This is a genomic window from Pseudomonas sp. MB-090624, from assembly GCF_003205245.1.
GTDB lineage: Bacteria > Pseudomonadota > Gammaproteobacteria > Pseudomonadales > Pseudomonadaceae > Aquipseudomonas > Aquipseudomonas juntendi.
Map to the genome: position 1 here is coordinate 1 of NZ_QJRK01000001.1, position 57,380 is coordinate 57,380.

At 63.1% G+C, this 57,380-nt stretch carries 49 protein-coding genes and 1 pseudogene (1 of these 50 running past the window's edge); 26 read left to right on the top strand and 24 right to left on the bottom strand.

What is annotated here, in order from left to right; translation table 11 throughout:
* Positions 1–257: 257 nt before the first annotated feature.
* Entirely contained in the window at positions 258–1,133 is an 876-nt protein-coding gene (locus tag DMX12_RS00005) for a helix-turn-helix domain-containing protein (RefSeq protein ID WP_110675583.1), read from the bottom strand.
* Positions 1,134–1,407: 274 nt separating this feature from the next.
* On the opposite strand from DMX12_RS00005, the gene DMX12_RS00010 reads away from it, so the two are divergent.
* Positions 1,408–2,310, top strand: coding sequence for a DMT family transporter (locus DMX12_RS00010; RefSeq protein ID WP_054914010.1), 903 nt, complete (start codon positions 1,408–1,410; stop codon positions 2,308–2,310).
* Positions 2,311–2,398: 88 nt separating this feature from the next.
* Here the strand turns inward: DMX12_RS00010 and DMX12_RS00015 are convergent, their stop codons facing one another.
* Together DMX12_RS00015 and DMX12_RS00020 are read right to left on the bottom strand one after the other, a co-directional pair.
* A complete protein-coding gene (locus DMX12_RS00015; protein ID WP_110675585.1) occupies positions 2,399–3,373 on the bottom strand; it encodes a D-glycerate dehydrogenase in 975 nt (324 codons plus the stop codon).
* Between the two features lie 143 nt (positions 3,374–3,516).
* Entirely contained in the window at positions 3,517–4,464 is a 948-nt protein-coding gene (locus DMX12_RS00020) for a LysR family transcriptional regulator (RefSeq protein WP_009685037.1), read from the bottom strand.
* A 191-nt stretch (positions 4,465–4,655) separates the two neighbouring features.
* Here DMX12_RS00020 and DMX12_RS00025 point away from each other — a divergent pair, with 191 nt between their 5' ends.
* Genes DMX12_RS00025 through DMX12_RS00040 form a run of 4 tightly spaced genes read left to right on the top strand, consistent with a single transcriptional unit; the run spans position 4,656 to position 9,435 of the window.
* Positions 4,656–6,185 carry an efflux transporter outer membrane subunit gene (locus DMX12_RS00025; RefSeq protein WP_110675587.1) on the top strand — a complete coding sequence of 510 codons (1,530 nt, stop codon included), beginning with the start codon at positions 4,656–4,658 and terminating at the stop codon, positions 6,183–6,185.
* Positions 6,182–8,359: an FUSC family protein gene (locus DMX12_RS00030; protein WP_009685039.1), complete on the top strand. Its 2,178-nt coding sequence runs from the start codon at positions 6,182–6,184 to the stop codon at positions 8,357–8,359. Before DMX12_RS00025 ends, DMX12_RS00030 begins: the two co-directional genes overlap by 4 nt.
* A 4-nt stretch (positions 8,360–8,363) precedes the next feature.
* Positions 8,364–8,564, top strand: a complete 201-nt coding sequence (locus tag DMX12_RS00035; RefSeq protein ID WP_009685040.1) for a DUF1656 domain-containing protein — start codon at positions 8,364–8,366, stop codon at positions 8,562–8,564.
* A gap of 10 nt (positions 8,565–8,574) precedes the next feature.
* On the top strand, positions 8,575–9,435 hold the full coding sequence (locus DMX12_RS00040; RefSeq protein WP_009685041.1) for an HlyD family secretion protein: 861 nt from the start codon (positions 8,575–8,577) through the stop codon (positions 9,433–9,435).
* A gap of 182 nt (positions 9,436–9,617) precedes the next feature.
* Here DMX12_RS00040 and DMX12_RS00050 read toward each other — a convergent pair whose 3' ends face one another.
* Complete coding sequence (locus tag DMX12_RS00050) at positions 9,618–10,064, bottom strand: universal stress protein (protein ID WP_110675591.1); 447 nt, start codon at positions 10,062–10,064, stop codon at positions 9,618–9,620.
* Between the two features lie 270 nt (positions 10,065–10,334).
* On the opposite strand from DMX12_RS00050, the gene DMX12_RS00055 reads away from it, so the two are divergent.
* From DMX12_RS00055 to DMX12_RS00075, 5 genes and pseudogenes are all read left to right on the top strand, one after another.
* Complete coding sequence (locus DMX12_RS00055) at positions 10,335–11,243, top strand: LysR family transcriptional regulator (RefSeq protein WP_009685043.1); 909 nt, start codon at positions 10,335–10,337, stop codon at positions 11,241–11,243.
* A 529-nt stretch (positions 11,244–11,772) separates the two neighbouring features.
* Positions 11,773–13,314 (top strand): MFS transporter, encoded by a 1,542-nt coding sequence (locus DMX12_RS00060; protein WP_110675593.1) that lies wholly within the window; start codon positions 11,773–11,775, stop codon positions 13,312–13,314.
* Positions 13,315–13,342: 28 nt separating this feature from the next.
* Positions 13,343–14,404, top strand: coding sequence for an HlyD family secretion protein (locus tag DMX12_RS00065; RefSeq protein WP_110675595.1), 1,062 nt, complete (start codon positions 13,343–13,345; stop codon positions 14,402–14,404).
* A pseudogene (locus DMX12_RS00070) lies at positions 14,401–15,837 on the top strand (efflux transporter outer membrane subunit); the annotation flags it as partial. The gene DMX12_RS00065 and the pseudogene DMX12_RS00070, both read left to right, overlap by 4 nt.
* 152 nt (positions 15,838–15,989) lie before the next feature.
* Positions 15,990–16,784: an SDR family NAD(P)-dependent oxidoreductase gene (locus DMX12_RS00075; protein ID WP_110675597.1), complete on the top strand. Its 795-nt coding sequence runs from the start codon at positions 15,990–15,992 to the stop codon at positions 16,782–16,784.
* 98 nt (positions 16,785–16,882) lie between these two features.
* Here DMX12_RS00075 and DMX12_RS00080 read toward each other — a convergent pair whose 3' ends face one another.
* From DMX12_RS00080 to yaaA, 15 genes are all read right to left on the bottom strand, one after another.
* Positions 16,883–17,695 carry an SDR family oxidoreductase gene (locus DMX12_RS00080; RefSeq protein ID WP_110675599.1) on the bottom strand — a complete coding sequence of 271 codons (813 nt, stop codon included), beginning with the start codon at positions 17,693–17,695 and terminating at the stop codon, positions 16,883–16,885.
* A gap of 152 nt (positions 17,696–17,847) precedes the next feature.
* A complete protein-coding gene (locus DMX12_RS00085) occupies positions 17,848–18,312 on the bottom strand; it encodes a multidrug transporter (protein WP_110675601.1) in 465 nt (154 codons plus the stop codon).
* A gap of 251 nt (positions 18,313–18,563) precedes the next feature.
* Positions 18,564–20,018 carry a mannose-1-phosphate guanylyltransferase/mannose-6-phosphate isomerase gene (locus tag DMX12_RS00090; RefSeq protein WP_110675603.1) on the bottom strand — a complete coding sequence of 485 codons (1,455 nt, stop codon included), beginning with the start codon at positions 20,016–20,018 and terminating at the stop codon, positions 18,564–18,566.
* A gap of 35 nt (positions 20,019–20,053) precedes the next feature.
* Positions 20,054–20,701, bottom strand: a complete 648-nt coding sequence (locus DMX12_RS00095; protein ID WP_054912061.1) for an alginate O-acetyltransferase AlgF — start codon at positions 20,699–20,701, stop codon at positions 20,054–20,056.
* 20 nt (positions 20,702–20,721) lie between these two features.
* Positions 20,722–21,879 (bottom strand): alginate O-acetyltransferase, encoded by a 1,158-nt coding sequence (locus tag DMX12_RS00100; protein WP_054912060.1) that lies wholly within the window; start codon positions 21,877–21,879, stop codon positions 20,722–20,724.
* Between the two features lie 10 nt (positions 21,880–21,889).
* Positions 21,890–23,347, bottom strand: coding sequence for an MBOAT family protein (locus DMX12_RS00105; protein WP_110675605.1), 1,458 nt, complete (start codon positions 23,345–23,347; stop codon positions 21,890–21,892).
* 197 nt (positions 23,348–23,544) lie between these two features.
* Positions 23,545–24,648: a mannuronate-specific alginate lyase gene (locus DMX12_RS00115; RefSeq protein WP_110675607.1), complete on the bottom strand. Its 1,104-nt coding sequence runs from the start codon at positions 24,646–24,648 to the stop codon at positions 23,545–23,547.
* A 7-nt stretch (positions 24,649–24,655) separates the two neighbouring features.
* A complete protein-coding gene (locus DMX12_RS00120; protein ID WP_110675609.1) occupies positions 24,656–26,098 on the bottom strand; it encodes an alginate O-acetyltransferase in 1,443 nt (480 codons plus the stop codon).
* Positions 26,099–26,111: 13 nt separating this feature from the next.
* Entirely contained in the window at positions 26,112–27,671 is a 1,560-nt protein-coding gene (gene algG / locus DMX12_RS00125; protein ID WP_054912057.1) for a mannuronan 5-epimerase AlgG, read from the bottom strand.
* 16 nt (positions 27,672–27,687) lie between these two features.
* Positions 27,688–29,166, bottom strand: coding sequence for an alginate export family protein (locus DMX12_RS00130; protein WP_054905664.1), 1,479 nt, complete (start codon positions 29,164–29,166; stop codon positions 27,688–27,690).
* Positions 29,163–30,608 (bottom strand): alginate biosynthesis TPR repeat lipoprotein AlgK, encoded by a 1,446-nt coding sequence (gene algK / locus DMX12_RS00135; protein ID WP_110675611.1) that lies wholly within the window; start codon positions 30,606–30,608, stop codon positions 29,163–29,165. The genes DMX12_RS00130 and algK overlap by 4 nt, the downstream gene beginning before the upstream one ends.
* A 12-nt stretch (positions 30,609–30,620) precedes the next feature.
* Positions 30,621–31,787 carry a PilZ domain-containing protein gene (locus DMX12_RS00140; protein WP_029887277.1) on the bottom strand — a complete coding sequence of 389 codons (1,167 nt, stop codon included), beginning with the start codon at positions 31,785–31,787 and terminating at the stop codon, positions 30,621–30,623.
* A gap of 36 nt (positions 31,788–31,823) precedes the next feature.
* Positions 31,824–33,305 carry a glycosyltransferase family 2 protein gene (locus DMX12_RS00145; RefSeq protein WP_009684460.1) on the bottom strand — a complete coding sequence of 494 codons (1,482 nt, stop codon included), beginning with the start codon at positions 33,303–33,305 and terminating at the stop codon, positions 31,824–31,826.
* 73 nt (positions 33,306–33,378) lie between these two features.
* The gene (locus DMX12_RS00150; protein ID WP_009684459.1) at positions 33,379–34,695 is read right to left on the bottom strand and encodes a nucleotide sugar dehydrogenase; all 1,317 of its coding nucleotides are present in this window, start codon (positions 34,693–34,695) and stop codon (positions 33,379–33,381) included.
* A 1,129-nt stretch (positions 34,696–35,824) separates the two neighbouring features.
* Positions 35,825–36,604, bottom strand: coding sequence for a peroxide stress protein YaaA (yaaA, locus tag DMX12_RS00155; RefSeq protein WP_054905661.1), 780 nt, complete (start codon positions 36,602–36,604; stop codon positions 35,825–35,827).
* Positions 36,605–36,741: 137 nt separating this feature from the next.
* Between yaaA and DMX12_RS00160 the strand changes: the two genes are divergently transcribed.
* The 5 genes from DMX12_RS00160 (at position 36,742) to moaE (ending at position 40,844) form a co-directional block, all read left to right on the top strand.
* On the top strand, positions 36,742–37,869 hold the full coding sequence (locus DMX12_RS00160) for a polysaccharide deacetylase family protein (RefSeq protein WP_110675613.1): 1,128 nt from the start codon (positions 36,742–36,744) through the stop codon (positions 37,867–37,869).
* Between the two features lie 278 nt (positions 37,870–38,147).
* Positions 38,148–39,542, top strand: a complete 1,395-nt coding sequence (locus DMX12_RS00165) for a PhoH family protein (RefSeq protein WP_009684456.1) — start codon at positions 38,148–38,150, stop codon at positions 39,540–39,542.
* 137 nt (positions 39,543–39,679) lie between these two features.
* Positions 39,680–40,150, top strand: coding sequence for a cyclic pyranopterin monophosphate synthase MoaC (gene moaC, locus DMX12_RS00170; protein WP_110675615.1), 471 nt, complete (start codon positions 39,680–39,682; stop codon positions 40,148–40,150).
* Positions 40,150–40,395, top strand: coding sequence for a molybdopterin converting factor subunit 1 (gene moaD / locus DMX12_RS00175; RefSeq protein ID WP_110675617.1), 246 nt, complete (start codon positions 40,150–40,152; stop codon positions 40,393–40,395). The genes moaC and moaD overlap by 1 nt, the downstream gene beginning before the upstream one ends.
* A gap of 2 nt (positions 40,396–40,397) precedes the next feature.
* Positions 40,398–40,844: a molybdopterin synthase catalytic subunit MoaE gene (gene moaE, locus DMX12_RS00180; protein WP_054912050.1), complete on the top strand. Its 447-nt coding sequence runs from the start codon at positions 40,398–40,400 to the stop codon at positions 40,842–40,844.
* Between the two features lie 161 nt (positions 40,845–41,005).
* On the opposite strand, the gene rhlB is transcribed toward moaE, so the two are convergent.
* Both rhlB and DMX12_RS00190 read right to left on the bottom strand, forming a co-directional pair.
* Positions 41,006–42,457, bottom strand: a complete 1,452-nt coding sequence (rhlB, locus tag DMX12_RS00185) for an ATP-dependent RNA helicase RhlB (protein WP_009684452.1) — start codon at positions 42,455–42,457, stop codon at positions 41,006–41,008.
* A 101-nt stretch (positions 42,458–42,558) separates the two neighbouring features.
* Positions 42,559–43,215 carry an alpha/beta hydrolase gene (locus DMX12_RS00190; RefSeq protein ID WP_110675618.1) on the bottom strand — a complete coding sequence of 219 codons (657 nt, stop codon included), beginning with the start codon at positions 43,213–43,215 and terminating at the stop codon, positions 42,559–42,561.
* A 332-nt stretch (positions 43,216–43,547) separates the two neighbouring features.
* Between DMX12_RS00190 and DMX12_RS00195 the strand changes: the two genes are divergently transcribed.
* The 4 genes from DMX12_RS00195 (at position 43,548) to DMX12_RS00210 (ending at position 47,705) form a co-directional block, all read left to right on the top strand.
* Positions 43,548–44,576 (top strand): amino acid ABC transporter substrate-binding protein, encoded by a 1,029-nt coding sequence (locus tag DMX12_RS00195; protein ID WP_009684450.1) that lies wholly within the window; start codon positions 43,548–43,550, stop codon positions 44,574–44,576.
* Positions 44,577–44,643: 67 nt separating this feature from the next.
* Positions 44,644–45,822: an amino acid ABC transporter permease gene (locus DMX12_RS00200; RefSeq protein ID WP_029887285.1), complete on the top strand. Its 1,179-nt coding sequence runs from the start codon at positions 44,644–44,646 to the stop codon at positions 45,820–45,822.
* 10 nt (positions 45,823–45,832) lie between these two features.
* On the top strand, positions 45,833–46,930 hold the full coding sequence (locus DMX12_RS00205) for an amino acid ABC transporter permease (protein WP_009684448.1): 1,098 nt from the start codon (positions 45,833–45,835) through the stop codon (positions 46,928–46,930).
* A gap of 10 nt (positions 46,931–46,940) precedes the next feature.
* Entirely contained in the window at positions 46,941–47,705 is a 765-nt protein-coding gene (locus tag DMX12_RS00210; RefSeq protein ID WP_003251792.1) for an amino acid ABC transporter ATP-binding protein, read from the top strand.
* Positions 47,706–47,736: 31 nt separating this feature from the next.
* Here the strand turns inward: DMX12_RS00210 and algW are convergent, their stop codons facing one another.
* On the bottom strand, positions 47,737–48,897 hold the full coding sequence (gene algW, locus DMX12_RS00215) for a Do family serine endopeptidase AlgW (protein WP_009684447.1): 1,161 nt from the start codon (positions 48,895–48,897) through the stop codon (positions 47,737–47,739).
* Positions 48,898–49,065: 168 nt separating this feature from the next.
* Here algW and DMX12_RS00220 point away from each other — a divergent pair, with 168 nt between their 5' ends.
* The 4 genes from DMX12_RS00220 to cysN all read left to right on the top strand — a co-directional run bounded on the left by DMX12_RS00220 (position 49,066) and on the right by cysN (position 53,415).
* A complete protein-coding gene (locus DMX12_RS00220; protein WP_009684446.1) occupies positions 49,066–49,824 on the top strand; it encodes a Nif3-like dinuclear metal center hexameric protein in 759 nt (252 codons plus the stop codon).
* 273 nt (positions 49,825–50,097) lie between these two features.
* A complete protein-coding gene (gene cysD, locus DMX12_RS00225) occupies positions 50,098–51,015 on the top strand; it encodes a sulfate adenylyltransferase subunit CysD (RefSeq protein WP_009684445.1) in 918 nt (305 codons plus the stop codon).
* A gap of 103 nt (positions 51,016–51,118) precedes the next feature.
* Entirely contained in the window at positions 51,119–51,460 is a 342-nt protein-coding gene (locus DMX12_RS00230) for a four helix bundle protein (protein ID WP_110675620.1), read from the top strand.
* A 53-nt stretch (positions 51,461–51,513) separates the two neighbouring features.
* Entirely contained in the window at positions 51,514–53,415 is a 1,902-nt protein-coding gene (gene cysN, locus DMX12_RS00235) for a sulfate adenylyltransferase subunit CysN (RefSeq protein WP_009684444.1), read from the top strand.
* Positions 53,416–53,512: 97 nt separating this feature from the next.
* On the opposite strand, the gene DMX12_RS00240 is transcribed toward cysN, so the two are convergent.
* A complete protein-coding gene (locus DMX12_RS00240; protein ID WP_009684443.1) occupies positions 53,513–53,992 on the bottom strand; it encodes an Lrp/AsnC family transcriptional regulator in 480 nt (159 codons plus the stop codon).
* 127 nt (positions 53,993–54,119) lie between these two features.
* Here DMX12_RS00240 and DMX12_RS00245 point away from each other — a divergent pair, with 127 nt between their 5' ends.
* Positions 54,120–55,316, top strand: a complete 1,197-nt coding sequence (locus tag DMX12_RS00245) for a methionine gamma-lyase (protein ID WP_110675622.1) — start codon at positions 54,120–54,122, stop codon at positions 55,314–55,316.
* A 229-nt stretch (positions 55,317–55,545) separates the two neighbouring features.
* On the opposite strand, the gene DMX12_RS00250 is transcribed toward DMX12_RS00245, so the two are convergent.
* Entirely contained in the window at positions 55,546–55,983 is a 438-nt protein-coding gene (locus DMX12_RS00250) for a YhcB family protein (RefSeq protein WP_009684440.1), read from the bottom strand.
* A gap of 135 nt (positions 55,984–56,118) precedes the next feature.
* Between DMX12_RS00250 and DMX12_RS00255 the strand changes: the two genes are divergently transcribed.
* Both DMX12_RS00255 and DMX12_RS00260 read left to right on the top strand, forming a co-directional pair.
* Positions 56,119–56,754 (top strand): alpha/beta hydrolase, encoded by a 636-nt coding sequence (locus DMX12_RS00255; RefSeq protein WP_110675624.1) that lies wholly within the window; start codon positions 56,119–56,121, stop codon positions 56,752–56,754.
* 25 nt (positions 56,755–56,779) lie between these two features.
* Positions 56,780–57,380: the 5' end (the start) of a tryptophan--tRNA ligase gene (locus DMX12_RS00260; protein ID WP_110675626.1), read on the top strand. The gene runs 749 nt beyond the window's last position; 601 of the gene's 1,350 nt are visible here — the first part of the coding sequence; its start codon is at positions 56,780–56,782; its stop codon lies beyond the right edge, outside the window.

Sequence of the window (57,380 nt, forward strand, 5' to 3'; positions counted from 1 at the left end):
TCTCTACGTACAAGGTCAGGGGCAAACCCTGCCTTCAGGAGCGATCGGCCTCCCCGGAAGTGCTTCTTCAGCCTGACGAGAATAACTTCTCCCGCCAGGCCAGTCACAACATACAAGGAGCGAGCGCAGCTCGCGATTGCGCCGCGCGGGCGGCGCTCGCTCTAACAGGCGCTGCCATACCTTGTGGCAAACACCTGTCAGCCCTAAGGCGATCCCTATGGGGCTTGCCTGCGATGGGCTGCAAAGCAGCCCCGATGTCACAGGTTGAAGGCCAGGCGGTACTCGCCCGGTGTGGCGCCAACGGCCTGGCGGAACCGATTGCTGAAATGGCTGGCACTGGCAAACCCGCACACCAGGGCAATTTCCCCCAACGGCATGCCCCCCAGCCGCAACAGCTGGCAAGCCCGGTGCAGCCGCCGGGCCAGCAGGAACTGGTGCGGTGGCAGCCCGAAGCTGGCGCGGAACATGCGCGCAAAGTGGTACTCGGACAGGTTGCAGCGCAACGCCAGTTCGCCGAGGGTGATCGGCTGGTCCAGGTGCGCCTCGAGGTAGTCGACCAGTTGCCGACGCAGGTTTGGTGCCAGCCCGCCTTTCAGGCGCAGGCCCTGGCGCAGCCCGACCTGGCTGAGCAGCGCATGGTCGACGATCTCATGCGCCAGGCTGCTGGCCAGCAGACGCTCGCCGGGTTCGTCCCAGTCCAGGCCGATCAGTTGGCGAAAGCGTCGGGCCTGCTGTGGGTCGTCAAGAAAGGTCGCTTCCTGCAACTGCAATTCACGCGGCTCACGGTCGAGCAGGCGCACGCAACCAAGGGCGAACTGCGCTTGGCTGACATACAGGTGCGCCAGGCGGATCTCGCCATTGACCACCCAGTTCGATTCCAGGCCCGCCGGCATGATGCACAGCTTGTCGGGCGCACCTTTGTCGGCCGGCCGTTGGCGGCGGAAGGTGCCGGTACCGTCGGCGATGTAGCACGACAGGGTGTGATGGCTTGGCGCCTGATAATCGCGGGCGTCGTCGCGGTTGCTCCACAACGCCGCCGCCAGCCCGTCACCCAGGTGCGCGCTCAGCTCCAGGCGGGCGTGGGGCGAGGCGTGCATGGCATTGAACACTTGCAGCTGGGTGAATGGCGTCATGGCGGGTTCCTCTGACGCCCATCCTACTGCGCCTTGAGCTTGCGTACAGCCGCCTGCGCGACAAATGCGCAAGTTTGTGCAAGCGCAAAGTACAGGGCAGAGCGAACACTGATTGCACTGGCGAGGGCTGCGCCCTCGATCGCCGGCAAGCCGGCTCCCACAGTTACAGCGCCCAGCTTGAAGGTTGACGCTGCCCCTGTGGGAGCTGGCTTGCCAGCGATGGGCCGCGCAGCGGCCCCGGGATGTAGGGTCGATCGCCTGAGGAGCCGCACCGATGAACCTGTCTCTCTACTTGCTCACCGTCCTGATCTGGGGCACCACCTGGATCGCCCTGAAACTGCAACTGGGCGTGGTCGCGATCCCGGTCTCGATCGTCTACCGCTTCGCCCTGGCCGGTCTGATCCTGTTTGCCTTCCTGCTGCTCACCCGTCGCTTGCAGCCGATGAACAGGCGGGGCCACCAGATCTGCCTGGCCCAGGGCCTGTGCCTGTTCTGCGTCAACTTCATCTGCTTCCTCAGTGCCAGCCAGTGGATCGCCAGCGGCCTGATCGCCGTGGTGTTTTCCACCGCCACGCTGTGGAACGCGCTGAATGCGCGGATCTTCTTCGGCCAAAGGGTTGCCAGCAATGTGCTGGGCGGCGGCGCCTTGGGCTTGCTTGGCCTGGGCCTGCTGTTCTGGCCCGAGCTGTCGCACCACGCTGCCAGCCGTGAGACCCTGTACGGCCTGGGCCTGGCCCTGCTCGGCACGCTGTGCTTCTCGGCCGGTAACCTGCTGTCGAGCATGCAGCAAAAGGCCGGGCTGCGGCCCATGACCACCAATGCCTGGGGCATGGTCTACGGTGCGTTGATGCTGGGTACGTTCTGTGTGGTCAGCGGCGTGCCGTTCGGCATGGAGTGGAACCTGCGCTACATCGGCTCGCTGTTGTACCTGGTGGTTCCGGGTTCGGTGATCGCCTTTACCGCCTACCTCACCCTGGTGGGACGCATGGGGCCGGAGCGGGCCGCGTACTGCACGGTGCTGTTCCCGTTGGTGGCGTTGAACGTGTCGGCGGTGGCCGAGGGGTACCAGTGGACGGCCCCGGCCCTGTTGGGGCTTGTCGCAGTGATGGCAGGGAATGTGCTGGTGTTTCGCAAGCCCAGGGCACGGGTAGCTGAGGGGGTTGTGGAGGCCAGATGAATCATGGCCCTATCAGCGGCAAGCCAGCTACCGAAACTTTGAGCGCTGGCTTGCCGGCGATAGGGCCGGTACAGGGATAACCGGGGGATCAGCCCTTCCACACCTGCGGGTTCACCAGGTCCCGCGGCCGCTCACCCAGCAGCGCCGCACGCAGGTTGTCCAGCGCCCGGTTGGCCATGGCTTCGCGGGTTTCGGCGGTGGCCGAGCCTATGTGCGGCAAGGTCAGGGCATTGGGCAGCTTGAACAGCGGCGAATCGCTCAGTGGCTCTTTTTCGTAGACATCAAGGCCTGCGCCGCGCAGGGTGCCGTTCTGCAGCGCCTCGATCAGTGCGGCTTCATCGACCACCGGCCCGCGTGCAATGTTGATCAGGAACGCGCTTGGCTTCATCAGCTTCAGCTCGCGGCTGCTGATCAGTTTGCGGGTCGCGTCCGACAGGGGCACCACGATGACCACGAAATCGGCTTCGGCCAGCAACTGCTCCAGGCTGCGGAACTGCGCGCCCAGCTCCTGCTCCAGCGCGCTCTTGCGGCTGTTGCCGCTGTACAGGATCGGCATGTTGAAGCCGAAGCGGCCACGGCGGGCCACGGCTGCGCCAATGTTGCCCAGGCCGACGATGCCCAAGGTCTTGCCATGCACATCACTGCCGAAGTGCGCCGGGCCCACGGTTGCCTGCCAGTTGCCGGCCTTGGTCCAGGCGTCGAGCTCGGCGGTACGCCGTGCGCAGCCCATGATCAGCGAAAAGCCCAGGTCGGCGGTGCTTTCGGTGAGCACGTCCGGGGTGTTGGTGAGGGCGATGCCGCGTTCGTTGAAGTAGTCCAGGTCATAGTTGTCGTAGCCGACCGACACGCTGGACACCACCTCGAGCTTGGCCGCACCTTCCAGCTGCGCCCGGCCAAGCTTGCGCCCGACCCCGATCAGGCCGTGGGCTTCGGGCAGGGCTTCGTTGAACTGGGCGGCGATGTCGCCCAACTTGGGGTTGGGCTGGATCAGGTTGAAATCGTGCTGCAGGCGCTCGGCCATGGCCGGGGTGATTCGGCTGAAGGCCAGGACGGTCTTTTTCATCGGGCTGCTTCCAAGGGGAAAGCTACAAGCTACAAGTTGCAAGCTACAAGCTACAAGAAAAAGCAGCACGTGAACGGATCTGCTTTTTCTTGCTACTTGCTACTTGCTACTTGCTACTTGCTACTTGCTACTTGCAGCTGCCCTTAGTCGGCGATCAGCACCTGATGGGTTTTCAGGTCGGCCTCATGCGCGGCAAGAATTTCCGGCAGCGAGTTGCGCAGGTATTCGACCCAGGTCTTGATCTTGGCATCCAGATACTGGCGCGACGGGTAGATGGCGTACAGGTTCAGTTCCTGCAGGCGGTACTCGGGCAGCACCCGCACCAGGCTGCCGTCGCGCAGGCCATCGATGGCCGAATAAATCGGCAGCACGCCTACGCCCATGCCGCTGCGGATCGCGGTCTTCATGGCGTCGGCGGTGTTGACCATGAACGGTGAGCTGGTGATGTTGACCATCTCCTGGCCTTCCGGGCCATCGAACAGCCACTTTTCCAGCGGGATCACCGGGCTGACCATGCGCAGGCAGGCGTGCTTGAGCAGGTCGGCAGGTTTGTGCGGCAGGCCATGGCGGGCGATGTAGGCCGGCGAAGCGCAGACGATGCTGTAGGTGATGCCCAGGCGCTGCGAAACGAACCCCGAGTCCGGCAGCTCGGTGGCCAGCACGATGGACACGTCATAGCCCTCGTCAAGCAGGTCGGGCACGCGGTTGGCCATGGTCAGGTCGAAGGTCACGTCGGGGTGCGATTCACGGTAGCGGGCAATCGCATCCACCACGAAATGCTGGCCCACCCCGGTCATCGAATGCACCTTCAATTGCCCGGCGGGGCGCGCATGGGCGTCGCTGGCCTCGGCCTCGGCTTCCTCGACGTAGGTCAGAATCTGTTCGCAGCGCATCAGGTAGCGCTTGCCGGCCTCGGTCAGCGCAATGCGGCGGGTGGTACGGTTGAGCAGCCTTGTTTGCAGATGGGCTTCCAGGTTGGAGACCGCCCGCGACACGTTCGCGGTGGTGGTGTCCAGTTGCGCCGCAGCGGCCGTGAAGCTGCCTAATTGCGCTACGCAACTGAAAGCACGCATGTTTTGCAGGGTGTCCATGGGTCACTCTCGAGGTAGAGGACAAAATTGTGTCACGAAGCAACGCAAAAGTTATGAAAACTTACCTTCGACCAAAGGCGGATTATCGCCGTTTTGGTAACAAAGATTCGCAGGAATCTACGCTTATCGCCAGTGCTGTCGCCCCCTAGAATTGCTCGGCCCCTCCACCTCTTCCTCGGGAAATCGCAGCTGTGCCGCGTCGCATCATCAGAACGCTCAGTGCGTTCAGTGCCTGTGCCCTTGCCCTCACCTTGAGCGGCTGTATCGGAACCTGGGGCATCGCCCCGCAAAGCAAGACGCTGCAAGCCAATACCCTGACCACCGACGCGGCCATTCGCGAAGCCGCAAGCGATGCTCACTGGCCCGACCAGCAGTGGTGGCACGCTTATGGCGACCCGCAACTGGACCACTGGGTTGCCCTGGCGGTGGCCGGCAGCCCGAGCCTGGCCATGGCCGCCGCGCGGGTGCGTGAAGCCAAGGCCATGGCCGGTGTGGTCGAGTCGGCTGAAAAGCTCCAGGCCAACGGCCAGGCCACGCTCAAGCGCCACAACTGGCCTGAAGACCAGTTCTATGGGCCTGGCGCGTTGTCGGGTGCCAACACCTGGGACAACAACGCGGCCATTGGCTTGAGCTACGCGCTGGACTTGTGGGGCCGTGAACGCAACGCCAGTGAACAGGCCGTAGACCAGGCGCACATGAGCGTGGCTGAAGCGCGCCAGGCACAGCTGGAGCTGCAGAACAACGTGGTGCGCGCCTATATCCAGCTGAGCCTGCACTTTGCCCAGCGCGATATCGTCAAGGCCGAGCTGGCACAGCAAGAACAGATCCTGGCCTTGGCCAAGCGCCGCCTGGCGGCCGGTATCGGCACCCATTTCGAAGTCAGCCAGGCCGAAGCGCCGCTGCCGGAAACCCATCGCCAGCTCGATAGCCTCGACGAAGAAATCGCCCTGGCCCGCAACCAGCTGGCCGCCCTGGCCGGCAAAGGCCCGGGGGAGGGCGCGCAGTTGCAGCGCCCGGCCCTGGCCCTGGCCGCACCACTGAAGCTGCCGTCCAACCTGCCTGCGGCACTGGTCGGCCAGCGCCCGGATGTGGTCGCCAGCCGCTGGCAGGTGGCTGCGCAGGCACGCGGCATCGACGTCGCGCACGCCGGCTTCTTCCCCAACGTCGACCTGGTCGGCAGCCTGGGCTTCATGGCCACGGGCGGCGGGCCGCTGGAATTCCTGACCGGGCGCAAGTTCAACTACAACGTTGGCCCGGCCATCAGCCTGCCGATCTTCGACGGCGGGCGCCTGCGCTCGCAGCTGGGCGTGGCCTCGGCTGGCTATGACGTGGCCGTGGCGCGCTACAACCAGACCGTGGTCGGTGCGCTGAAGAACATCTCCGACCAGTTGATCCGCCGCGAGTCGATGCAGCAGCAGGCGCACTTCGCTGCCGAATCGGTGGCCGCCGCGCAGAAAACCTACGACATCGCCATGGTCGCCTTCCAGCGTGGCCTTACCGATTACCTCAACGTGCTCAATGCGCAAACCTTGCTGTTCCGCCAGCAACAGGTGCAGCAGCAGGTGCAGGCGGCACGCCTGATCGCCCACGCCGAGCTGGTCACCGCGCTGGGCGGTGGCCTGCAGGCTGGCCAGGACGTACCCCAGGAAGAGCGCCAGGCTGCGCCGAACACCCCGGCGGCCCTGGCCATTTTCGATACCCGGCCGGACAACGCTGAATGAGCACTTCCAGTTTGCCTGTGCGCTGGCTGCAAAGCCTGGAATGGCGTCGCGGTTTCTTCGCCTGGGCGCGTACCGATGGCGTGACCTGGGTCTACATCTTCAAGGTACTGGCAGCCGCGTTCATTACCCTGTGGCTGGCCATGCGCCTGGAGCTGCCGCAACCGCGCACGGCGATGATCACCGTGTTCATCGTCATGCAGCCGCAAAGCGGCCACGTGTTCGCCAAGAGCTTCTACCGGGTGCTCGGCACCCTGGCCGGCTCGGCGATGATGGTGGCGTTGATTGCCATTTTCCCGCAGAACACCGAGCTGTTCCTGCCCAGCCTGGCGCTGTGGGTTGGGCTGTGCTCGGCTGGTGCCATGCGCTACCGTACCTTCCGCGCCTATGGCTTCGTGCTGGCCGGCTACACCGCGGCCATGATCGGCCTGCCGGTGCTGCAGCACCCCGACCAGGCGTTCATGGCGGCGGTGTGGCGGGTACTGGAAATTGCCCTGGGCATCCTGGTGTCGACCTTCGTCAGTGCCGCGATCCTGCCGCAGTCGGCCAGCGCCGCCATGCGTAACGCCCTGTACCAGCGCTTTGGCGTGTTCGCCGGGGTGGTGGTCGAGGCCTTGCGCGGTGACAGCCAGCGTGACCGTTTCGAGAGCAGCAATGTGCGCTTCGTGGCCGAGGCGGTGGGCCTGGAAAGCCTGCGTAACGTCACCGCCTTCGAAGACCCGCACATGCGCCGGCGCAGTGGCCGGCTGGTGCGGATGAATAGCGAGTTCATGGCCATCACCACACGCTTCAACGCCCTGCACCGCCTGCTGGAGCGGCTGCGTGCACGTGGCCCGCGGCAGATCGTCACCGCCATCGAGCCGGGCCTGAACACCTTGGTGGAGCTGTTGCAGCCTTACGTGGGCCGGGCGCTGACCGACGCCGATGCACTGCGCCTGACCCTGGAGCTGGGCGCCTACAAGGAAGGCCTGCAAACCCAGGTGCGTAGCCTGCGGGCCGACTACCTGGCAACCGGGCCGAGCGCGGCCGACCAGCTCGACTTCCACACGGTGTTCGAGCTGTTGTACCGCTTCATCGACGAAATGTTCAGCTACGCCGAAACCCACGCCTCGCTGGCCGCACACAAGCACGAGCGCGAGCAATGGGACGAGCCCTATGTGGCGCAGACCAGCTGGCTGGTGTCGTTGGCAGCGGGTGTGCGCGCCTCGGCGGTGCTGTTGCTGCTGGGCAGCTACTGGCTGCTCAGCGACTGGCCCAGTGGTGCGATGATGACCCTGATCGCCACGGTGACCGTGGGCTTGTCGGCGGCCTCGCCCAACCCCAAGCGCATGTCGTTCCAGATGGCCTGCGGCACTGCGCTGGGGGCCTTGGTCGGCTTCTTCGAGACCTTCTTCGTGTTCCCCTGGATCGATGGGTTCCCATTGCTGTGCATGGTGCTGGCGCCCGTGTTCGTGCTCGGCGCGTTTCTCTCGTCGCGGCCGGCCTACGCGGGCTACGGCATCGGCCTGCTGGTGTTTTTCGCCATCGGCTCGGTACCCAACAACCTGACCGTGTACGACCCCTACAGCTTCATCAATGACTACATCGGCATGATTCTGGGCATGTGCGTGTGTGCCGCCGCCGGGGCGATCATCCTGCCACCCAACAGCCGCTGGTTGTGGAGCCGCCTGGAGCAGGAGCTACGCGAGCAGGTGTTGTTTGCCATCAGCGGCCGGCTGCGTGGCATCGGCACGGCGTTCGAAAGCCGCACCCGCGACCTGCTGCACCAGGCTTACGGCCTGGCAGCCGGCAAGCCGAAGGTTCAGAGCGAGCTGATGGGCTGGATGTTCACCGTGCTGGAGGTCGGCCACGCGGTTATCGAGCTGCGCAAGGAGCAGGCCCGCGCCCCGGTGCACCCGGCCTATGCCGAGTCGCAACCGTGGCGCCAGGCCATCCGCGTGATGGGCCGGGCCCTGGCACGGCTGTTTCTGCAGCCCAGTGCCAGCAACCACGAACGCGCGCTGGTAGCAGTGGACCATGCCATTGCCCGGGTGCAGGCCACTGACGAGCCCTTCGCCCGGCACTTCGATACCTCGGTGCTGCGCCGTGCGCAAAGCTACCTGCACTTTATCCGTTCTTCCCTGCTCGACCCACAGTCGCCGCTGGTGCCGGCGAAAGGACTGCCAGATGCTGCGTGAAAGCATGCCCCGCGAAATCGCCTTCCATGGTGTGTACATGCCCACCATGACCTTGATGTTCCTGTTTGCGCTGGGCCTGGCCTGGGGCCTGGACCGGTTCATCGCCAGCCATGATGGCTACCGCTTCTTCTGGCACCCGGCGTTGCTGCGCCTGAGCCTGTTCGTCTGCCTGTTCGGCGCCATGGCGCTTACTGTCTACTGGTGAGAAACCTTCGATGAAAAAGTTCTTCAGCCTGATCGCCACCCTGCTGGTGCTGGTCGCTGCCGTGGCCATCGGTCGCCAGTTGTGGGTGCACTACATGACCACGCCGTGGACCCGTGACGGCCGCGTGCGTGCCGATATCATCAACGTGGCCGCCGACGTGCCTGGCTATGTGGTGGACGTGCCGGTCAAGGACAACCAGCGGGTGAAGAAGGGCGACCTGTTGATCCAGATCGACCCCGAGCACTATCAGCTCGCTGTCGACCAGGCCAAGGCGCTGGTCGCGTCGCGCAAGGCCACCTGGGAGATGCGCAAGGTCAACGCCAAGCGCCGTGCCGACATGGACAACCTGGTGATTTCCAAGGAAAACCGTGACGATGCCAGTAACATCGCCAACTCGGCGCTGGCCGACTACCAGCAGGCCCAGGCTGAACTGGCAGCAGCCGAGTTGAACCTCAAGCGCACCCATATCGTGGCCACGGTGGACGGTTACGTGACCAACCTGAATATCCACCGTGGCGATTACGCGCGTACTGGCGAGGCGGTGATGGCAGTGGTCGACGAGAACTCGTTCTGGGTGTACGGCTTCTTCGAGGAGACCAAGCTGCCGCATGTGAAGGTAGGTGACCAGGCCGAGCTGCAGATGATGAGCGGCGAGCGCATCAAGGGCCATGTGGAGAGCATCGCCCGCGGTATCTACGACCGCGACAACCCGCAAAGCCGCGAGCTGATCGCCGACGTGAACCCTACTTTCAACTGGGTACGCCTGGCGCAGCGGGTGCCGGTGCGCATTCACATCGATGAAGTGCCGGAAGGGTTCTTGCTGGCGGCGGGGACGACTTGTACGGTGGTGGTGAAGCCGAGCGAGGGGTGACCTGCGGCGCCATTCTGGCCCACAGTCACTGCACTGCCTTTGAATACAGCGCTGGACCTGTGGTGGCGGGCATGCCCGGCAAGAATCCAACGCGGTGGCTGGCACCGGCTGCGCCGGTGTTCGCGGGCGCGCCCGCTCCCACAGGGTACGCTGTGCGCCTGCCAGCATCGACAACCTGGCGTTCAGGCGGGCCCCACCAATACCGGCACCTTCACCCGGTCGATCACCTTCGCGCTGATCGATGGGTCCAGCAACCGGCCCAGCCGTGACAGGTGGCGGTGGCCCATGATGATCAGTTCGCAGTTCAGTTCCTGCGCCTTGGCTACGATCGCCTCGACCGGTTGCCCCGCGATCATGCAGCCCTGGCTGGCGAAGCCGGCCTGTTGCAACTCGCCTACCGCCTTGGCCACCGCGTCGTCGGCCTGGTGCTGTTCCTTGCAGGCGGCGGGGTATTGCTCCAGCTCTTCGGTGGTGTAGGGCGCAGGTTGCTCGTGCACGGCGAAGGTAGAGTCGATGGCCAGCAGCACGTGCAATTCGTGTTCGCCGGGGCGGCAGTAACGGCGGGCAAGGGTGAGCAGGGCGGCGGCGGCGGGGGAGGCGTCGATGGCGATCAGGACTGGGCTGGGCATGCAGGATCCTTGCTTCTGGCTGGCTAGTCATTTGCCTGCACCGGCCCTATCGCCGGCAAGCCTGCTCCCACAGGTTCAACACAGGCCTTGGGCATTGTGGGATCCCTGTGGGAGCCGGCTTGCCGGCGATAGGGTCGGTGCAGGCACTGCAACTGTTATGACCCAATCACCGTCCAGAATAAATGCCCCACCACGCACGAGCGCATTGCGTCTGGTGCAATCCGCCAACCTGCTACCATCGCCACTCCCCAGCTGTAATGGAACACGGCCATGCAACTCCCGGACATGAACCTGCTCGTCGCCCTCGATGCCCTGCTCGACGAAGGCAGTGTGGTCGGCGCGGCGCAGCGCATGAACCTGAGCCCCGCGGCCATGAGCCGGACCCTGAGTCGTATCCGCGATGCGTTGGGCGACCCGATCCTGGTGCGCGCGGGCCGTGGGCTGGTGCCGACGCCACGGGCGCTGGCCTTGCGCGAGCAGGTGGCGGCGCTGGTGGAGCAGGCCGGGGAAGTGTTCCGCAGCGCCGATGAAGTCGACCTGCCCAAGCTCGACCGTGCCTTCAACATTCGCACCAATGACCTGTTCATCGCCCTTTACGGCGCCCAGCTGCTGCGCCGCATGCACGAGCAGGCACCGCGCACGGTGCTGCGCTTCGTGCCGGAAAGCCCCGGCGGCGACGACGACAGCGTGCTGCGCGACGGGCGCACCGACCTGATCATCAGCTCGACCGTGGACCTGGGACCGGAGATCAAGGTGCAGAGCCTGTTCCAGACCTACTATGTGGGCCTGGCTCGGCGCGACCACCCGATCTTCGAGCAGCCGATCACGCCGACCAGCTTTGCCAGTTACCCACAGATCAGCGTGTCCCGCCGTGGCCGGGCCAACGGGCCGATTGATGTCGAGTTGGCCAACTTCAAGGTGCAACGGCGGGTGGCATTGATTACCCCGAGTTTTCACTCGGCGCTGTTCTCGCTACCGGATTCGGACCTGATCCTGCCGATGCCGGCGAATATCCTCAACAGCGTGCACAAGCTCGGGTTGCCACTGCGATCGTTCGAGATCCCGGTACCGCTGGAGCGGGTGACGGTGCTGCAAGCCTGGCACCCGCGGTTTCACAACGACCCGGCACATAGGTGGTTGCGGCAGACCTTGAAGGCTTGCTGCAGTGTTGATCCTTGATTGCCTGTAAGGGCCTCATCGCTGGCAAGCCAGCTTCCACTCTGTGGGAGATTCTATGGTTTCTGGCAAGGCTAGCCGCAGCATCTTCAGCGCCTGTGAGATCGAGCGCCGCCCGCGCGGCGCAATCGCGAGCTGCGCTCGCTCCTACGTTTGTTTCGGGCCAGTAACGCCTGTGACAGGCGCGCGCGGCCGGTTTGTTTGTACGGCGCGATATTGAGGCATGCACCAAGGCGTTCGCGCGCAAATCCCACAGGAATAATTGGCCCGAAACAAACGTAGGAGCGAGCGCAGCTCGCGATGCGCCGCGCGGGCGGCGCTCGCTCTAACAGGCGCTGCATACCTTGTGGCAAACACCTGTCAGCCCTGATGCGATCCCTGTGGGAGCTGGCTTGCCGGCGATAGGGCCAGACCTGCAAAAAAGTGGATTGCGCCTGACGCAACATAAACCTACCGACAAGTCAGTTTTCGTCAGCATTCGACCTTCTTAGACTTGCTCCAGTCGCAAATTTGTTGCTGGAGATGTCGTTGCATGAGTTCCCTGTCCGCCCCGTCTGCTGCCATCGTCGGCGCCCCCGCGCCGGCTGCGCCTGCGCAGACGGCGTTCGGCCTGCAGGTGGTGGTCGGGCTGTTCGGTGTATTGCTGGCCGTGTTGTGTGCGGGCCTCAACGAGTCGGTGACCAAGATTTCCCTGGCCGATATCCGCGGCGCCATGGGCATCGGGGCCGACGAAGGTGCCTGGCTGCTGGCGGTGTACAGCGCCGCTTCGGTCTCGGCCATGGCCTTTGCGCCGTGGCTGGCCACCACCTTCTCGCTGCGGCGCTTCACCCTGAGCGCCATTGGCCTGTTCGCCGTGCTCGGCTTGCTGCAGCCGTTCGCCCCCAACCTGCACAGCCTGATGTTGCTGCGCGTGCTGCAGGGCTTTGCCGCCGGCGCCTTGCCACCGATGCTGATGAGCGTGGCCCTGCGTTTCCTGCCGCCGGGCATCAAAGTGTACGGCCTGGCCTGTTACGCCCTGACCGCCACGTTCGGCCCCAACCTCGGTACCCCGCTGGCCGGGTTGTGGACTGAATACGTGGGCTGGCAATGGGCGTTCTGGCAGATCATTCTGCCGTCGGCACTGGCCATGTGTTGTGTGGGCTGGGGCCTGCCGCAGGACCCGCTGCGCCTGGAGCGTTTCAGGCAGTTCGACTGGCGTGGCGTGGTGCTTGGCCTGCCGGCCATCAGCAGTATCGTCCTGGGCTTGTCGCTGGGGGACCGCTGGGGCTGGTTCGACTCGCCGCTGATCTGCTGGCTGCTCGGGGGTGGGCTGCTGTTGCTGGTGCTGTTCATGTTCAACGAATGGTCCGAGCCGCTGCCGTTCTTCCAGTTGCGCATGCTGTCGCGGCGCAACCTGAGTTTCGCCTTGGTGACCTTGGCCGGCGTGCTGGTCGTACTGTCGGGTGTCGGCAGCATTCCGTCGGCCTACCTGGCGCAGATCCAGGGCTACCGGCCGGCGCAGACCAGCCCGCTGATGATGCTGGTGGCGATGCCGCAGTTGATCGCCCTGCCATTGACCGCAGCGCTGTGCAACATCCGCGCGGTGGACTGCCGCTGGGTGCTGGGCATCGGCCTGGCGATGCTGGCGGTGTCCTGTGTTGGCAGCAGCCTGCTGACCAGCGAATGGATCCGTGGCGACTTCTACCCGTTCTACCTGCTGCAGGTGTTCGGCCAGCCGATGGCGGTGCTGCCGCTGCTGATGCTGTCCACCAACGGCATGACCCCGCAGGAAGGCCCGTTCGCCTCCAGCTGGTTCAACACCGTCAAAGGCCTGGCTGCGGTGGTCGCCGGTGGCTTGCTCGATGCCCTGGGTACGCTGCGGCGGCACTTTCATTCCAACCATCTGGTGGACAGCCTGGGCAACGCCCCGCTGGTGGACGGCAACGCCGCTGGCCTGGCCGCCCGCCTGCACGAGCAGGCGCTGGTGTTGACCTCGGCCGACCTGTACCTGGTCATGGCCTGCATCGCCGTGGCCTTGATCTGCCTGATTCCTTTCGTGCCCACCCGGGTCTACCCGCCGCGCGCGGTGGCCTGAACCCTGGATGAATTCGAGAACCGCTGAAATGACCAACAACCGCAAAACCCTGTTTATCGGCTCGGTGCTCGCCGTGGCTGTCCTGGCTGGCATCGTCGGCCCCTGGATGTTCGGCAGCGACCACCGCCAGAGCACCAATGACGCCTATGTGATCGCCGACTTCACGGTGGTCGCGCCCAAGGTCGCCGGCTTCATCAAGGAGGTGCTGGTAGAGGACAACCAGCAGGTCACGGCTGGCCAGCTATTGGCGACCATCGATGCCCGTGACTACCAGGCCGCGCTGGATGCGGCGCAGGCGCAATTGCTGGTGGCCAAGGCGCAAAGTGCCGATGCCCGTGCCACCCTGGAACGTCAGGCTTCGCTGATTGCCCAGGCCGAAGCTGCGGTGAAAGCGGCCCAGGCCGAAGCGGCGTTCGCCGACCATGAGGTCAACCGCTACAGCCGCCTGGCCGAGCAGGGCGCCGGTACCGTGCAGAATGCCCAGCAGGCACGCAGCAGGGTCGACCAGGCCCGCGCGCGGCTGGCCAATGCCCAGGCAGCGCTGGTGGCGGCGCGCAAGCAAGTGGACATCCTTACCGCCCAGGTAGCCAGTGCCGATGGCCAGCTCAAGCGCGCCGAAGCGGGCCTGGAAAAAGCCCAGCTAGACCTGTCCTACACACGCATCACCGCGCCGGTGGACGGCATGGTCGGCGAGCGTGCCCTGCGGATCGGCGCCTACGTCAACCCGGGCGCTCGCCTGCTGTCGGTGGTGCCGTTGCAGCAGGCCTATGTGGTAGGCAACTTCCAGGAAACCCAGCTGACCCACGTACAGCCGGGCCAGCCGGTGAGCATCAGCGTCGACACCTTCTCTGGCGAGAAGCTGCAAGGCCATGTGGAAAGTATCGCCCCGGCCACCGGCGTGACCTTCGCCGCCGTGAAGCCGGACAACGCCACCGGCAACTTCACCAAGGTGGTGCAGCGCATTCCGGTGAAGATCGTGTTCGAGGATGGCCAGCTACTGCTGGCCCGCTTGCGCGTGGGCATGTCGGTGGAAGCGACCATCGATACCCGTGGCGACAAGCTGAACGGCAAAGAGGTCAGCGCACGATGAAAGCGGCATTACGCGTGAGCCCATTGCTGCTGGCCGTACTGATGGCTGGCTGCACAATGGGCCCGGACTTCCTGCGCCCCGACAGCCAGGCACCGCAACAATGGGCGCCGCTGCAAGGTGAGGCGGCGGCCAGCCAGCCGCAGGCCGAACCGCTCGAGCTGCGCTGGTGGGAAAGTTTCCACGATGCCCAGCTCAGCGCATTGATCCAGCGCGTTGCCGAGCGCAACCTCGACTTGCAGATGGCCAGTGCCCGGCTGGTACAAAGCCGGGCCTTGCGCAGCACCGTGGCCGCCGATGAAATGCCGGCGGTGGATGTTGCTGCCGGCTACAGCCGTGCCCGCAACAGCGCCGAAGGCCTGAGCGACCCCTCTGGCAAGGCGGGCAAGCAAGCCTTCAACCTCTGGCAGGGCGACTTGGTAGCGGGTTGGGAACTGGACCTGTGGGGCCGCGTGCGGCGCCAGGTCGAGGCGGCCGATGCTACGGTCGAAGTGGCGGAGAACGACCGCCGCGGGGTGCTGCTGGCGTTGCTGGCGGAAACCGCCGGCAACTACATCCAGTTGCGTGCGGTGCAGCACACCATCGATGTCACTCGCGACAACCTCAAGGTCGCCCAGCACAGCCTGAAGCTGTCGGAAAGCCGCCAGGCCGAAGGCGTCGCTACCCGCCTCGACGTAGCCCAGGCCAGTGCCCAGGTGGCGTCCATCGAGTCGCGTCTGCCCAGCCTCGAAGCCCGGCGCGATGACCTGATCAACGCCCTCAGCCTGCTCGCCGCCGACCCCCCGCGCAGCCTGCAGGCCCAGTTGCTACAGGGCGGCGAACTGCCTGCGCCGCGGCAGACGTTCGCCATCGGCTTGCCGTCCGAGCTGGCCGAGCGCCGGCCGGACATCCGCCAGGCCGAGGCTCGCCTGCACGCTGCCACCGCCAGCATCGGCGTGGCCAAGGCCGACTTCTACCCAAGCATTCGGCTGTCGGGCAGTGTCGGCTTCCAGGCCATGCAGTTGTCCGATTTCGGTGCCTGGGATGCGCGCCGGTTTGCCTTTGGGCCACAGCTTTCATTGCCGATCTTCGAGGGCGGCCGACTCAAGGGCACCCTGGAGTTGCGCGAGGCGCAGCAGCAGGAAGCGGCGTTGAATTATCGCAAGGTGGTGCTGGGTGCCTGGCACGAAATTGACGATGTGCTACGCCTGTACAACGCCAGTCAGTTGCGCCGTGATCACCTGGCCGAGGCCGTGCGGCAGAACCGCATCGCCCTGGAAACCGCCCAGCGCCAGTACGTGGAAGGGGCGGTGGATTTTCTCAACGTGCTGACGGTGCAGAGTGCCTTGCTGGCCAGCGAGGAACAGTGGATCGACAGCTCGGCGGCGGTGTCGCAGGCGCTGGTGGGGTTGTACAAGGCGTTGGGGGGTGGCTGGCAGGCGTTTGATCAGCAACCGGTGAAGAAAGCTTTGCAGCCCATCGCCGGCAAGCCAGCTCCCACAAGTGCAGCGCAGGTCTCAGGTACAGCGCAATACCTGTAGGAGCGGGCTTGCCCGCGAAGGGCTGCAAAGCAGCCCCGGCGATTTCCCAGACAGATGAGGAGGCAAAGATGCACATTTCCCTGAACGGCAAACGCGCGATCGTCAGCGGTTCCACCGCCGGCATTGGCCTGGCCATCGCCATAGGTCTGGCCGAAGCCGGCGCCGAAGTAGTCCTCAACGGCCGCACCCAATCCCGCGTCGACGAAGCGCTTAAAGCCGTGCGCGAACGCCTGCCACAAGCGCGCATCATCGGCATCGCTGCCGACCTCGGCACCCAGGAAGGTGCGCAAAAGCTGTTCGACCAAGTGCCGCATACCGACATTCTGGTCAACAACCTGGGCATCTTCGAGCCCAAGCCGTTCTTCGAGATCGAAGACGAAGACTGGCAGCGTTTCTTCGACGTCAACGTGCTTAGCGCGGTGCGCCTGTCGCGCCACTATGCCCGAGGCATGGCCGAGCGCAAATGGGGGCGGGTGGTGTTCCTGTCCAGTGAGTCGGCGCTGCAGATCCCGACCGAGATGATTCACTACGGCATGACCAAGACCGCGCTGTTGGCGGTGTCACGAGGGCTGGCCGAGACCCTGGCGGGCACCGGGGTAACGGTGAATGCCGTGCTGCCTGGGCCGACGCGCTCTGAAGGCGTGGGTGACTTCTTCGCCAAGCTGGCCGAGGAGCAGGGGGTCACGACTGCTGAACTGGAAACCAGCTTCCTGGCCGAGCACCGGCCCAGTTCGTTGATCAAGCGGCTGGCGACAGTGGAAGAGGTGGCCAACATGGTGGTGTACCTGGCATCGCTGCAGGCCAGTGCTACCACCGGGGCGGCGTTGCGGGTGGACGGCGGGGTGCTGCGGTCCATTGCCTGATTGTCTACTGCCTGTACCGGCCTCTTCGCGGGCTTGCCCGCTCCCACCCTGTAGGAGCGGGTTTACCCGCGAAGGGGCCAGCACAGGAAAAAGAAGAATCAAAGCGGTCGCAGCAGGCCAAAGCGCTTGCGCAACGCCCAATCCAGCAAACGCCGCGGCAGCAACCGAGCCATCAACGGCAACGCCGTACTGCCATTGCCCAAGCGCACCACAGCCGGTACCGGCGACCTGCTCACCGCCGCCAGCACGCCCTTGGCAAACACCGCCGCCGAAGTCGGCTTGTCCTGCGAAGCCCGCGCCCGTGCCTGCACCTGTTCACGCAACGGCCACCACGCCGAATCCGACGCCAGTACCTGCTCGGCCTGGCGCTGGGCGTTGCTGGCGAACTGCGAGGCAATCGCCCCCGGCTGCACTTCCAGCACGCGCACGCCGAACGGGGCCAGCTCAAGGCGCAGGGCGTCGCTCAGGGCATGCACGGCGGCCTTGGAGGCGCAGTAAGCGCCAGCGAATGGGGTAACCAGCACGCCGGAAACACTGCCGATATTGACCACCAGGCCCCGGGAGCGGCGCAGCAGAGGGAACAGTGCGCGGGTCACGCCGATCACCGCGAAGACGTTGGTCTCGAATTGCTGACGCAGTGCGTCCACACCGCCATCGAGCAATGGGCCCATGGCGCCGTAGCCGGCGTTGTTGACCAGAATGTCGAGGCCTGGCAGTTCCTCGGCCAGGCGGGCAAGGGCATCGCTGTCGTTCACGTCCAGTTGCCGGGCGGTGTAGCCGGCGGCACTCAGTTGCTCGACATCCTCAGGCTTGCGGGCAGTGGCCCAGACGTGGTGGCCAGCATCGCGGAAGGCGTCGGCCAGGGCGCGGCCGATGCCGCTGGAACAACCGGTGATCAGGACGGTGGGCATGGTGGGGGCCTTTGATCAAGGTGAGAGGTGTGTCGCCGGTACTGGCCCTATCGCCGGCAAGCCAGCTCCCACAAGTACTCCGCAGTCCTTGAAAGGGGTGGGGTACCTGTGGCAGCTGGCTTGCCGGCGATAGGGCCAGTACTGGCAATGAATCAATTGGCAAATGTACCTTGCAGGTGCTCAGCCCGAAACTCCAGGGTTTGTGCTCGGTAACCGGAACGCAGGGGCGGCAAGGGCAGGCAGTCTTCCCACTCGGCCCCCGGCTGCAGTTCGCCAGGGCCACGGTAGCGCGGCGCGTTGTAGGTATTTTCGGCGAGGTTCACGGTATCGCCCGGTGCATAGGCGGCTACGCGCCAACGCAGTTCGGTGAGCGGTACCGGGTTGCCGTTCTTCATGTGCACCTGCAGGGTTCGGTCGGCGGGGCACTGGTCTGGGGCGTAGCGCAGGCGCAGGTCCAGGCGGGCCAGTTGCGAGGCTTCGCGGGTGTCCTGCCAGGCAACGAACAGGGCCACCAGGCCCAGGCCGCACACGGCGGCCAGGGAAATGGGCAGGGCCTTGGCCGGGTAGCGCAACAGCAGCACCAGCCAGGTGAGGATAAGGACGGCACCGATGATCATGATGTGCGGATTCCGTTCGAGTCTCGGCACATCTTGGAGTGGCAAGCTGCAAGCTGCAAGCTGCAAGCTACAAGCTACAAGCTACAAGCTACAAGCTACAAGCTACAAGCTACAAGCTACAAGCTACAAGCTACAAGCTACAAGAAAAAGCAGGGCGGTGGAGAACCCACAATTTTGGATTCGACGCCGCCCCGCTGTTTCTTGTAGCTTGCAGCTTGCAGCTTGCAGCTTGCAGCTTGCCGCTTGCCGCTTTACTGCGCGATGGTCTTCACCGAAACCCCACGCTCGACCGGCGTAGAGGTGCGCCCATACACATCTTCGAAGCGCTCGATATCATCTTCGCCCAGGTAACTCCCGGACTGCACCTCAATGATCTCCAGCGGGATCTTGCCCGGGTTGCGCAGGCGGTGTACCGACGCAATCGGGATGTAGGTCGACTGGTTCTCGGTCAGCAGGAACACGTTTTCGTCGCAGGTCACCTCGGCAGTGCCGGACACCACGATCCAGTGTTCGGCGCGGTGGTGGTGCATCTGCAGCGACAGGCTGGCGCCTGGCTTGACGGTGATGTGCTTGACCTGGAAGCGGCCGCCCATGTCCACCGAGTCGTAAGAACCCCATGGGCGATACACTTCCAGGTGGTTCTGGGTTTCGCTACGGCCCTGTTCGTCCAGTGTCTTGACCATCTGCTTCACGCCCTGAACCTTGTCCTTGTGGGCGATCATCATGGCGTCCTTGGTCTCGACCACCACGATGTTCTCAAGGCCGATCACCGACACCAGCTTGCCGTTACCGTGGATCATGCAGTTGTGGCTGTCCTGCACCACCACATCGCCCTTGGTGACGTTGCCATTGTCGTCCTTCTCATGCACCTCCCACAACGACGACCAGCAGCCCACGTCGCTCCAGCCGGCCGACATCGGCACGACACAGGCGCGCTGGGTTTTTTCCATCACCGCGTAGTCGAGGGAGTTGTCCGGGCAGCAGGCGAAAGTGGCGGGGTCGATGCTCAGCACATCGCCGTCTTCCTGGCTACGCTCCAAGGCCAATACACAGGTGTCGTAGATATCGCCATCGTGCTTTTTCAGCTCCTCGAGGAAGCGGCTGGCGCGGAACAGGAACATGCCGCTGTTCCAGAAGTAACCACCGGCCTGGACGAACTCGGTGGCGCGCTTCTCGTCGGGCTTCTCGACGAACTGCGCTACCCGCGCCACGCCCTCGGGCAGCAATGCATCCTGGCTGGAGCGGATGTAGCCGTAGCCGGTTTCCGGCTTGGTCGCCGGTACCCCGAACAGCACCATCTCGCCGCGCTCTGCCGCTACGGTGGCCAGGGCCAGGGCACGTTGCAGGGCCTTCTGGTCCTCGATTACATGGTCGGCAGGCAGCACCAGCATCAGTTCGTCACGGCCTTCGTTGACCAGTTTCATCGCGGCCATGGCCACCGCTGGCGCCGTATTGCGGCCAAACGGCTCCATCAGGATGCCTTGGGTTTCCAGCTTCAGGGCAGCCAGCTGCTCCTGCACGATGAACTTGTGGTCCTTGTTGCAGACCACGATCGGCGTGTCCATGCCCTCGAACACCAGGCGCGAGAGGGTTTGCTGGAACAGCGTGTGTTCACCGGTCAGGGCCAGGAACTGCTTGGGGAACTGCTTGCGCGACAAAGGCCACAGACGCGAACCGCTACCACCAGAAAGAATTACCGGGATCATCATGTTTCTCCAATAGTCGTTGAGAGGCAGGGGAATCAGTTGCTAGCCACGGGGCGAGTTACCCACACCGGCGACAAGGCGTTGCCGGAACCCGTTACGTACAGCACTGCGGCTTCGCCGCGCTCAAGGGCGACCGGCTTCACGTCACCCACTTTCTTGTCACCTTGGTACAGCGCCAGGTTCACCTTGACCGGGTTGATCTCGCGCTCACCACGGCCGTTGGCGGCCACCTGCTTGACCACTTCGGTCTTGCCGTCGGCGGTTTTCAGGGTCAGCTGCTGGTCGCTCAGGTTCTGCACCCGCACCAGGGCTTTCTGCTTGTTCTTGAACGGCGGCTCTTCGATCAGCTTCGGGTTGCCGCTGTTGCTGTTGACCAGGGTGTAGTACTTGTCCGAGGCCAGCTTGACCGGCACGCTCTTGCCGCCGACCTGGGCGGTGTAGTCACCGCCAGGCAGGAAGCTGAAATCGCTGCTGGCCTGGGCGCCAACCTGCTTGATCTGGGTGTTGCCCACGCTGGCGGCAGCCGGTGCACTGGTGGCGTTGTACAGCCGCACGAACGTGGAGCCTTTCGGCGCGCTGGGGCCATACAGTGCGGCGTCGGCGCCGGCGAAGGCCTGCATGGAAGCAAGGGACAGGCCGGCCGCCAGGGTGAGGGCTTTGGCAATGGAAGTCTTGGTAGTCATGTGCGTGTTCCTCTCTTCAGTCAGTGGTTCGTCCGGGTGGACGACAAGGCCAGGTTTTCTTCGGATTTACGGGCGTTCTTCAGCTGCGCGACCCAGTGCGGGTCGAAGCTGCTGAGGTCGTTCTTCATTGGCAGATATCGTTCTGGGAATTCCCACACCACCACTTGTGGCGCGGCGTTCTTGAAGGCATCGCTTTGCAGGTACTTGAGCATGGGCACCAACGGGCCGTGGCCGTCCTCGGCGTAATTGGCCACGTCGCTGCGCAGCGCCTGCTGCAGGGCGCCAAGGAAGTTCCAGTGCGGGTTGGCGCTGTAGCTGGTGCCAACCAGTGCCACCGGTATGCGGCTGTCGGCGAACAGCGCGTCAGCGCCGTCACCCTCGGCCTCGGCGGCCCGGGTGGTACGCTGTTGCAGGCTGTCCGGGGCGGGCAGCAGGTTGCTGAACAAAGGGTCCAGTGGCAGGAAGTTGGTCAGGTCGCCTTTGTACGGGGCGGTGCTGCCTGCTTCGGTGATGAAGGCCTGCGGCTCGCCGTCGAGCAGGTTCTGCCGGCGCACGGCGTCGGCCAGCGCCTGCGCCGCCACTTCGGCGCCCATCGGCGTCCAGTGGGTGTCGGTACGCAGGAACACCTGGCCGCGGGCCTTGGCCTGCGCCAGTGGGCCCATCAGCTCGGGCGCAAACACGTTGGCCTGGCGTGCCTGGGCGTGAAACTGGTTGTACAGGTCGTCATGCAAGCTGGCCGGTTGTTGCTTGCCGATGTATTCGGCATACACCCGCGCCTTGGCCGGGACGATCGCCAGCACCAGGTGCACGCCGTGCTGCTGCAGGGTGTCGCGTACACCGCGGATCAGCGCCAGGTTCTCTTGCATCAGTTGTTCGGCACCGGCGGTGGGCTTGAACTCTTCGTCACTGAACAACCACTGGTCGCGGCCCAGCACCACGCCAGGGCGGCCTTCGTGGAACAGCTTGAAGTCCATCGCCGCCCACAGGTTGGTGCCCAGGCGCTTGATTGGGAACTGGTCGTCGTAATGGGTTTCGGCTGCCTTGGCCAGTTTGCCGTTGAGCAGGGTCATCTGCTCGGTGCGCTGGAAACTTTCCAACCCACCGGTGGACCAGACGCCCATGCCCACCAACAGGCCAATGAAGGACAGCGAATAGGTAATGCGTAAGGTTCGGGTCATGTCAGCCCCCTCAGAACTGGAAGTAGAGGAACGGCGAGTAGCTCTGCGCCGAAAGCTTGAGGATCGAGGCCACGAACAGCAGCAACACCAGCGCGCGGGTCATGACCCGGGTCCAGTCCAGGCCCAGCGAACCGTCGCTGTTGACCTGCACCGGGGTGGCCTTGGGCGTGGGTTTGGCGTTGCGGTAGAAGTCGCGCAGGCCGAAGAACGCCAGGGTGAGGTAGGCGATCACCAGGGTGGCGACCTGCAGGCCGGTGAGCTGGGCACGGTTGAGTTCCGACAGCTGCCAGTCGCCGAAGCTGAACATGGCGCCGTACATGCGTGCGGCGACGTGCAGGTTTTCGGCGCGGAAGATCACCCAGCCGACCACCACCAGCAGGAAGGTGAAGGCCCATTTCACCGGGTTGAAACGCTGCGGGTTGGTGTCGATGCCCAGCGCCCGCTCGATCGCCAGCCACATGCCGTGCCAGGCGCCCCAGATGATGTAGGTGAAGTTGGCGCCATGCCACAGGCCGCCCAGCAGCATGGTCAGGAACAGGTTGCGGTAGGTGTTGAAGGTGCCTTTGCGGTTACCGCCCAGGGTGATGTACAGGTAGTCGCGCAGCCAGGTCGACAGGCTGATGTGCCAGCGCCGCCAGAACTCGGTGATGGACTGGCTGATGTATGGCTGCTTGAAGTTTTCCATGAAGCGGAAGCCCATCATCAGCCCCAGGCCGATGGCCATGTCGCTGTAGCCGCTGAAGTCGAAGTACAACTGCGCGGTATAGGCCAGGGCGCCGAGCCAGGCATCCCCGGTGGTCGGGTTCTGCAGGGCGAAGCAGTGGTCGGCGACCACTGCCAGGGTGTCGGCGATGAACACCTTCTTGATGAAACCCTGCATGAAGCGGGTGCAGCCTTCGGAGAACTTGTCCAGGGTATGGGTGCGGTTGTTGAACTGGTCGACCAGGTCCTTGAAACGCAGCACGGGGCCGGCGATCAGGTGCGGGAAGATCGCCACGAACGCGGCGAAGTCGATCAGGTTGCGCGTGGCCGGGGTGTCGCCGCGGTACACGTCGATGATGTAGCTGATCGACTCGAAGATGTAGAACGAGATACCGATCGGCAGCAGCACGTGGGTGAGGATGAAGGGCTCCAGGCCAAACGAGGTGATGATCGCATTCAGGCTGTCGACACCGAAGTTGGCGTACTTGAAGTAGCCGAGAATGGCCAGGTCGACACCGACCCCCAGCAGCAGCCAGCGCTGTGCCGGCTTGGTGCGCACGCCGGCGGCACCCACTTTCAGGCCGATCCAGTAGTTCCACAGGGTGACCCCGGCGAACAGCGCCAGGAAGTCCACCCGCCACCAGGCGTAGAAGATGTAGCTGGCGATCAGCAGCAGCAGGTTGCGATAACGTTGCCCGCTCAAGTAATACAGGCCGAGGAATATCGGCAAGAACAGGAACAGGAACACGTTGGACGAGAAGACCATCCCGGTTCTCCTTATTGTTCACAGCATCCGGGGCACAGCGCCCCCCAAACCCCCCAGCAAAAAGCTGGAGGGCAACTTAGAGCCCTGTGGGAGCGGGCATGCCCGCGAACAAGGGCGAAGCCCTTGCCATGCACCGCGGTGGCTTCTTCGCGGGCATGCCCGCTCCCACAGGTACCGACCCCACAATGGGAGTCAGTTCACTTCTTGCTTGCTGCGCTCGGGTCGTAGACCCGGGTCAGGTCGCCGCCCAGCCGGAAGCTGTTGAACGGCTGCATCCCGTGCTTGCGCTCCAGCGTGTCGCCGACGCAGTGGTACAGCGCGCACCAAGGCTCGAGCCAGGCGTACTTGTTGTCGACCTTGAGGTCTTTCATGTCCTGCTTCTCACCGGCACGTTCGGCGAAGTGACGGGGGTCGCGGGCGCCGTAGAGCACACCTTCGCCCAAGCGCTGCAGGGCAAAGTTGTTTTCGCTGCGCAGGTCCACGCCGTTGGCCTGGGCGAAGCTGGCAATCATCGCCAGCGGCGGCAGGGCGTAGTTGTGATAGGCCAGGGCACGTTGCTTGCGCTTGATCTCGTTGGGCAGGAAACCTTGCTCGTCGACTTGGTTGGCACCCACCTTGAATTCCTTCACCGCCCAGTCGAACAGGTCGCGGCGGTCGGTGGCCACGGCGGTGGCCATCACCGACCAGGCGGCCCAGTAGCTGTGGTTGTTGATCTTCTCCAGCGGCAGGTTGCTCCAGTCCTGCACGGTCTGCTCGGCCAGGCGGTCCAGCCATTTCTCGATCAGCTTGGCCTCGGCCTGGTGCGCGGCCAGCGGCTGGGCAGTGGAGAACTTCAGGCGCAGCCACGAGCCGCTCATGCTGCCCAGGGCCCATTTGCGCATCGACTTGCCGGTGTGGTTGTAGTCGGTGGACAGCAGCGCATTGGCCCGCGCCCAGGTCCCCAGCCAAGCCAAGGTGCAGTCGAGTTGCGCCGGGCGGCCATCACGCATGTATTGGCCGACCATCTTGCTCACGCCCTTTTCCAGCGTGGTGATGTCTTCGGTCGACTTGCGAAAGGCCTTTTCCGAGGCGACATTGAGCGTGGCACGGGCCTTGTCGGAGCCTTCGTACTTACTGCGGAATTGCAGCGCACCGGTATAGGGTTTCGGTGCCGGCTCGCAGCGGAAATTGCCGTCGCCCGTTTTGGGTTTCTCGATGCCCTCGTAATAGCCTTGGGGTGGCACCAGCGCAGCGTGCGCGGCGCTGCCGAACAGCGCCATGGCGAGCAGGGCAGGGCGAAAGATTTGCTTGAATACGGTCATGGTCGCCTCACTGGCCGGCTTGCGCGGTTTGCGCAGGCACGGCGAAGTTGTTGCGTTTGCAGAGTTTGGCCTCGACTTTCTGGGTGCCGCTTTCCGGGCCTTGCACCTCGAACGCCAGCAGGCTCTGGTCGGCCCAGTCCTCGTCCTCGCGCATCTGGAAGACAAAGCGGCCGTCGGTGTCGGAGGTTTCCGGTTTTTCCAGCTTGATGTCTTCGTGGCGGCCGTTGAGGTACCACAGGGTGGCTTGCAGCACCTTCACCGATGGGTCGTCGAACCTGACATCCATCTGCAGGTTGCGGTTGATCAGCTGTTTCACTACGCCGCCCTTGCCGTTGACCATCAGCTCGTTGTTGCCGGGCTTGAGCGTGGTGCTGGCGCTCATCAGGGCCGGGCGGTCATTGCAGCCATCGTCGAGCAGGCCAAGGATTTGCCGCCAGATGGTTTCTTGGTCCAGGCGGTATAGCGGCGAGAACTCCCAGATCAGGATCTTGGGCGGGTTCTTGCGGAATTCCTCGCTGCCCAGGTACTGGATCATCGAGCCTTCCAGGCCACCGCCGGGGAAGGCGACGTTGAGCACATCGGCGCCGATGTATTGCTCGAGGAACCCGGAGAAGTTGTAGTTCTTGCCGCTGTGGCTGGTGCCGACCAAGGTGATCTGTGCGTTGCCGCTGTCGCCGAACAGGTCGTCGCCGCCGCCGCTGGAGCCTTTCGGCTCGGTGGCGAACTGGTCCATGTACTGGATCGCATAGCTGGTGCCACACAGTTGGCCGGCCACGTTGTGCAGGGTGCCCGTCTTGCCCATGCGGCCAGATTTCCTGGTTTCGAATTCCTTGCGCGGGATGCCCTCGAAAGCCGGCATCTTGTGCACGGTGTCGGCGACGATCCTGGCGGCGCGCTGGGCACCGTACGGTGTCCAGTGCTGGTCACCGCGGAAGTAGAAGTCCTTGCCCTGGTCGGCGGCGGCCAGTTGCTCGTTGGTCAGCGGCGACAGGTCGGGCACGTTGTAGCCCATGCTGGCGAAGCGCTTGAGCATGGCCTGGTAGTTGCCCAGTGCCTTCTGGTAGTTGAACGCAGCTTTCTCGGCCGGGTTGAGCATGTTGCGGTTCACCAGGCCACGGGTGGGCTGGTACACCATCACCAGCTCCACGCCACGCTTCTTGAACGCGTCGTGCACTTGTTGCAGGCGCTTGTAGCCGGCCGGCGTGGTGCTGAATTCGGTGCGCAAGTCTTCGCGTGTGCGGAACAGCCAGTCGCCCTTGGCTTGCACCAGGGTGGTGAAGTTCTGCTGGTAGCGGGTGGTGTAGCGGCTGGCATCGTGCGCTTCGGGGCACAGCTGGCAGCAGGGTTCGGCCGTGAAGGTCGGGGCCTTGACTTCATCGGCGCGCACGCCTTGGCTGATTGCCAGAAGGGCAGCGGACAGGCCCAGCAGTTTCATCAGGTGTGGAGTCATGGTCTGGGCTTCCTTAATCGATCATTTCGGTCTGGCGCTCGACCGGGTCGATCAGCACAGCCTTCTGCTGGCGGACCAGCAGGTCGAGGATTTCGTCCTGGCGCTCGCCCAGCACGCCGTTGAGGCTGATGCCGCTGGCCTTGCGCGGGGCGAGCATGGATACCTTGTACAGCTCGACCGACAGCGGCGAGTCGATCGACAGCGGGCCTGAGCCGTTGGCCGCCAGTTCGCCGCCCACCACGATCAGCGACACCTTGGTGTCGAACGGGTCGAGGGCGATGTCGCGGTCGGTGTCGGACAAGTCCTTGATGTGGCCGTACACGCCGACCAGGCCGTTGGCCATGGCCACGTTCTCGTACAGGCGGATGTTCACGCTGTTACGTACGCGTATGCCGTGGCGGCGGTTGTTGATCAGCTTGTTGCCCCAGATCAGGTTGTCGCCGCTTTCGTACAGGGTGATGCCGTCGGTGTGGTTGCGGTAGATCTCGTTGTAGGCCACCAGGTTGTTGACGCTGTTACGGTCGATCACCACGCCGGAGAGCTTGTTGTCGTAGCTCTTGTTGTTGATGATCCAGCTGTCGTTGACCTCACGCGAAATGATAATGCCGTGCTTCTTCTTGGTGCCGTAGACCGTGTTGCCGGCGATGATCAGGCGGTGCGAGCGGTCGTGCGGGTCGATGCCATAGACGATGTTGTCGTTGTAGGTATTGTCCTTGACCACGAAGTCCTGGGTTTCGTAGCAGTAGAAGCCGTACCACATGTCGCTGAACTGCGAACCGATGATCCAGCCGGTGGGTTCCGGGCGGCCCATGCGCTTGGCCATGTTCGGGGTGTACTGCGAAATGCTCACGCCGTACGACTTGGACTTGGCATAGCCGAAACTGGCCATCCTGGTATTGACGATATAGGTCTCGGTACCGCCCCACGACAGCAGGAACGGGCGGAACTCCTTGGGCGAGCGGAAGGTCGCCGGGCCGTTGTCTTTTTCCCGCCAGCCAGTCACCTGGGTGTCGGTGACGAACAGCTTGCCGTCGTTGACCAGGAACGCGCCGCCCTCCTGGGACAGGCGCAATTGCTTGACCTTGCCATCGATCTCGAGGATGCCCTTGCGGCCGACCACGATCGGCAGGCGCGCCAGGTAAACGCCCGGCTCGACTTCGCGCAGGTACTGTCGCGGCACCTGCTTGCTCAGCTCGACAAGGTCGACATGGCCGTCATCGATGAAGATCGCCTGCGGAATACCGTGCTGGCGCTGGACCCACTCGGCCGCCTTGTTGTCGCCGCCGACAAACTCCTTGAGGGTGTCCTCCTGGAACATGCGGCGCAGGCTGACCTTGCCCTTGTGGCTGCGGTCGATCTTCTTCTGCACGGCCTGGGCGGTGTAGCCGCTCAGGTCGGGCAGCTTGGGCGGGTCCATGTGCAGGGGCTCGATCGGCGCGCTGGCCACGGTGTAGGTCTTGGCCTGCTGCAGCTCCTTGGCAATGACCTTGGGCTCTGCGGCGACGGCCAGGCCCGAGGCCAGCAACAAGGCGCTGGCCAACAGGCTGTGACGTAGGTGCGGGTGAAGGTTCATCAGGTTTCCCCCGGCCTCAGAAGCGCCAGATCACGTCGACGAAGGCGCGGTGCATGTACGAGTCCGCTTCCTTGCCATAGGCGTCGCCCGGCTTGAATACACCCGCGCGCAGGCGCACCAGGGCAGACGGCTCGTCGATGGCCTGGCTCATGGACGCGGGCAGCAGGCCTTGCTTGAAGTACTTGGTCACGACCACGTCCATCTCCTGGCCAAGGTCTTTTTCACCGTCGACCAGTTGGCGGTTCACACCGTTGTCGTCGACCACGGCGTTGATGCCGCTGGAGCCGATGTTCTGGTTGCCATCGACGCGCCAGAACTTGTGGTAGATCAGGCTGGCGTCATAGTCGTCGCGCAGTTGCCATGATGCGAACAGCGTGGCCGCCTGCAGGTTGCCCAGCTCGCCGCGGAAGGCCTCACCGAAGCGGTGTACCCGCGAGCGGGTGCCGGTGAAGTTGGAGCGGTTGCTTTCCAGCCCGGTCTGCTCGAAGTTGTTCGAACCATCGTCACCGCCGCCGCCGCTGCCGCGGGCGTAGGCTGCACCCACCTGCCATTGCGGGTCGAGGCGCAGGCGGATACCCAGGTCGGTGGCCCAGGCATTGACGTTGCCGCTCTGCTTGCCGGTGGCCACCTGGTCGTCACCCACCTGTTGGGTGGTGAGCTTGTCGCGGTCGCCGGTCAGCCAGGTGACGCTGCCCCAGTAGTTGACGGTGTGGTCATTGCGCCAGTTGTAGGCGTCGCTGTTGGCCTCGAGGCCCAGCCAGGTCAGGTCGCCGGTGCGGGTCTTGTCCAGTGCATCGACGGTTTCCCCGGGTTGGTTCAGGCTGCCGCTGTCATGGGTGTGGTGGGCGCGCAGGCCAACCCAGTGGCCGGGCGTCCATTGCGTGGCGATGTTGCCGTAGACGTGCGTACGGTCCTTGTCCTCGGGCGCCAGCTCGGTGAGGTCGGTGCGGTATTCGCTGAAGCGCTGGGCCACGCCCAGGTCGGCCTTGAGCAAGGTGGTGTCGAAGGTCCAGTTCAGCGCCTCGATGTTGGTGTCGCGCCACATGCCGTCATCGCTGCGCAGGCGCTGGCGACCCAGGCGCAGTTGCTCGCCAGGGTAGGCGGTGAGGCCGCTGTAGCCGACCCAGAATTCGCGCATGGCCAGGTAGCTTTTGTCTGGCTTGCGGCTGTCGTCACCGGTGTCGGTGGTGGTGCCGTCGTCGTTCTGGCGCAGGGTGTCGGTTTCGATGGTGTCGGTGGCTGCGACCGCCTGGCCCATGGCGTAGGCGCTCCAGTTGCCGCGCTCGCCGTACACCCATGGGCGCAGGTCCAGGCCCAGGCCGTTGACGTCGCCGCCGGGGCGGGTACCCAGGTCACGGTCGTCTTCCGATTGGCCGGTGATTTTCACGTCCAGGCCGAAATTTTTCTCAGCGGTCATTTCCGCCAGGGTCGGGCAGGACCACAGCAGGGCGAAGCTCAGGCCGATGCCGGCTTTCACGAAGGGATTGAGCGTCATAGCGAGTCCTCACCGTCTACTTCTGGTTCGTCGTCTTGCAGGGCTTCGGTGGCCAGGGTGCTGTTGGCGCCTTGGCTCATGCTGCCGCGGGCCTGCTTTTCCTGAGCCAGCAGTTGCTCGGCCTGGTGGCGCTGGTCCGGGGTCAGTTGCGGCTCGAGCCGCTGCAGCATTTCTGCCGCCTGCGGCGTGGGGTTGGCTTGTGCCAGCTGGGCGAACACCCAGGCATTGCCTGGTTGCGGGCGAATGCCATGGCCTTCGCTGAACAACTGGGCCAAGGCATAGTCGGCGCTGATCTGCCCGCCGCGGGCGGCGGCCAGCAGGTTGTCGACAGCCTTTTGCGGCTCGACGTTGCCCAGGTAACCACGGCGGTACAGCTGGCCCAGGTAGTAATGGGCGCTGGTTTCGCCAGCGTTGGCGGCCGCCTGCAGGTGGCGTTCGGCTTTCTTGGCGTCGGCCGGTACGGTCTTGCCTTCGTAGTACAGGCGGCCCAGCAGCAGTTCGGCACGTGGCTGCTCGGCTTCGCGACCCTTATCGATGTAGGCCAGCAACTGGTCGGTATCGCCCAGTTCGGGGAACTCGTACAGCAATTGCGCCAGGCTGACCCACGACGCCGGGTTGGCCGGTGCCACCTGTTCGAGCAAGTCCTTGGCAGTTTTTTCATCGGTCTGGCCAAGGCTGCGATCGGCCAGCACCCGGGCCACGCTGTCGACCCGGCTGGCTGGCACGGCACCACGGGCGTAGGCCGCCTGCAGCTGGCCGAGCAGGGCGGCCTGCTGGTCGGTCTGGCCGCGCTTCTGGTACACGGTGGCCAGTTCGACGTAGCACATGTCGGTGGCGCTCAGGGCGGCCTTGCAGATTTTCTCCACGTCGTCCAGGTGCTGGTCGTAGCTGCCCTGGGTGCGATACAGCAGCACCTGGGCCAGGCCCGCTTCCGGGTTGCCGGTGGCGCGCCACTGGTCGATCTGCTGCTGCGCGTTGACCTTGGGGAAGCTTTGCGGGTAGCTCAGGTACAGCATCGCCAGCGGGATCAGGGTGTTGCCTTCACCCTGGCGGGCGGCGAGTTTCAGCAGCGTTTCGGCTTCTTCACGCTCGGCCTGGGTGCTGTCGGGCTTGGCCACCAGCAGGCGGCCAAGGCGGGCCTGGGCGCGCGACGAGGACGCAGCGGCAGCGCGGTAGGTGGCCTCGGCCTCCTTGATTTGCGCCGGGTCGCGGCTGGCCACCTTGATGTCGGCCAGGCCCACTTGCGCATCGCTGTAGCCCAGGTCGGCCAGGGCCTTGTAGTTGCGTTCGGCCAATGCCGTGTCACCGCGCTTCAGGGCTTCGTTGGCCAGGCGCTGGTCGGGCAGGCCGGCGCAGCCGGCCAAGGTGATGGCCATGGCCAGGCCACACAGACCCAGGTTCACACGGAACCTGTGGGGGCAGGTGTTGGTATCAGCGATCATCGTCCGATCCTCTTACAGCCCACGGGCCACGGCTTTGTCGATCAGCCAGTTCAGCGACGGGCCACGGTCGCTGTTGACTGCCGCCGGGCGGCCGGCCAGCTCGGCGGGCAGGCCGCTATCGGGCTTGATCTGCACACGGATGTCGGAGGCCAGGTCTTCGCTGTTGAGGCTGGCGCTGCTGACGATCTGACCGGTACGCACTTCGTCTTCGCCGGCGACCTGGAAGTTGACCCGGGTGCCTGGCTTGACCTCATCGAACTGGCGGTAGCTGAAACGCGCCTCGACCATCGGGTTGGTGGTACGCGGAATCAGCTGGAAGATCGGCTGGCCCTTGGCCGCGTACTGGCCGTCGTCCACCAACTGGCGGGCGACCACGCAATCGCAGGGGCTGGTGAGGGTACCGGAGAGTTGCTTGCCGAACAGTTCCTCGATCTTCGCCGGTTCCAGTTGCGTGTCGTCGAGGTTGCCCTTGAGCATGTCCAGCATGCTGGTGGTGAAGCTGGCCAGTGGCGCGCCCTTGGCCACCTGCCCACCGCTCTCCACCAGGCTGTTCACGGTGCCGTCGCGCGGCATGGTGACATTGGTGGTGGGTACTGCGACCACACCGGCTTCGGCATGGCTGATGAAGTACATGCCGTACAACGACTTGGCGACGAAACCGAAGGCGGCGATGCCGACCACGAACACACCGAGGGTGACGGTAACGGCCTTGAGCCGGCCGAAGGGGCTCAGGCCACTGCCGCCGTCCTTCTGCTTGCGCGCCTTGGTGAAGTTGTCGCGCTGCAGGGTGCTGAGCACGTCGCCGGCAGTAATCAGTTCACCCGACAGGTGCGAGGTGATGATATGGCGCAGGGTGGCGATGTCGCGGGGCTCCAGGTTCTGGAATTGCGCACCGGTACGCCCGCTGTCGGGGTGGTACGAGCGCACCTGGAATTCGATGTCCATCGACAGGCCGAGGTTGTCGACCGTGAACATCAACCGCCCACGCAACGCATCGCCCACCGCCAGTTGCTGCTTGGTGTGGAAGCTCAAGCCTCCGGCGGAAAGGTCGTCGACCTTCACATCGTGGGCCTGGCGCTGGGCGTCGATGAAGCGCAGCTTGGCGGGGATGCGTACCCGGGCGTGCTGGCGCTGGGCTTCGGACTCATGCACGACGTTGACATTCACGGCGGTATTCATGGGGTTTGTTCCTGTTAGATCCGATCCGGGTTGGGCTCACACGACCATGAACAGCACAGCAACGAAGATGCTGGCCGCCGAGAAGGTCATGGTCCGCGAGGACCAGGTGTTGAACCATTGTTGAAAGCTGGCGAGGTCACGCTTGAGGGCAGTGGGCTGACGCGTCCACGACTGTTTGTCGAGGCGGAAGAACACGTAGATCTTCATCAGCGCGCCGATGATCTGGTTGTAATAGAGGATCAGCGGGTAGGCCGGGCCGACGTTGTGGCCAGAGCACAGCAGCATCACGGTGAGGATCAGGCGGGTGATGCCGATCCACAGCAGGTACACCAGCAGGTATGCCAGGCCGAACTTGAGGCTGGCGATCACCGCCACGGTCAGGCCCAGCAGGCTGGTCCACATCGATACGCGCTGGTCGAACAGCACGATGCTGGTGAACAGCCCCAGGCGCCGCAGGCCCAGGCCCAGCGCACGGGAGTTCTGCCGCAGGTTGTTGCCGTACCAGCGGTACATCAGCTTGCGGCTGGCCTTGAAGAAGCTTTTCTCCGGCGGGTGCTCGACCGTGTTGATGGCAGCGTCCGGCACGTAGAAGGTGTCGTAGCCCAGGCGCATCAGGCTGAACCAGCTGGACTTGTCGTCACCGGTCAGGAACTTGAAGCGGCCCAGGCGCCAGTGCATCAGCGAGTCGCTTTCCACGTCGGCAATGAACTCGGGGTTGGTGACCACGCTGGCGCGGAACATCGACATGCGCCCGGTCATGGTCAGTACGCGCTTGGACAGGGCCATCGAGCACATGTTGATGTGGCGCTGGGCGAAGCGCAGCTTGTGCCATTCGCTCATGATGTAGCCGCCGCGTACTTCGCAGAACTCGTTGGTGGTCAGGCCGCCGACATTGGGGTACAGCTTGAACCACGGTACGGTCTTGCGCACCACGCCATCGGCCAGCACGGTGTCACCGTCGATCACCGCCACCACGGCGTTTTCGTCCGGCAGCATGCGGGAGATGGCACGGAAGCCGTAGGCCAGGCCATCGCGCTTGCCAGTACCGGCGATGCGCACGATGTCCAGCTTCACGTGGGCCGGCGGGTTGTACTTGGCCCACAGGCTCTTCACCAGCAATTCATCGGACATTTCCACCAGCGAGCAGACCACGGTGGTGGGGAAACCACAGTTGATCGCCTCGCGGATCACCGAGCTGTACACCTGAGCGGTAGTCAATGCTTCGATGCGGAAGCTGGTGACCATCAGGTACACGTGCGACGGGTCGGCGGCGCTGCCCATTTTCTGCACCTTGCGGCGCAGGTAGGGGTACACACCGTAGAGGAAGATCATGCCGCGGATGAAATGGGTGGCGCCCATCGAGTAGCGCCAGATGCCGACGGCGCCGACCAGGAAGATGAAGTGCTTCGATTGCGAGTCGAAGATATCGGCTGGCAGGGCCAGGGCGATCAGCATGAGCAGGCTCATGTAGAGCAGCCAACCGGCGCACTGCAACAGCACTGTCTGGAGCCTTTGCATGTTCAGCATCCGTGGAAAATTCGGGAAAGGGCGGCAGCGCAAGTGGGGAGCCTTGCGCCGCCTGGCCCAGGGCTTACCAGCAGATGCCTTCGGTGCGGCTGGCTGCGCTGGTCGGTTCACTCATGAAGCCGACCAGGTCGATTACTTGTTTGCCGGCCGGTACTTGCTGGGCAAGGGCACGGAACTGCTCGTCACGGTTGCCCAGAACGATGATGTCGGCGTTGTCGATGACCTTGTGGAAGTCACCGTTGAGCAGCGACGATACGTGCGGGATCTTCGATTCGATGTAGTCTTTGTTGGCTCCATGAACGCGGGCGTATTCGACGTTCTCGTCGTAGATATCCAGTTGGTAGCCCTTGCCGATCAGGCGTTCGGCCAGCTCCACCAGTGGGCTTTCGCGCAGGTCGTCGGTGCCGGCTTTGAAGCTCAGGCCAAGCAGGGCGACCTTGCGTTTGTCGTGGGCTTCGATCAGTTCGAAGGCGTTTTGCACCTGCGACTCGTTACTGCGCATCAGCGAGTCGAGCAGCGGGGCACGCACGTCCAGGCTGGCGGCACGGTAGGTCAGGGCGCGCACGTCCTTTGGCAGGCACGAGCCGCCGAAGGCAAAGCCGGGGCGCATGTAGTACTGCGACAGGTTGAGCACCTTGTCCTGGCAGACCACGTCCATCACTTCACGGCCATCCACACCGACAGCCTTGGCGATGTTGCCGATCTCGTTGGCGAAGGTGACCTTGGTGGCATGCCACACGTTGCAGGTGTATTTGATCATCTCGGCCACTTCGATCGGCTTGCGGATGACCGGGGCGTCGAGTTCTTCGTACAGCGCCTGGAGGATGTCGCCGCTGGCGCTGTCCAGTTCGCCGATGACGGTCATCGGTGGCTGGTCGTAGTCCTTGATTGCAGTGCTTTCACGCAGGAATTCCGGGTTCACCGCGACGCCGAAGTCGACGCCGGCCTTTTTGCCCGAGCAATCTTCGAGGATCGGGATCACCACGTTCTTGACGGTGCCTGGCAACACGGTGCTGCGCACCACGATGGTATGGCGGCGTGTGGTGTCGCGCAGCACATAGCCGATTTCCCGGCACACCGACTCGATGTATTCCAGGCCCAGGTCACCGTTTTTCTTGCTGGGGGTGCCCACACAGATCATCGATACATCGCTGGCGCGAATGGCCTCGGCGAAGTCGGTGGTGCCGCGCAGGCGACCATTGGCGATGCCTTGTTGCAACAGTGCTTCCAGGCCAGGTTCCACGATCGGCGACTTGCCCTGGTTGATCAGGTCGATCTTGGTGCTGGACACGTCCACACCGATTACTTCATGGCCACGCGCCGTCAGGCAGCCTGCACAGACTGCACCCACATAACCCAAACCAAAGATGCTGATACGCATCGCTATCACCTCATGTGTTTATCACGCCGACGCCTCCGTGGAGTGCCGGGCTGGGTTGATTAACAGCAGTTTTCAGGCGCACGGGTTCATGGCGAATGCACACTTCACCGAGCGCAGGCAACATAAGTCCGGAGTGCACGAAAAGTTATGCACTCAAATTAGGCATTTAAAAGCCAAGTAGTAAAAACGTGCCCTGTCATGCAGCCGTCTTTATTGCAAGGCGCTACGCGGCGCTTTGCTGTGCTTGTTTTTTCAAGTGGGATAAATCCTTTGAAATCAACCACTAGGACGATTTGTACGGGACGCGTGTCTCCTGCAAGGACAGGCACTTGGGCGTTAGCCGGGCGGCCTGTCTGTATGTTGTGGCAGGTAGTGGATACCTTGCCATTGTCATCTGTAAGTCATCTCTCACAACCCGTGGGCAGGAAATTCGTTACGGCTCTATGAGCGGTAGTTGATATGAGAAGTTCCTGAACGGGTTTTGTCTTGATGAAAGATTTCTAAATATTTATTAAGCTGCTGACAATTTCAATTTGATAGCATGCGCCGGTTTGCCCCCGATGTATCAAGGGCGAAACTGTTGCGAGATATTTTATTGCCAGCATCGGAAAATTTTTTTCAGATTTCGTCAGAAAAGGTACGAACGGTCGTACCGGCGCCGGTGTTTACACGCTGATGTAAGGTTTTTTTGGCGCCATAAAAATGACGATAATGAAGTCTCACCTTGCTGAACCTGCTCGGCCTGCTTGACCGCCGGTGCAGCGGCCGAGTCCTGATAAATGACATACGTGACAGCAACCAGTGCTGATCACCGTGCGGTCATGCGCAATCAGCTGATCGGTTTGTCTTTCAGCGTTTCAACTTGCTGCCGCGGGTGGATCATGCGAGTGCACATTACGCCGTATGGCGCGGCGAAGACGGCCAGCCGGCGAGGAGGGTATCGGTTACGGCAGGGGTGGCTTTGCCCGAGAGGTGGAAGCGATCATTTTGGAAAGCGGGTATGTACAGCTGCCCTGGAGGCGGTGGAGGCGAGCTCTGGCCTTGCCGGTGCTCGCGGCTTAAGCGGTTCCTGCGGGTGCCGCGTGGCGGTTGCAGGAACGGCTCAAGGCGCGAAGCGGTATCGGCGGGTCTACTCGCCCGGGTGATCGCGCAGAAACACCAGGTGATCTGGCTTGGATTGTTCGGCACTGTAGTAGTAACCCTGGACATCGAACTGCTTGAGCTGCTCTGGATCGTTGATGCGCTGCTCGATGACAAAGCGGCTCATCATGCCGCGGGCTTTCTTGGCGTAGAAGCTGATGATCTTGTACTGGCCGTTCTTCAAGTCCTTGAAGTCGACATTGATCACCCGCGCCTTGAGGGCGCTGCGTTTCACTGCGCTGAAGTATTCATTGCTGGCCAGGTTCAACAGCACGTCATCGCCCTGAGCGGCCAGGGCCTGGTTCAACCATTCACTGATGCGTGTACCCCAGAAGGCGTACAGGTCCTTGCCGCGGGCATTGGCCAGCTTGGTGCCCATTTCCAGCCGGTAGGGCTGCATCAGGTCGAGGGGGCGCAGCAGGCCGTACAGGCCGGAGAGCATGCGCAGGTGGTCTTGCGCGTAGCTGAAGTCGTCCTCACCCAGGGTTTCGGCAGCAAGGCCTGTGTACACGTCACCTTTGAACGCCAGCAGCGCCTGCTTGGCATTGGCTGGGCTGAAGTCCGGAGACCAGCTGCCGAAGCGTGCGGCGTTCAGGCCGGCGAGTTTGTCGGACAGGTGCATCAGCTCGCTGATTTGCGCCGGCGACAGGGTTCGCAGTTGCTGGATCAACACCTGGGAATCATCCAGGTACTGGGGCAGGGTGAAGCGCTCGGTTACCGGCGGGGTATCGTAGTCGAGGGTCTTGGCGGGGGAAATCACCGTCAGCATCGGGTCGGCTCCTGGCATCGTTGGCCTGGGATTCTACGGGCTGGGCGGTGCAAGTCCAAACTATGGTGACAATAGTCACAGACCATGGCCGGTTCTAACGCTATAGTTCGCGTTTTGCCGTGACGGAGCCTTTTACCGTGCGCATCGCCTTTGCCGCGCTGGCCGCGCTGTTGAGCCTGGCCGTGCAAGCCGCCCCCACAGCCCCGGTCAGTTTCGATCGCAGCCTGTGGCCCGAGCAACTGAACAGCCCGGCGTTGTTCGATGTGGCTTCGCGGGCGGAGATTCTGTCGTTCGCCCGGGTATTGCATGAAAGCGAGCTGCTCGATGATGCGACGCTGGCGGCGCGGCTGGGCTTGCGGCAGATCAACCTGCAGAAGGTTCGCCAACTGCGGGCGCGCATGTGGCAGCGGTTATGGGCAGGCTACCAACAGGCGCAACGCAGCTGCGAGCAGGATGCGTCGTTCTGCTATGCCGTTGAGTCCATGGCGGATCTACGCACCCAGGCGGCGACATTCGCCACCGATGTCGGCGCGTTCTATGCCGGGTGGGTAGAACCCAGCCACCAGTTCCACAGCCGCTACCTGGACGAACAGCTGCGCAAAGCTGCGCTGCTGCCCCAGACCAGCAGCGAGGTGGAGCGGCTATCTGCACGGGAGCTCGATGGTGAACGCCTGAACGATCGTATGTTCCTGCTGACCTTCGTCGGTGGCCCGGGGCCTGACGGCGGCAGTACCGACCTGCTGGCCGATTACCTGCGCCGGCAAAAGCTGGCGGGTACCTTCTTCGTGCTTGGCAACCGCCTGCAACAGCGCCGGGATGCCGGCATGCCGAACACCGTGGCCAGGCTTTATCGCGGCCAGTGCGTGGGTATACAGGGCTGGGAGTACCGCTCGCATGCACAGTGGGTCGATTGGCAGGACTCGCTGCGGCGCAGCCAGGCCCGCGTGCAGGCCGACCTGCCGGAGCAGTACGTGCCGCTGTTCCGCCCCCCTTACGGGCAACGCCGGGCCGATGGCGAGGCGTTCATGGCCAGCCAGCAGTTGCGGGTGTCGTTGTGGGATATCGATGCGCAGGATGACACTGCACTGACTGCCGAAGCCTCGGCGCAACGCGTGCTCACCCTGATGCTGTTGTGGCGCAAGGGTGTTATCCAGCTGCATGACAGCCTGCCCAAGGCGCAACCGGCGGTGGAGTGGTTGCTGCGCAGTACCGCCCAGAGCGGTATCGGCTGGGAAGATTGCCGGGCCTATGGGCACAGCGAATAGAGGTACCACTTCTGAGCGTAGTCGTGTCTGGGCCTGCCGCCAAGGCCTTATCGTCAATCGGAAAAATAAACTTCAAAAACACGTAAAAATGCTTTTTCCGGTCATGGCTTTTGCGGTATGAAGAAACCAGACAGCCGATTCCTGCAGCACAGGTGGCGTCATCCAGACCCTCCTGGCCAGGTTGCTCCCCGCCCGTAACAACGCGGATACGGGGACACGGCAGTCACTCTGCGGCGTAACAGACCACGCCGTGCGGCTTCGACATAAGGTGACCGAGTATGGATGACCAAGGACGCACCCCTTCCTCCAGCAAGCCAATCCTCTATGTGCTCGATACCAACGTCCTGATTCACGACCCCAACGCATTACTCAACTTCGAGGAGCATCACGTCGCCATCCCGATGACGGTGCTGGAGGAACTCGACAAGCTCAAGACCGGTAAACAGACCATCGCCGCAGAGTGCCGGCAGGCCATCCGCCTGATCGACCAGACCCTCGGGGACGCTTCGCCCAGTGATGTCGAGCAGGGCGTGCCGATCCAGCGCAACAAGAGTGGGGCCAAAGGCTTTCTTTCGATCCTGATGAGCCCACGCAACGAGCCTGGCAAGTTGTTGCCGGAGCACCTCAACGACAACATCATCATCAACACCCTGCTGGACGTTCGCAGCCGGCGCCCCGACCTGGACGTGGTGCTGGTCACCAAAGACATCAACATGCGCTTGAAGGCGCGCGCCTGCGGCATCGCATCCGAGGACTACAGCACCGACCAACTGGTCGATGACGTGTCCTTGCTGTCCAAGGGCTACCACTCGGTCAGCGGTTCGTTCTGGGACCGGGTCAGCAAGGTCGATACCCGCCAGGAGCGCGGCCGGACCTGGCATCGCGTGCACATGATCGACACCCTGCCAGCCGTTCACGTCAACGAGTTCATCATTGACGACCAGGGCTTCGTCGGCTGGGTGAAGGGCATCCGCGACGACGAGTTGCTGCTGCTCGACCTGCACCAGGAGCCACTGCTGCACCAGGAGGCCTGGGGCCTGAAGCCGCGGGACATCCATCAGAGCCTGGCGCTGTTCGCCTTGCTCGACCCGGACATTCACCTGGTCAACCTGACCGGTGCTGCCGGTTCCGGCAAGACCATCCTGGCCCTGGCAGCTGCCATTGAGCAGACCATGGTCAGCAAACGCTACCGGCGCATCATCGCCACCCGCAGCGTGCAGGGGCTGGACCAGGAGATCGGCTTCCTGCCGGGTACCGAAGCAGAGAAGATGGAGCCGTGGCTGGGCGCCATTACCGACAACCTCGAAGCCTTGCACATGGATGATGAAAGCACCCATGGCAGCGTCGAATACATCCTCGAGCGCGTGCCGCTGCAGTTCAAGTCGTTGAACTACATTCGCGGCCGTAGCTTCCAGCAGAGCCTGATCCTGATCGACGAGTGCCAGAACCTGACGCCGCACCAGATGAAAACCATCATCACCCGTGCCGGTTCCGGGTCCAAGGTGGTCTGCCTGGGCAACCTGGCGCAGATCGATACCCCCTACCTGTCCGCGACCAGCTCGGGCCTGACCTACCTGACCGAGCGCTTCAAGGACTTCCCCCATGGCGTGCACATCACCCTGCAGGGTGTGCCACGCTCGGTACTGGCCGAGTACGCCGAGTCGCATCTGTAAAACCCTGTCGCCGGGCAGCCCGCTGCCCGGCATCTCCACGAGCGTGTTCATACAGCGGCCAGACCTGCCGACACATACCTCTGCTCAAACCTGACCCACAGGTTTACACTGCAGGCTCCCTTCACAGGAGCAGAGCAGTGCTGACACATCTTGATTCCCAGGGGCGGGCCAACATGGTCGACGTCACTGAAAAGGCCGTGACCGAGCGCGAGGCCACCGCCGAGGCGCGGGTACGCATGTTGCCGCAGACCCTGCAGATGATCGTCGACGGTGAACACCCCAAGGGCGATGTGTTCTCCGTGGCGCGCATTGCCGGCATCCAGGCGGCGAAGAAGACCAGCGACCTGATACCGCTGTGCCACCCGCTGATGCTGACCAGCGTCAAGGTGGAACTCAGCGCGGAGGGCGAGGACGCGGTGCGGATCCTCGCCCGCTGCAAGCTGGCCGGGCAGACCGGTGTGGAAATGGAGGCACTGACCGCCGCTAGCGTCGCTGCGCTGACGATCTATGACATGTGCAAGGCTGTGGATAAAGGCATGGTCATCGAGCAGGTCCGCCTGCTGGAAAAGCTGGGCGGCAAGAGCGGCCACTACAAGGTACAGGCGTGATGAAAGTCAAAGTGATGTACTTCGCGCGTTACCGTGAGTTGCTGGGCGTGGATGCCGAGCGGGTGGAGGGTGAGTTCAAGGTTGTCGACGATGTGCGCCGGGCATTGCTGGGCAAGGGTGGGCCTTATGAACTGCTGGCCGAACAGAACCTGATGTGCGCCCGCAACGAAGAACTGTGCAAGCTGGATGAGCCGCTGGAAGAGGGTGATGAAGTGGCGTTCTTCCCGCCGGTGACGGGGGGGTGAGCATGGCAGTGCGAGTGCAGGAACACGCGTTCGACCCGGGCGTCGAGACCAATGCCATGCATGCGGCCAACGTGGGGGTAGGCGCGGTGGTCGGCTTTGTCGGCTATGTGCGGGACTTCAATGATGGTCGCGAAGTGGCAGGCATGTTCCTTGAACACTATCCGGGCATGACCGAAAAGGCCCTGGCCAAGATCGTGGCCGAGGCCGAGCAGCGCTGGCCGTTGTTGAAAGTGCAGGTGCTGCACCGCATCGGTGCGCTGGAGCCGGGGGAGCCAATCGTGTTCGTCGGCGTGGCCAGTGCCCATCGGCAGGCAGCGTTCGATGCCTGCAACTTCATCATGGACTACCTGAAGACCCGGGCACCGTTCTGGAAGAAGGAAAATACCCAGGAAGGGCCGAGGTGGGTGGAAGGCAGGCAGAGTGACCTGGATGCCGCAGGGCGCTGGTAGTCAAGGCTGCGCCAGCCTTCTGTGGGAGCGGCCTTGTGTCGCGATAGGGCCGCACAGCGGCCCCGGCAATTGATGCGTTGAAGCTGAAATCCTGGGGCCGCTGTGCGGCCCTATCGCGACACAAGGCCGCTCCTACAGGGGGATATGTTCCCAACCACGGGTCAGTGATGCTTGCGCGGCACCGGCTTCAGCAGCTCATCCGGCGGCATTTCGCATTTGATCTTGCGCCCCAGCAGCTCTTCGATCGCCGGCAGCTGATACGAGTCATCTTCCCCGGCAAAGCTGATCGATACGCCATTGGTACCGGCACGGCCGGTACGGCCAATGCGGTGCACGTAGTCGTCCGGGTCCTCTGGCAGGGTGAAGTTGATCACGTGGCTGATGCCGTCGATGTGGATCCCGCGCCCGGCCACGTCGGTGGCGACCAGAACGGTGATGCGCCCTTCGCGGAAGTTCTCCAGGGTACGAATACGCTTGTGTTGCGGCACGTCGCCCGACAGTTGGGCGGCGTTGATGCCGTCGCGCACCAGTTTTTCCTCGATGCGCCGCACTTCGTCCTTGCGGTTGGCGAACACCATCACCCGTTCCCAGCGGTTCTGGGTCACCAGGTTGTACAGCAGCTTGTACTTGTCGCTGCCGGCCACCGCATAGACATGCTGCTCGACCGTTTCGCTGGCCACGTTCTCCGGTTCGATCTCGACGATGGCCGGGTTGGTGGTCCATTGCTTCGCCAGGTTCATCACGTCCTCGGTGAACGTGGCCGAGAACAGCAGGGTCTGGCGCTCGCTTTTGGGCGGCGTCTGGCGAATGATCTGGCGCACTTGCGGAATGAAGCCCATGTCGAGCATGCGGTCGGCTTCGTCCAGCACCATCACTTCAACCATGTCCAGGTGCACCTCGCCCCGCTGGTTGAAGTCCAGCAGGCGGCCCGGTGTAGCCACCAGGATGTCGCAGTGGCGCGCTTCCAGGGCCTTGAGTTGCTTGTCGAAGTCCATGCCGCCGACGAAGCTCATGACGTTCAGGCCGGTGTACTTGGTCAGCGCCGCTGCGTCCTTGGCGATCTGTACCACCAGCTCGCGGGTTGGCGCGATGATCAGTGCCCGCGGCTCACCCATGTAGCGCTCTTTGGGCGCAGGGGTCTGCTGCAACTGGGAAATGATCGAGATCAGAAATGCTGCGGTTTTGCCGGTGCCGGTCTGGGCCCGGCCGATGGCATCCTGGCCACGCAGGGTGTAACCCAGCACCTGCGCCTGGATCGGCGTGCAGTAGGGGAAGCCCAGGTCGTGAATAGCGTGCATCACCTCGCTGGACAGCTTGAAGTCGTGGAAGCGGGTCTTGCCCTCCTGCGGCTCGACCACGAAGTCTTCCAGTTTCCACAGGCTGGCCTGGGGCTTGGGCTTGCGCTCGCGACGTGGTTTGTCCTTGGCCGGCTTGTCGGCCACTGGCGTTGCGGCGACAGGCGATTCTGCCTTGGGGGTAGGGTTGGCGCGTGGGGCCGCCGGTTGCGCCTCGCTGGCGGGGGCCGGCGCAGGCGGCGTCACACTGGCAGCAGGAGCGGCGGCCTGTGGTGCAGCCTCTCCCTTGCCGAATATTTTCTTGAGTGCCTTGAGCACGATCGTCTCATCAACTGATTAAGGAATGTACGCCGGGCAGTGTAATGCAAGAATCGGGCGTGGCGTAGTGGAATAGCCTTACAACTACAGGCGGCCTTGGCTCATTGCAGTTGCTTTGCCAGCCAGTCGTGGATGTCGCTCAACTCTTCGACCACCACCTCGTGTTCCATTGGGTATTCGTGCCAGCGGGCAGCTACGCCCCAAGTGTTCAGGTACTCGAAGGCAGTGCGGCCCATGGCCGGGATCACCACCGGGTCGTGCACGCCATGCAGGCACAGGGCAGGGGTGCGTTGCTGGCAGGCACTGAGCTGGTGTTGGTCATTGAAGGTGGGGGCGTAGGTGGACAGGGCTATCACCCCACCCAGGGCCTCTTGCCACTTTATATAGGCAGTGTGCAACACCACGGCGCCGCCCTGGGAGAAACCGGCGAGGAAGATGCGCGACAAGCTGACGCCTTTGGCCTGCTCCGCCTTGATCAGCGCCACCACTTGCTCGGCCGACGCCTCCAGCTGAGCCTCGTCTATGGCGCGGGCCGGGGTCATGGCCTTGATGTCGTACCAGCTGGGCATGGCATAGCCGCCATTGATGGTCACCGGGCGGGTGGGTGCCTGGGGCATCACGAAGCGGGTGCTGGTCAAGCGCTCCTGCATGAATTCGGCTACGGGTAGGAAGTCGTAACGGTCGGCTCCCAAGCCGTGCAACCAGATCACACAGGCATCAGCGGTTTTCTGTGGTTCGAGAATCAGCGGGTTGGTCATGACTGCTCCGAAAGAGTGCGGGTGATCGTGTTGTGTGCGTGGAAAAAAGGCGCTGCACAGGGTTGTCAGAAAAAGAATGTCGCAACGATACAACTTTGCCTACTTGACGAACGCTTAAACGCTCCAGCCGACGCATGTGGTACGCGCTTTGCAATTCAAGCTGCGATGCAAAGGGCAGGCCGTGACGGTAACACCCTTTGTACGCGAAGGCTGTCATAGAACAGCCCATTGCGCCAATTGACCCAATAACTAGCCAATACGGGTCGGACATGCCTCAAAAGGGTGCGGTGCAATTCCGGCTCGATACAACAAGAGCGATTTGGAGGTTGTGAATGAAAGTGTTGAAAACCACCCTGGCAGTCCTCACCGCTGCCGCCGCGCTGGGCGCCGTGAGCAATGCCCAGGCCGGCGCCACCCTTGATGCGGTAAAGAAGAAGGGCTTCGTCCAGTGTGGCGTGAGCGACGGTCTTCCAGGCTTCTCGGTACCTGATGCACAAGGCAAGATCATCGGTATCGACGCCGATGTCTGCCGCGCCGTGGCCGCTGCCGTGTTCGGCGACGCCAACAAGGTCAAGTTCAGCCAGCTCAACGCCAAGGAACGCTTCACGGCCCTGCAATCGGGCGAAGTTGACGTGCTGTCGCGCAACACCACCTGGACCAGCTCGCGCGATGCCGGCATGGGCCTGGTGTTCACCGGTGTCACCTACTATGACGGCGTCGGTTTCCTGGTCAACAAGAAGCTCGGTGTTTCCAGTGCCAAGGAGCTCGATGGCGCGACCATCTGCATCCAGGCAGGGACTACCACCGAACTGAACGTCTCGGACTTCTTCCGGGCCAATGGCCTGAAGTACACCCCGATCACCTTCGATACCTCTGACGAAAGCGCCAAGTCGCTGGAGTCCGGCCGTTGCGATGTGTTGACGTCCGACAAGTCGCAGCTGTTTGCCCAGCGCTCCAAGCTGGCCGCACCGACCGAATATGTGGTGCTGCCGGAAACCATCTCCAAGGAGCCACTCGGCCCGGTGGTGCGCAAAGGCGACGAAGACTGGTTCAGTATCGTCAAGTGGACCCTGTTCGCCATGCTCAACGCCGAAGAGGCGGGCATCACCTCGAAGAACGTCGAGGCGGAAGCCAAAGCTACCAAGAACCCTGACGTGGCCCGCTTGCTGGGTGCGGACGGCGAGTACGGCAAGGACCTCAAGCTGCCCAAAGACTGGGTAGTGCAGATCGTCAAGCAAGTCGGCAACTACGGCGAAGTGTTCGAGAAGAACCTGGGCCAAGGTACCGACCTGAAGATCGACCGTGGCATGAACGCCCTGTGGAACAACGGCGGCATCCAGTACGCGCCACCTGTGCGCTGATGGCTGCACCCTGCGGCGGCATCCGGCCGCCGCAGGTTGTTCGAATCCCTATTTCCCGGGGCACTTCATGCAAAATCATATTGGCGCACAAAAGGGTTTATCCCTGAGCGATCCACGTGTGCGCGCGTGGCTGTTCCAGATTCTCACCATCGTTTTCGTGGTCGGTCTGGGCTGGTACCTGTTTCACAATACGCAAACCAACCTGCAACACCGGGGTATCACCTCGGGCTTCGACTTCCTCGATCGCAGTGCCGGCTTCGGCATCGCCCAGCACCTGATCCCCTATGTGGAATCGGACAGCTATGCACGGGTGTTCGTCATCGGCCTGCTCAACACCCTGCTGGTCACCTTCATTGGCGTCATCCTGGCGACCATCCTGGGTTTCATCATCGGTGTGGCACGCTTGTCGCCGAACTGGATGATCAACAAGCTGGCGACGGTGTACGTGGAGACCTTCCGCAACATCCCGCCGCTGCTGCAGATCCTGTTCTGGTACTTCGCCGTGTTCCTGACCCTGCCGGGACCGCGGGGCAGCATCAACCTCAACGACCTGTTCTTCATCAGCAACCGTGGCCTGAACATGCCTGGTGCCTCCATGGCGGATGGTTTCTGGCCATTTGTCGCGGCGTTGGCGGTGGCGGTCGGGGCGGTCTGGCTGATGGTGCGCCTGGCCAACAAACGCTTTGACGAGACCGGTGTACCGTTCCACAAGTTCTGGGCCGCGCTGGCGCTGTTGCTGGTCATTCCAGGCCTGAGCGTGCTGCTGTTCGGCAGCCCGGTCACGTGGGAGGCACCGCAGCTCAAGGGCTTCAACTTCGTCGGTGGCTGGGTGCTGATCCCCGAACTGCTGGCGCTGACCCTGGCGCTGACGATCTATACCGCCGCCTTCATCGCCGAGATCGTGCGCTCGGGCATCCGTTCGGTCAGCCATGGCCAGACCGAGGCGGCGCGCTCGCTGGGGCTGCGCGAAGGGCCAACCTTGCGCAAGGTGATCATCCCCCAGGCCTTGCGGGTGATCATTCCGCCACTGACCAGCCAGTACCTGAACCTGGCGAAGAACTCGTCGCTGGCGGCCGGTATCGGCTACCCGGAGATGGTCTCGCTGTTCGCCGGTACCGTGCTCAACCAGACCGGCCAGGCCATCGAGGTGATCGCCATCACCATGAGTGTCTATCTCGCCATCAGCATCAGCATTTCGCTGCTGATGAACTGGTACAACAAGCGCATTGCGCTGATCGAGCGGTGAGGATACGCCTGTGAATGCCCATGTTTTCAAACCCGATATGCCGCCACCGGTGAAAACCGTCGGCGTACTCGCATGGATGCGTACCAACCTGTTCTCCAGCTGGTTGAACACCCTGTTGACCCTGTTTGCCCTCTACCTGATCTGGCTGATCGTGCCACCGCTGTTGCAGTGGGCACTGATCGACGCCAACTGGGTTGGCACCACCCGCGCCGACTGCACCAAGGACGGCGCCTGCTGGGTGTTCGTGCAGCAGCGCTTCGGCCAGTTCATGTACGGCTACTACCCCGTCGAGCTGCGCTGGCGGGTCGACCTGACGGTATGGCTGGCGGTGCTTGGCGCAGCGCCGTTGTTCATCAAGCGCTTCCCGCGCAAGGCCCTCTATGGCCTGGGCTTCCTGGTGCTTTACCCGCTGCTGGCCTACACCTTGTTGCACGGTGGCCTGCTGGGCCTGAGCAACGTGTCCACCAGCCAGTGGGGCGGGCTGATGCTGACCTTGGTGATCGCCACCGTGGGCATCGTCGGCGCCTTGCCCCTGGGCATTCTGCTGGCCTTGGGGCGGCGTTCGAGGATGCCGGCGGTGAAGGTGGTGTGCGTGACCTTCATCGAGTTCTGGCGCGGCGTGCCGCTGATCACCGTGCTGTTCATGTCTTCGGTGATGCTGCCGTTGTTCCTGCCTGAGGGCATGAGCTTCGACAAGCTGCTGCGGGCGATGATCGGCGTGATCCTGTTCCAGTCGGCCTATGTCGCCGAAGTGGTGCGCGGTGGCCTGCAAGCCATCCCCAAGGGCCAGTACGAAGCGGCGGCAGCCATGGGCCTGGGGTACTGGCGGGCGATGGGCCTGGTGATCCTGCCGCAGGCGCTCAAGCTGGTGATCCCTGGCATCGTCAACACCTTCATTGCCCTGTTCAAGGACACCAGCCTGGTGATCATCATCGGCCTGTTCGACCTGCTGAACAGTGTCAAGCAAGCCGCCGCCGACCCGGCCTGGCTGGGTATGGCTACCGAGGGCTACGTTTTCGCCGCCCTGGTGTTCTGGATTTTCTGTTTCGGTATGTCCCGCTACTCCATGCACCTGGAGCGCAAGCTGGACACTGGCCACAAGCGTTAGGAGTTTCGAAATGAGTGAAGCGATCAAGCAGCCTGCCGGCCCCGAAGGGATCATCCAGATGCAGGGTGTGAACAAGTGGTACGGTCAGTTCCATGTGCTCAAGGACATCAACCTCAATGTTCGCCAGGGCGAGCGTATCGTGCTGTGCGGGCCGTCCGGCTCGGGCAAGTCCACCACCATCCGTTGCCTCAACCGCCTGGAAGAGCACCAGCAGGGGCGCATCGTGGTCGATGGCGTGGAGCTGACCAACGACCTCAAGCAGATCGAGGCGATCCGCCGTGAAGTGGGCATGGTGTTCCAGCACTTCAACCTGTTCCCGCACCTGAGCATTCTGGAGAACTGCACCTTGGCGCCGATGTGGGTGCGCAAGATGCCGCGCCGCAAGGCCGAAGAGATTGCCATGCATTACCTGGAGCGGGTACGTATCCCGGAACAGGCGCACAAGTACCCGGGGCAGTTGTCTGGTGGCCAGCAGCAGCGCGTGGCGATTGCCCGGGCGTTGTGCATGAAGCCGAAAATCATGCTGTTCGACGAACCCACTTCGGCCCTGGACCCGGAGATGGTCAAGGAAGTGCTCGATACCATGGTGGGTCTGGCCGAAGATGGCATGACCATGCTCTGCGTGACCCACGAGATGGGCTTTGCCCGCACCGTGGCCAACCGGGTGATCTTCATGGATAAAGGTGAAATCGTCGAGCAGGCGGCACCGGATGACTTCTTCGACCGGCCACGCAGCGACCGGACCAAGTTGTTCCTCAGCCAGATCCTGCATTGATACAGCCGGGGCCGCAAAGCGGCCCCGATGTTTACTTCTCTTCTTGTGGGGCAGCGGGTGCCGGTGGCGGCCGCAGCCCCACCTCGGCCACCAGTTTGAGCTGCTGCCCGTTACGCATCACCTCGATGGTGATCTTTTCGTTCGGTTTGATCCGCGCCACCTGGTTCATCGACTTGCGCCCGTCACCTGCCGGTTCGCCGTTGATGCTCAAGATCACGTCACCCAGCTGCAGCCCGGCCTTGGCCGCCGGCCCTTCGCGGAAGATGCCTGCAACCACGATGCCTGGGCGGTCCTTCATGCCGAACGACTCGGCCAGTTCCTGGCTCAGTGGCTGCACTTCGATACCCAGCCAGCCGCGGATCACCTGGCCATGCTCGACAATCGACTTCATCACCTCCAGTGCCAGCTTGACCGGGATGGCGAAGCCAATGCCCTGCGAGCCACCAGACTTGGAGAAAATGGCCGTGTTGATGCCGACCAGGTTGCCGTTGGCATCGACCAGCGCACCACCGGAGTTGCCCGGGTTGATCGCGGCGTCGGTCTGGATGAAGTCTTCGTAGTTGTTCAGGCCCAACTGGTTGCGGCCGGTGGCGCTGATGATGCCCATGGTCACGGTCTGGCCAACGCCGAACGGGTTGCCGATGGCCAGCGTCACGTCACCGATATGGATGGTGTCGGAGCGGCCGATGGTGATGGCGGGCAGGTTCTTCAGGTCGATCTTCAATACCGCCAGGTCGGTCTCCGGGTCGCTGCCAATGACCCGGGCCAGGGTCTCGCGGCCATCCTTCAAGGCCACCACGATCTGGTCGGCGCCACTGGTGACGTGGTTGTTGGTCAGCAGATAGCCCTCGGGGCTCATGATCACTGCCGAGCCCAGGCTCGATTCCCAGCGGCGCTGCTTGGGCAGGTTGTCGCCGAAGAAGCGGCGGAACTGCGGGTCTTCGAACAGCGGGTGGGCGCTCTTGTTGACCACCTTGGTGGTGTACAGGTTGACCACCGCCGGGGCCGCGAGGGTCACGGCGTCGGCGTATGACACCGGGCCCTGCATGATCTTCGTGGTCTGCGGTGCCTGCTGCAGGTTGACGTCCTGGCTGGGCAGGCCGACCCATTCCGGAAACCGCTGGATGATCAGCACGGCGATCAATACGCCGGTAAGCAGTGGCCAGCCAAAGTAACGCAAAGCCTTGAACATGAACGAGTCCTGAAAAGAGCGGGAGCCAGTGGCCGCGCGGTGGGGCATGAGCGCGCGCGATCATACACCGGTTCCCCCAGTGCCGGCGACGGCCCATAATGGCCGGCATTATACGGGCGTTCCCTGTGCGTTGCGCCTGGGGAGTGTGCAGTTTTTGAGGAGATTTTCATGGCCGTCGCGCTAAACACCCTGGTTGAAGAAGCCGAGCGTTACCTGGGCAGCGCCAGGATCCAGGACTACTGCCCCAATGGCCTGCAGGTCGAAGGCCGGCCGCAGGTCAGCCGTATCGTCAGCGGTGTCACCGCCAGCCAGGCGTTGCTGGATGCCGCGGTCGAGGCCGAAGCCGACCTGGTGCTGGTGCACCACGGCTACTTCTGGAAGGGCGAAAACCCCTGCATCACCGGCATCCGCCAGCGCCGCCTGAAAACCTTGCTGAACAACGACATCAGCCTGCTGGCATTCCACTTGCCGCTGGATGTACACCCTGAGGTGGGCAACAACGTGCAGCTGGCGCGGCAACTGGAGATTACCGTCGAAGGGCCGCTTGACCCGGAGAACCCCAAGGTGGTCGGGCTGGTGGGTTCGTTGGCCGAACCGGTGACCGCCCGCGATTTTGCCCGGCGCGTGCAGGAGGTGCTGGGGCGTGAGCCGCTGCTGGTCGAAGGCGACGAAATGATCCGCCGGGTCGGCTGGTGCACCGGGGGCGGGCAGGGCTATATCGACACGGCGATTGCCGCCGGGGTAGACCTGTACCTGACGGGCGAGGCGTCGGAGCAGACCTACCACAGTGCGCGGGAGAATGGCGTCAGCTTCATCGCCGCAGGGCACCATGCCACCGAGCGGTATGGGGTGCAGGCGCTGGGTGATTACCTGGCGCGGCGGTTTGCCGTGGAACACCTGTTCATCGATTGCCCGAACCCGATCTGACCTGACTGGCCCCTTCGCGGGCACGCCCGCTCCCACAGGGGGTCGCGCATTTCTTGAGTTCAGCGCCAAACGAGTGGGAGCGGGCGTGCCCGCGAAGGGCTGCAAAGCAGCCCCAGTAACGCTTAATTGAGCAGGCATTAGCCTAACCCCCAGTCATATCGTTAGACTTTTTCGATCTAGCTGGCCGCCTAAATAGAAGCAGCCGCTGTGATACAGTGATCCGCTCGAACACGGCCCGCAGGCCGTCCATAAGATCGTTTTTCGTGAGTAGCCATGGTCGACAAACTGACGCACTTGAAACAGCTGGAGGCGGAAAGCATCCACATCATCCGCGAGGTGGCCGCCGAGTTCGACAACCCGGTGATGCTGTACTCGATCGGCAAGGATTCCGCCGTGATGCTGCACCTGGCGCGCAAGGCCTTTTTCCCGGGCAAGCTGCCGTTCCCGGTCATGCACGTCGACACCCAGTGGAAATTCCAGGAGATGTACAGGTTCCGCGACAAGATGGTCGAGGAAATGGGCCTGGAGCTGATCACCCACGTCAACCCCGAGGGTGTGGCGCAGGGCATCAACCCGTTCACCCATGGCAGCTCCAAGCACACCGACATCATGAAGACCCAGGGCCTGAAACAGGCGCTGGACAAGCATGGTTTCGACGCCGCCTTCGGTGGTGCTCGCCGCGACGAAGAGAAGTCGCGGGCCAAGGAGCGTGTGTACTCGTTCCGTGACAGCAAGCACCGCTGGGACCCGAAGAACCAGCGCCCCGAGCTGTGGAACGTGTACAACGGCAAGGTCAACAAAGGTGAGTCGATCCGCGTCTTCCCGCTGTCGAACTGGACCGAACTGGACATCTGGCAGTACATCTACCTCGAAGGCATCCCGATCGTGCCGCTGTACTTCGCTGCCGAGCGTGAAGTCATCGAGAAGAACGGCACCCTGATCATGATCGACGACGAGCGCATCCTCGAACACCTCTCCGAGGAAGAGAAAGCCCGCATCGTCAAGAAGAAGGTGCGTTTCCGTACCCTCGGCTGCTACCCGCTCACGGGCGCTGTCGAGTCGGAGGCCGAAACGCTCACCGACATCATTCAGGAAATGCTCCTGACGCGCACTTCCGAGCGCCAGGGCCGGGTCATCGACCACGATGGCGCCGGTTCCATGGAAGACAAGAAACGTCAGGGCTATTTCTAAGCTTCAAGTTACAAGCGGCAAGCTGCAAGACAGAAGCGGAGCGAGTAGTTTCTGATTTTTGTGGACTGCCGCCTGCATTGCGGGCGCACAGGGAGTGCCTGCAGTGGGTTTTGAGAAGTTGCTGGTTTGGCAGAGAAGTAAAAATTTAGCCGTTGCGATATATCGGGCATTTGCTGGGTGTCGGGATTTTGGATTCAGGTCCCAAATCACTCGAGCAGCCGTTTCAGTCCCCTCCAATATCGCTGAGGGAATGGAGCGCAGAGGAATGCGGGAGAAAGCATGGTTCCTGAGCGTGGCGAAGGCTTCCTGCGCAGAACTGCGGACCCAACTGATCATCGCCGGTGAAATTGGTTATTTGCCTGCCGAGTTGGCCAACGACTGGATAACTGAAACCCGTGAGCTATCCAGAATGCTTGCTGGGTTGATCAACAAAATTTCTAACTAGCTGTACGCCGACAAGCTTGCTGCTTGAAGCTTACAGCTTGGAGCTTGAATGCAATGAGTCATCAATCCGATCTGATCAGCGAGGACATCCTCGCCTACCTGGCTCAGCACGAGCGTAAAGAACTGCTGCGTTTCCTCACCTGCGGCAACGTGGATGACGGCAAGAGCACCCTGATCGGGCGCCTGTTGCACGACTCCAAGATGATCTACGAGGACCACCTCGAGGCCATCACCCGCGATTCGAAAAAGTCTGGCACCACCGGCGAAGAGGTCGACCTGGCGCTGCTGGTAGACGGCCTGCAGGCCGAGCGTGAGCAGGGCATCACCATCGATGTCGCCTACCGCTATTTCTCCACCGCCAAGCGCAAGTTCATCATCGCCGACACCCCGGGCCACGAGCAGTACACCCGCAACATGGCCACCGGTGCATCCACCTGTGACCTGGCGATCATCCTGGTCGATGCCCGCTATGGCGTGCAGACCCAGACCCGCCGCCACAGCTACATCGCGTCGCTGCTGGGCATCAAGCACATCGTGGTCGCGGTCAACAAGATGGACCTGAAGGGCTTCGATGAAGGCGTCTTCGAGGCCATCAAGGCGGACTACCTGAAGTTCGCCGAAGCCATCAACCTGACCCCGAGCAGCCTGCACTTCGTGCCGATGTCGGCGCTCAAGGGTGACAACGTGGTCAACCACAGCGAGCAATCGCCGTGGTACACCGGCCCGACCCTGATGGAAATCCTCGAAACCGTCGAAGTGTCGGCTGACCGCAATTTCACCGACCTGCGTTTCCCGGTGCAGTACGTCAACCGGCCGAACCTGAACTTCCGCGGTTTTGCCGGCACCCTCGCCAGCGGCGTGGTGCACAAGGGCGACGAAATTGTCGTGCTGCCGTCGGGCAAGAGCAGCCGGGTCAAGTCCATCGTCACCTATGAAGGTGAACTGGAAAGCGCCGGCCCAGGCCAGGCCGTGACCCTGACCATGGAAGATGAGATCGACATCTCCCGTGGCGACCTGCTGGTGCATGCCGACAACGTGCCACCGGTCACTGACCAATTCGATGCCATGCTGGTGTGGATGGCCGAAGAGCCGATGCTCCCGGGCAAAAAGTACGACATCAAGCGCGCCACCAGCTACGTGCCGGGCTCGATTGCCAGCATCACCCACAAGGTTGATGTGAACACCCTCGAGAAGGACGCCGCCAGCGCCCTGCAGCTGAACGAGATTGGCCGCGTCAAGGTATCCCTGGACAGCGCCATTGCCCTGGACGGTTACGACAGCAACCGCACAACCGGTGCGTTCATCGTCATCGACCGCCTCACCAACGGCACCGTCGGCGCAGGCATGATCATCGCCCAGCCAGTCTTGCCGCATGGCAGCACCGGCCAGCATGGCAAGCAGGCCCACGTGTCTACCGAGGAGCGCGCCCTGCGTTTCGGTCAGCAGCCAGCCACCGTGCTGTTCAGTGGCCTTTCTGGCGCCGGCAAGAGCACCCTGGCCTATGCCGTTGAGCGCAAGCTGTTCGACATGGGCCGTGCAGTGTACGTGCTCGACGGGCAGAACCTGCGCCATGACCTGAACAAGGGCCTGCCGCAGGACCGCGCTGGCCGCACCGAAAACTGGCGCCGTGCCGCCCATGTGGCGCGCCAGTTCAACGAAGCCGGCATGCTGACCCTGGCAGCGTTCGTGGCCCCGGATGCCGAAGGCCGCGAACAGGCCAAGGCGCTGATCGGCAAGGATCGCCTGGTGACGGTTTACGTCCAGGCGTCCCCACTGGTTTGCCGCGAGCGTGACCCACAGGGCCTGTACGCTGCCGGTGGCGACAACATCCCGGGTGAAAGCTTCCCGTTCGATGTGCCACTGGATGCCGACCTGGTGATCGACACCCAGGCCACCAGCGTGGACGAAGGCGTTAAACAGGTGTTGGACGTACTGCGTCAGCGTGGTGCGATCTAAGCGCTGGCCTGCACTACCAAAAACCCCGCTTCGGCGGGGTTTTTTTGTGCAGGTTGTCTCACGCCTGGTGATGCGCCAGGGGGGGCGTGCTTGCCGTTCAGATGTGGTGTTCCGATACAGGAATTACCCGGCGCTCCTTCACCGCCTTGTACGAAAAACTCGAATAGATCTCCTTCACCCCCGGCAACCGCTGCAGCACCTCGCGGGTGAATTCGCCGAACGATTCCAGGTCCCTCGCCAGAATCTCCAGCAGAAAGTCGTAGCGCCCAGAGATGTTGTGACAGGCGACGATTTCGGGAATTTCCATCAGCCGCTGCTCGAACGCCAGGGCCATGTCCTTGGTGTGCGAGTCCATCATGATGCTGACAAAAGCAGTGACGCCGAAGCCCAGTGACTTGGGCGAGAGCACGGCCTGGTAACCGGTGATGTAGCCGTTGTCCTCCAGCAGTTTGACGCGGCGCCAGCAGGGCGAGGTGGTCAGTGCCACCTGGTCGGCGAGTTCGGCAACGGTGAGGCGGGCGTTGTCCTGCAGGGCGGCCAGCAAGGCGCGGTCGGTGCGATCGAGGCTCGAAGGCATGTTTTGCCCTCCTGCTTGTTTGATTGTTGTTTTCTTTCCACCAAGTAGGCCGCTGTGTGGGCTACTTTGGAAAAATTCGGGCAGCTCGGTGGCATAAGCTTATAGCAAACCACAAGAGGCTGTTGCCATGCGCGACTCCCATAACAACACCGGTTTTTCCACGCGAGCCATCCACCACGGCTACGACCCGCTGTCCCATAGTGGCGCGCTGGTGCCGCCGGTTTTCCAGACCGCCACCTATGCTTTTCCCACTGTTGAACACGGCGCAGCGTGCTTTGCCGGGGACGTGGCAGGGCATTTCTACAGCCGCATCTCCAACCCCACATTGGCGCTGCTGGAGGAGCGCATGGCTTCGCTGGAGGGTGGTGAGGCAGGCTTGGCGCTGGCGTCGGGGATGGGCGCGATTACCTCGACAATCTGGACCCTGCTGCGCCCCGGCGACGAACTGATCGTGGGGCATACCTTGTATGGGTGCACCTTTGCGTTTCTGCATCACGGCATTGGCCAGTTCGGGGTGAAGGTCCGTCACGTCGACCTCAATGACGTCAAGGCTTTAAGGGCGTCCATCACCCGCAAGACACGCATGATCTACTTTGAAACGCCAGCCAACCCCAACATGCAACTGGTGGATATCGCGGCGGTCGCCGAGGTGGCCCGTGGGCATGACTTGCATATCGTTGTCGACAATACCTATTGCACGCCCTACCTGCAGCGGCCACTGGCGTTGGGGGCGGACCTGGTGGTGCATTCCGCGACCAAGTACCTCAGTGGCCATGGTGATATCACCGCGGGGTTGGTAGTGGGGCGCAAGGCGCTGGTCGACCGCATTCGTCTGGAAGGGCTGAAAGACATGACCGGGGCGGTGCTGTCCCCGCATGACGCGGCTTTATTGATGCGCGGGATCAAGACCCTTGCACTGCGCATGGACCGCCACTGCGCCAACGCACTGGAGGTGGCGCAGTTCCTGGCTCGGCAGCCTCAGGTCGAGCTTATCCACTACCCGGGCTTGCCATCGTTCGCCCAATACGAGCTGGCGCAGCGGCAGATGCGTTTGCCGGGCGGGATGATTGCTTTTGAGCTCAAGGGTGGCATCGAGGCCGGGCGCAGGTTCATGAACGCACTGCAGCTGTTTGCCCGGGCGGTGAGCCTGGGGGATGCCGAATCGTTGGCGCAACACCCGGCGAGCATGACCCATTCCAGCTATACGCCAGAGGAGCGGGCGCATCACGGGATCTCGGAGGGGTTGGTGCGCTTATCGGTGGGGTTGGAGGATGTGGAAGACCTGCTGGCGGATGTCGAGCAGGCATTGCAGGCTTGTAGCTAGGTTGTTTGGGCCGGCCGTTCCATAGAACAGTACATAACTTATTGATTTAGCAGGGTCCTGTGGGAGCGGGCGTGCCCGCGAAGAATCCAGCGCGGTGGCTGGCACCGGCTACGCCGGTGTTCGCGGGCACGCCCGCTCCCACAGATATTGCGCAGATTTCAAATGCTTCGGCGTACCTGGGCTGCCCACAAAAAAGGCCTCTCGCGAGGCCTTCTGCATGTTCAGCGAATCAACGCTTGAGCCCGTAGCTCTCGTCGAGCATGCCCGGGGAATTCGGCACTTTTGGCGCATAATCGCGCGGCACTTCGGCAGTGTCCTTCGGTGGGGTCAGGCGATCACGGGGGCCATGCGCACCTTCGGAGTGCAGGGCGGCCAGCAGGCGCTGGCGGGTCAGTTCGTCCAGCGCCAGGGTGTTGGCACCGTCGGCCAGGTGGTCCTGGACATCCTGGTAGCTCTGGGTCAGCTTCTTGACCAGTACTGCAGTGCTGTTGAAGTGGGTAACCACTTCGTTCTGGTAGTTGTCGAAGCGTTTCTGCATTTCATCCAGCTGGCGCTGCGTGCTGCTGGGCGCGGCATTGGGCAGCAGGCGAGCCACGACGAAACCGACGACCACGCCAATGACCAGGGCCAAGGTCGGCAACAACCAAACAAGGAGCGAGAGTTCCACGAGTCCTTCCTCTATAAACGGCTTTGCTTTACGTTAACGGCTCAGACCTGCGCTGTATACCGCGAGCGATCGCAAATCAGAACAGAATTCCTCACCTAGACGAAACGACCCACCCCGAGGTCACGGAGTAGTGCCTTGCTTGTCCGCGAAACCCCTTTGTTCATCGATGGCCCCAGTGGCCAGTTGGAAGCCTTGTACCTGGACGTAGCCGATGCCCGCGGCGCGGTGCTCATCTGCCACCCCAACCCGGTTCAGGGCGGCACCATGCTCAACAAGGTGGTCTCGACCCTGCAGCGCACCGTCCGTGACGCCGGCTATGTGACCCTGCGGTTCAACTACCGGGGCGTTGGGCAGAGCGCTGGCAGCCACGACATGGGCGCAGGCGAAGTGGCCGATGCCGAGGCTGCTGCGGCCTGGCTGCGCGATAAGCACCCGCAATTGCCGCTGGTGCTGATGGGCTTCTCGTTCGGCGGCTTCGTTGCCACCAGCCTGGCTGGCCGCCTGGAGGCGGGCGGGGTGAGCCTGCAGCACTTGTTCATGATTGCCCCAGCGGTAATGCGCCTGACCGACGAATTCCCCCTGCCACAGCAATGCCCGATCACCGTGGTGCAGCCGGAGGCCGATGAAGTGGTCGCGCCGCAGCTGGTTTACGATTGGTCCGACAGCCTGTCGCGCCCCCATGAGCTGCTGAAAGTGGCAGAATGCGGACACTTCTTTCATGGCAAGCTGACCGATCTCAAGGATCTGCTGCTGCCGCGCCTTTCGAACTGAGCCAAGCCTGAATAAGCGAACACCCATGACCACGCGCATTCTCACCGGTATCACCACCACCGGCACTCCGCACCTGGGCAACTACGCCGGCGCCATCCGCCCGGCGATCCGTGCCAGCCAGCAGCCCGGTGTCGACTCGTTCTATTTCCTGGCCGACTATCACGCGCTGATCAAGTGCGACGACCCGCTGCGCATCCAGCGCTCGCGCCTGGAAATCGCCGCCACCTGGCTGGCCGGTGGCCTGGACGCCGACAAGGTGACCTTCTACCGCCAGTCCGATATTCCGGAAATCCCCGAATTGACCTGGTTGCTGACCTGCGTTGCAGCCAAAGGCCTGCTCAACCGTGCACATGCCTACAAAGCCTCGGTGGACAAGAACGTGGAAGCCGGTGAAGACCCGGATGCCGGCGTGACCATGGGCTTGTTCAGCTACCCGGTGCTGATGGCGGCCGACATCCTGATGTTCAATGCCAACAAGGTGCCGGTGGGCCGCGACCAGATCCAGCACGTGGAAATGGCCCGGGACATCGGTCAGCGTTTCAACCACCTGTTCGGCCAAGGCAAGGACTTCTTCGCCCTGCCAGAGGCGGTGATCGAAGAAAGCGTGGCGACCCTGCCGGGCCTGG

Coding starts and splice junctions, on each gene's coding strand:
- DMX12_RS00005 (WP_110675583.1), bottom strand. CDS start 1,133: ATGACGCCATTCACCCAGCTGCAAGTGTTCAATGCCATGCACGCCTCG.
- DMX12_RS00010 (WP_054914010.1), top strand. CDS start 1,408: ATGAACCTGTCTCTCTACTTGCTCACCGTCCTGATCTGGGGCACCACC.
- DMX12_RS00015 (WP_110675585.1), bottom strand. CDS start 3,373: ATGAAAAAGACCGTCCTGGCCTTCAGCCGAATCACCCCGGCCATGGCC.
- DMX12_RS00020 (WP_009685037.1), bottom strand. CDS start 4,464: ATGGACACCCTGCAAAACATGCGTGCTTTCAGTTGCGTAGCGCAATTA.
- DMX12_RS00030 (WP_009685039.1), top strand. CDS start 6,182: ATGAGCACTTCCAGTTTGCCTGTGCGCTGGCTGCAAAGCCTGGAATGG.
- DMX12_RS00035 (WP_009685040.1), top strand. CDS start 8,364: ATGCCCCGCGAAATCGCCTTCCATGGTGTGTACATGCCCACCATGACC.
- DMX12_RS00040 (WP_009685041.1), top strand. CDS start 8,575: ATGAAAAAGTTCTTCAGCCTGATCGCCACCCTGCTGGTGCTGGTCGCT.
- DMX12_RS00050 (WP_110675591.1), bottom strand. CDS start 10,064: ATGCCCAGCCCAGTCCTGATCGCCATCGACGCCTCCCCCGCCGCCGCC.
- DMX12_RS00055 (WP_009685043.1), top strand. CDS start 10,335: ATGCAACTCCCGGACATGAACCTGCTCGTCGCCCTCGATGCCCTGCTC.
- DMX12_RS00060 (WP_110675593.1), top strand. CDS start 11,773: ATGAGTTCCCTGTCCGCCCCGTCTGCTGCCATCGTCGGCGCCCCCGCG.
- DMX12_RS00065 (WP_110675595.1), top strand. CDS start 13,343: ATGACCAACAACCGCAAAACCCTGTTTATCGGCTCGGTGCTCGCCGTG.
- DMX12_RS00075 (WP_110675597.1), top strand. CDS start 15,990: ATGCACATTTCCCTGAACGGCAAACGCGCGATCGTCAGCGGTTCCACC.
- DMX12_RS00080 (WP_110675599.1), bottom strand. CDS start 17,695: ATGCCCACCGTCCTGATCACCGGTTGTTCCAGCGGCATCGGCCGCGCC.
- DMX12_RS00085 (WP_110675601.1), bottom strand. CDS start 18,312: ATGATCATCGGTGCCGTCCTTATCCTCACCTGGCTGGTGCTGCTGTTG.
- DMX12_RS00090 (WP_110675603.1), bottom strand. CDS start 20,018: ATGATCCCGGTAATTCTTTCTGGTGGTAGCGGTTCGCGTCTGTGGCCT.
- DMX12_RS00095 (WP_054912061.1), bottom strand. CDS start 20,701: ATGACTACCAAGACTTCCATTGCCAAAGCCCTCACCCTGGCGGCCGGC.
- DMX12_RS00100 (WP_054912060.1), bottom strand. CDS start 21,879: ATGACCCGAACCTTACGCATTACCTATTCGCTGTCCTTCATTGGCCTG.
- DMX12_RS00105 (WP_110675605.1), bottom strand. CDS start 23,347: ATGGTCTTCTCGTCCAACGTGTTCCTGTTCCTGTTCTTGCCGATATTC.
- DMX12_RS00115 (WP_110675607.1), bottom strand. CDS start 24,648: ATGACCGTATTCAAGCAAATCTTTCGCCCTGCCCTGCTCGCCATGGCG.
- DMX12_RS00120 (WP_110675609.1), bottom strand. CDS start 26,098: ATGACTCCACACCTGATGAAACTGCTGGGCCTGTCCGCTGCCCTTCTG.
- algG (WP_054912057.1), bottom strand. CDS start 27,671: ATGAACCTTCACCCGCACCTACGTCACAGCCTGTTGGCCAGCGCCTTG.
- DMX12_RS00130 (WP_054905664.1), bottom strand. CDS start 29,166: ATGACGCTCAATCCCTTCGTGAAAGCCGGCATCGGCCTGAGCTTCGCC.
- algK (WP_110675611.1), bottom strand. CDS start 30,608: ATGATCGCTGATACCAACACCTGCCCCCACAGGTTCCGTGTGAACCTG.
- DMX12_RS00140 (WP_029887277.1), bottom strand. CDS start 31,787: ATGAATACCGCCGTGAATGTCAACGTCGTGCATGAGTCCGAAGCCCAG.
- DMX12_RS00145 (WP_009684460.1), bottom strand. CDS start 33,305: ATGCAAAGGCTCCAGACAGTGCTGTTGCAGTGCGCCGGTTGGCTGCTC.
- DMX12_RS00150 (WP_009684459.1), bottom strand. CDS start 34,695: ATGCGTATCAGCATCTTTGGTTTGGGTTATGTGGGTGCAGTCTGTGCA.
- yaaA (WP_054905661.1), bottom strand. CDS start 36,604: ATGCTGACGGTGATTTCCCCCGCCAAGACCCTCGACTACGATACCCCG.
- DMX12_RS00165 (WP_009684456.1), top strand. CDS start 38,148: ATGGATGACCAAGGACGCACCCCTTCCTCCAGCAAGCCAATCCTCTAT.
- moaD (WP_110675617.1), top strand. CDS start 40,150: ATGAAAGTCAAAGTGATGTACTTCGCGCGTTACCGTGAGTTGCTGGGC.
- moaE (WP_054912050.1), top strand. CDS start 40,398: ATGGCAGTGCGAGTGCAGGAACACGCGTTCGACCCGGGCGTCGAGACC.
- DMX12_RS00190 (WP_110675618.1), bottom strand. CDS start 43,215: ATGACCAACCCGCTGATTCTCGAACCACAGAAAACCGCTGATGCCTGT.
- DMX12_RS00195 (WP_009684450.1), top strand. CDS start 43,548: ATGAAAGTGTTGAAAACCACCCTGGCAGTCCTCACCGCTGCCGCCGCG.
- DMX12_RS00200 (WP_029887285.1), top strand. CDS start 44,644: ATGCAAAATCATATTGGCGCACAAAAGGGTTTATCCCTGAGCGATCCA.
- DMX12_RS00210 (WP_003251792.1), top strand. CDS start 46,941: ATGAGTGAAGCGATCAAGCAGCCTGCCGGCCCCGAAGGGATCATCCAG.
- algW (WP_009684447.1), bottom strand. CDS start 48,897: ATGTTCAAGGCTTTGCGTTACTTTGGCTGGCCACTGCTTACCGGCGTA.
- DMX12_RS00220 (WP_009684446.1), top strand. CDS start 49,066: ATGGCCGTCGCGCTAAACACCCTGGTTGAAGAAGCCGAGCGTTACCTG.
- cysD (WP_009684445.1), top strand. CDS start 50,098: ATGGTCGACAAACTGACGCACTTGAAACAGCTGGAGGCGGAAAGCATC.
- cysN (WP_009684444.1), top strand. CDS start 51,514: ATGAGTCATCAATCCGATCTGATCAGCGAGGACATCCTCGCCTACCTG.
- DMX12_RS00240 (WP_009684443.1), bottom strand. CDS start 53,992: ATGCCTTCGAGCCTCGATCGCACCGACCGCGCCTTGCTGGCCGCCCTG.
- DMX12_RS00245 (WP_110675622.1), top strand. CDS start 54,120: ATGCGCGACTCCCATAACAACACCGGTTTTTCCACGCGAGCCATCCAC.